Source organism: Chrysosporum bergii ANA360D (assembly GCF_029891735.1).
In the GTDB taxonomy this organism is placed as follows: Bacteria; Cyanobacteriota; Cyanobacteriia; order Cyanobacteriales; family Nostocaceae; genus Umezakia; species Umezakia bergii.
Genome location: NZ_JANQDH010000114.1, coordinates 1 through 50382 on the forward strand (window position 1 = coordinate 1; position 50382 = coordinate 50382).

A 50382-nucleotide genomic window follows, 5' to 3' on the forward strand; every position below is an offset into this window, starting at 1 on the left:
AAATTGGCTTTTTACTGGAGTTTAGTCTCGGCGCGACGCTTCCGCCGCACCGAGACTGATTGTGCCAGTTATGTTATTTATTGTAGTACAATAATACTATATTCTAGCGATCGCCTGTGCCAGTTGCGTAAGTCCTGAATATAATCAACAATATAACTAGGAGTGTAATAAACACCTCCGGCTTTTCTTACTTCTGGCTTATCCTCCACCACCACTTGACGACCGGCGGATAAAGTAATCACCTTCCCCAGAAACTGCTCATAAACTTGTCCTAAAATTTCCACAGGAATCACAGAAAACTCATAGGGACTTTCTGGGGGATACAGTTTTTTAATAATTGCTCTTAAAGGATAATCTTCTATAGTCAGATTGAGAGTAAAATCATCCGGTTCTTCCCGTCCCTTCTCTGGTTGAAAATGAAATAAACCAGAATTGTAACGATAGTCAGCATTAATAAACAAACGTCCTAGTTCTTGGTAAATATTATTTAATCTTAATAAATTTAATAACTGTTCATAAATTTCAATTCCCCTATCTTCACAAATGCGTAAAAAAACAATTCTATTAATTGTGATTTGGACAGCAAAGTTCAAATCTCTTTGATTAATTTGGGGGTTGCGCCAAGCAATATTAGCTGCTAAATTTTGTCTCCAAGTTTCAATTTCCTGCAAAAATGCTTGATCAACTGTAACACCCGCCTTTACCTTGCTTTCAGCAAATTTTTCTAAAGAACCATTTAACACCGCCTCTTTAGAGAAAATTTGATAAATTTCTGCCCATCTTTCTACATATTCTGTATACTTAAAATATTTAACTATTCCTTGAGAAGCTGGATCATTTTTATGGGGCATGATGCGACAATCATAAACTGAAAACTCTTCAAAATCCGTTAAAATACTCAGAGTTAATTTAGCAGACCATCCATAACGCCTTAGTTGAAACGCAGCACTAATATTTGTCCCTACATTTACAGCCGGTTTTTTAGCTTCAACAAAAAACTTTCTTACTCCCCCTATGCGAAAACTATAATCAGGGGCTTTTGCTTTTTTAGCATCACTAATTTTTAAAGTATCTTCATGAACTACATCTTGATAAATATCAGCAACCTGTTGTTGATTGCTAATATCCCATCCCAAAGCCGCAAAAAATGGATCAATAAACTGAATCCTAGTTTGTGTTTCGTTTATTCCACCTGCTTTATATAAATCTATTTGCTGGTGAAAATGCTCAACTAATTTTATAATGGTATTCGGTGCATTCATAATTGGTCTAAAGAATTTTGTAATTATATTAATAATAGCTTATCTAGCCTTCAACAATTCTGACTTAACACTAGTCATAACCAAAACCTCTAATTCATAGAAACTAACAACACAGTCCCTTGAAAATTAGGATTATAGCCAGAATTAATATGCTTAGTCGGTTGAGTTAACCTTAAAGTTAGGGATAATCTAGTTTGACCACTTGTATTACATACAGAACGGTGAATAAGACTATCAGTAAACATCACAAACTCACCAGGTTTTAAGACTACTTTTACCGCCTTTGCTGCCAATTCATCAGTAATTTCAAAAAAATTATTACCGCTAAAAGGATCTGTGACTTTCACAGCTAGTTCATCTGTAATATCATGATTGGGGATGAACTCAAAACCATTAAACTCATTTACTTCAGTCAAGGCAATATAAATATTAATTGTTTTACCTTCGCCGACAAGTAACTTAGGATAAGAGTCTTCATGCCAAAATGGAATTAATTGTTGGGCGGGATAGTTAGCCCATAATTCAGAACGCCATAATACTATTTCTTCACCTAAATATTCTTGCAACTTGGCTAACAAATTTTCATCATGGCATAACTTCCACACTGCTGGTGAATCTATATGTCTTTCCATGTTAAATTGCTGTTTTTTCAATTGAAATAGTAAGAGGAAAAATGAACCAAATTTTAACTTAAATACAAGACCTAAAAGACGTAAAAACAATAATCTATGGGGTGGTTTGGGTAATACATCCGCAAAAATAGTTTTAGTAATATCAGCGATTTCTTTACTATCTAACTTCAGGGCATATGGTCCAGTAATTTCGGTAAAATTATCATAATTATCATAATTCTTAACAACATTTCCCTGGTGGTGCTGACACCCAGTCCAAATTAAACTTCTCTCCCAAAGTTGCTTAACTATTGTAATATCTGTAACTATTTTTGGCAAGGTAATTTCTTGACATTCAGGATTAAAGAATTTTCCAGTTACCTGTTGTAGTTCCCTAGAAGTTGCACAAAATAAACTACTTTTTGCCCCCTGCTCTGGAGTAATGCCTAAACCTAAATATTTACTGACACGATGCCCAATGGTAATATTTGACTGGACAAATCCGGGATGAACTGCGTTAACAGTTACATGGCGATGATGTAGCTGTTTTGCTAGTTCAGTTGTCAATAATAATAAACATAATTTAGAAACAGAGTAAAGCTGTAGAAAATTAAAGGGTGTTGTTTTCACTAACAAATCCCAAGGAATATGTTGGGGACTTAATGCTAAGTCAGAACTTACCATCACAATTCTACTAGGAGCGGAAACTTGGAGTTTTTCTAACAATAGATATGTAAGTAAAAAATGTCCTAAATAGTTAGTTCCCCAAATTAATTCAAATCCCTCTTCCGTTGTACCTCTGTGATGAAAAATCCCGGCATTATTTACTAAAATATGTAGAGGAAGTTGTCTGGCTGTAAATAAATCTACAAATTGACGAACTGATTTTAAAGAAGCTAAATTAAGGGGCAAAAACTCAACTTTGTTATTTCCACTATTGTCACAAATATATTTCAGGGCTTGAGTGGCTTTAGTCATAGAACGACAGCCAATAAATACGTGATATCCCTTTTGAGCTAGACTCAAGGCAGTCATCAAACCAACACCAGAGTTACCACCAGTGACAATACATACTTTTTGTAGGTCGCTATTCATAAATTACAGTAGTTATTAGGTAATTCAACTACTCCAGATACAGGGGGTTTGATGTCAGTAGGTAAGGTAGCGGGCAAGACTTGTATTGACTGAGGATAGCCATAGTATGCAAGCACTACAAAATATATGTTTGTAATTTGTTTACCTGCAATTTACCCTAGGAAATATTGATCATCAAGAATCATAGCCCCCCATGTTAAATATAATTGCTGATTTCATCTCGGACAATCTCTGCTATTTTCTGGGCTGCGAGAGTTTCTCCCCTGACACTGCGAAGCTGATTTCTCATCTTATCTAACTTTTCTGGATGAGCTAAAAAATCTAAAACCATTTCTCCTACTTCCACCGGCTGAAGTTTACCTACCAGTTCTGGTACTATCTCCTGTTTTGCCCAAATATTCGGCCATGCTAATAAACCTTTGCGACTCAATACCAACCAGTTAATGATTTTAGCAAAGGTGGAACCCAGCCCCGGTAAATTTGCTAATAATCCTGGTAAACCATCCCAAGAACGCATAGCATCCAGTTGTTGTGTGGGTATCAAAACAATCATCGGCACGGCTAAAGCCCCAAGTTCAGCTGTGTTTGCCCCCACTGTGGTTAAGCAGATACTGCACTGGGATAATAATTCATAAGCGGGATTTTCTCGGTACAGTTGCACAGACAAACCCTTCTCTGTTTCGAGGATAGGATTGTCTGATTCAATTAAAACACCAGGGGAATTACCAAAGACCTTGACAAAGGGGTTGTTTTCAGGGTTAGCAAAACTGGCTAAACTTTGTAGGTCTAAGGTGGGCGCAACGGGAATGACAAATTTAGTTTGGGGTCTTTTCCTGTGGATGTATTCAGCGATCGCTAAGGTTAATGGTACACCCTGGGATAACTTTGCCGCTTTTGACCCAGGTAGTAAGCCAATTATTTCTGCGTTTGAGTCAGACTGGAAACTTAAAACCTGCTCAAATTTCTGCGCCTCCAGCATCAAGTCCCCCACAACCGTGAATTTGTGGGCATATTTTGGAGATACTTTTTCCGCCACCTTGGGCTGCATCACCGCAAAACGGTCAATCCAATTATGCCAGCGTGCTTCCCATTCGGCATAAACCACGGTGGGATAACCCAGTTTTTTACCAATGATCACCGGAAAAATTTGATCACCACCCAAGAAAACCACTATACCCCTATGATGCCATTGCCAATTTTCAGCAGTTTTACCCCACAGCAAAAACCGCCAAAAATGCTCTGGTGCTTGTACTCTATCTACTTCCGGGTAGGAAATAGCGATCGCTGCTTCCCGACCACTAGCATTTGGACAGGGGGACAAAATCACAGAAATCCTCACTGCACAGGGATTATCCCCTAGTTCTTGGCGCAAAGCCTTGACCACTGGACGCACCCAAGTTGTTACTTCACCAGGGCCGTTAGAGAGTATCACTATATCAACTGGTTTAGTCATTGGTGATTGGTGATTGCCGATAATACCATATTTTGTCCTTTAAAGTAGACAATCCCAGATTCTTACAATTTATTTACATAAATGTGAGTAAACACTTTGTCATTTTGTCAAGTTTTATAAATAAATATTTATTTTTTTATATCGTTTTGTGTCATAAAGGCCGAAAAATGCTCTAGGGATAGAGTTTTTCTGATAAGAAATTAATATTGCCGAAAAACAAGAAGTAACTCTGGCGGCAGATGTCGCTGAAAACTTCTATTAGAGAACACGCATCAAAGGAGCTTATCTGCATGTTCACCCACGTCAAGTCCACCATTAGACATATTGCGCCTGAGAACTTAGGCGGACGTAATTTAATTAAGGTGGTCTATGTCGTGCTGGAGTCCCAGTATCAAAGTGCATTGTCGCAAGCTGTTAGCACGATTAACTCGAAAAATCCCAACCTAGCCATAGAAGTTAGCGGGTACTTGATCGAGGAACTCCGAGACCCTGAGAACTATGAACAGTTCAAACGGGATATGGAAAATGCTAATATCTTTATCGCTTCACTTATTTTCATAGAAGACCTAGCACAGAAAGTAGTTACTGCCGTTGAACCACATCGGCATCACCTGGATGTTTCCGTTGTGTTCCCATCTATGCCAGAAGTAATGCGCCTCAACAAAATGGGTAGCTTTTCCTTGGCGCAGCTGGGACAATCAAAGAGTGCGATCGCTCAATTCATGCGGAAACGCAAAGAAAAATCCGGAGCAGGATTCCAAGACGGAATGCTCAAACTGCTGCGAACTCTGCCCCAAGTTTTAAAGTTCTTGCCCATAGAAAAGGCACAGGACGCAAGAAACTTCATGCTCAGTTTTCAATATTGGCTGGGAGGTTCACCAGAAAACCTGGAAAACTTCTTGCTGATGCTAGCTGACAAATATGTATTAAAAGATGTAGACAAGCAAAATTTTGCATCTCCCACATATGAAGCGCCAGTTGTCTATCCCGACATGGGAATTTGGCATCCTTTGGCAACAACAATGTTTGAAGATGTCAAAGAATACCTGAATTGGTATACTGCCCGCAAGGATATTTCAAGCGATCTTAAAGATCCCTTAGCTCCTTGTGTAGGTTTGGTATTACAACGCACTCACCTAGTTACAGGTGATGATGCCCATTATGTGGCCATCGTCCAGGAATTGGAATCACTAGGAGCCAAAGTAGTACCTGTATTTGCCGGTGGATTGGATTTTTCCAAACCTGTAGATGCTTACTTCTATGAACCCACCACCAAGACAGCGTTAGTAGATGCAGTTGTATCACTCACCGGTTTTGCTTTAGTGGGCGGACCTGCCAGACAAGACCACCCCAAAGCCATTGAAGCACTCAAACGCTTAAATCGCCCTTATATGGTAGCCTTGCCCTTGGTATTCCAAACTACCGAAGAATGGTTAGATAGCGACTTAGGCTTACATCCCATTCAAGTGGCTTTACAAATTGCCATCCCTGAATTAGATGGAGCCATTGAGCCAATCATTTTATCAGGTAGAGATGGGGCTACAGGTAAAGCTCACGCTCTCCAAGATAGAGTAGAAGCAGTGGCGCAACGAGCATTAAAATGGGCTAACCTACGCCGCAAGCCCAAACTAGACAAAAAAGTTGCCATCACCGTTTTCAGCTTCCCCCCAGATAAGGGTAACGTCGGAACCGCAGCATATTTAGATGTATTCGGTTCCATATATGAAGTATTAAAAGGGCTGAAAAATAACGGCTACGATGTACAAGACATTCCCGAAAACGCCAAAGCGTTGATGGAACAAGTCATTCACGATGCCCAAGCCCAGTATGCCAGCCCAGAACTGAACATCGCCTATAAGATGTCAGTACCAGAGTATGAAGCACTCACCCCCTACTCTCAACGCCTAGAAGAAAACTGGGGACCACCTCCAGGAAACCTGAACAGCGACGGGCAAAACCTACTGATTTACGGTAAGCAATTTGGTAACGTCTTCATCGGCGTACAACCGACCTTTGGTTACGAAGGCGACCCCATGCGGTTATTGTTCTCCCGTTCTGCTAGTCCTCACCACGGCTTCGCCGCCTATTACACCTACCTAGAGCGCATCTGGGGCGCAGATGCGGTGCTGCACTTTGGTACTCATGGTTCCTTAGAATTCATGCCTGGTAAGCAGATGGGGATGTCTGGCGAGTGTTACCCAGATAACTTAATTGGCACAATTCCCAACCTGTATTACTACGCAGCCAATAACCCCAGTGAAGCCACCATTGCCAAGCGGCGCAGTTATGCTGAAACAATTTCTTACCTGACACCACCAGCAGAAAACGCTGGTCTCTATAAAGGTTTAAAAGAACTCAGCGAGTTAATTGGTTCTTACCAAACCTTAAAAGATACTGGGCGGGGTATTCCCATTGTCAACACCATCATGGATAAATGCCGCATTGTCAACTTAGATAAAGACATTAATCTACCAGAAACCGATGCTAAAGATATGACTGCCGATGAGCGAGATCATATTGTTGGCAGCGTGTACCGGAAATTAATGGAAATTGAGTCTAGGTTGTTACCTTGTGGCTTACACATCATTGGTAAACCACCCACCGCCGAAGAAGCAGTGGCTACCCTAGTCAACATCGCCAGTCTAGACCGTCAAGAAGAAGAAATTCTCAGCTTACCCCGCATCATTGCCAACAGCATGGGGCGTAACATTGACGAAATTTACCAAAACAGCGACCTAGGGGTTTTAGAAGATGTGCAACTACTACAAGACATCACTTTAGCTACCCGGGGCGCTGTGGGCGCACTGGTGAAAGCACAAACCGACGCGGAAGGGCGAGTTTCCCTAGTTTCCCGGTTGAACTTCTTTAACATGGGTAAAAAGCAACCTTGGGTAGAAGCATTACACCAAGCTGGTTATACCCAAGTGGATGGTGCCGCTTTAAAACCACTATTTGAGTATTTGGAATTTTGCCTGCAACAAGTTTGTGCAGATAACGAACTCGGCGCATTACTCCAAGGCTTAGAAGGTGAGTACATTCTACCTGGTCCTGGCGGCGACCCCATCCGTAACCCAGATGTGTTGCCCACAGGTAAGAATATCCACGCACTTGATCCTCAAGCCATTCCCACCACCGCAGCAGTCCAATCAGCTAAAATCGTTGTAGATCGGCTATTGGCACGTAACAAAGCAGAAAATGACGGTAAGTGGCCAGAAACCATTGCTTGTGTTCTGTGGGGAACCGATAATATTAAAACTTACGGTGAGTCCCTAGCACAAATCATGTGGATGATTGGTGTACGTCCGGTTCCTGATGCTTTAGGACGGGTGAACAAATTAGAGTTAATACCTTTAGAAGAGTTGGGACGACCCAGAATAGATGTAGTTATCAACTGTTCCGGGGTTTTCCGTGACTTGTTCATTAACCAAATGAACCTGCTAGACCAAGGCGTGAAAATGGCTGCTGAGGCTGAAGAACCATTAGAAATGAACTTTGTTCGCAAACACGCTTTACAACAAGCTGAGGACATGGGAATTAACCTCAGACAAGCAGCTACCCGCGTTTTCTCTAATGCTTCTGGTTCTTACTCGTCAAATATCAACTTGGCGGTAGAAAACAGCACTTGGGATAGTGAAGCCGAGTTGCAGGAAATGTACTTGAGACGGAAATCATTTTCTTTCAACTCCGATAACCCCGGCGTTATGGATGAATCACGGCAGATTTTTGAAACTACTTTAAAAACTGCTGATGCAACTTTCCAAAATCTCGATTCTTCAGAAATTAGCTTAACGGACGTTTCCCACTACTTTGACTCAGATCCCACTAAGTTGGTTGCAACCCTGCGCAGTGATGGGAAAAAGCCAGCATCTTACATTGCAGACACTACCACAGCTAATGCACAGGTGCGGACATTATCGGAAACTGTGCGTTTAGATGCCCGTACCAAGTTGTTAAACCCCAAATGGTATGAGGGGATGTTATCTCACGGTTACGAAGGTGTGCGGGAACTTTCCAAGCGGTTGGTTAATACCACTGGTTGGAGCGCCACAGCCGGTGCTGTAGATAACTGGATTTATGAAGATACCAACGAAACCTTCATCAAAGATGAAGCCATGCAGAAACGGTTAATGAATCTCAACCCCCATTCTTTCCGCAAGATTGTCTCAACTTTGTTGGAAGTCAATGGTCGCGGTTATTGGGAAACTAGCGAGGAGAATTTAGACCGCCTCCGCGAGTTGTACCAAGAAGTCGAAGACCGCATCGAAGGAATTGAGTAAACATTCTCAGTTTGTATAAAGTATATTAAATTTACGGACACAGGTATATTTCTGTGTCCGTTTTTTCGGTCATAAAAATCTTGGACTGATATCATAGTATGATATACTTAAAACTAAGTCGTAACCAAATACAAGCTAAAGAAAGGAGTTAACAAAACAATGAAACATTCTGTCAAACTAGGTTTAACGCTTTTAAATGGTCTCAATACTGGTGCTGTCAGTAGCTTCATTGCCAGTTTACTCCTTGCTGTCACTTGCTTGGGTTATGAATCTGTAATAACATATTTAGGAAGTAATGAATGGCTATTAATAATAAACAAAGAGAAACTTTAGAATTAATTTTTAAAAATCCTGTCCGAGCAAATATTATTTGGCAAGATATTGAAAGTCTATTTATAGCTTTGGGTGCTGATATTAGTCAAGGAAGTGGTTCAAGAGTTAGAGTTAAATTAAATCAGGTAAGGGGTTTTTTTCATGAACCACATCCTGAAAAAGAAACCGATAAAGGATCCGTGAAAGCAGTGAGAGAATTTTTGATAAAAGCAGGAATTGAACCATAAATAGTTTAGTTAATTTATAATTAGCCCATATTGAAAATTTGCGGTAATTCCAAAAATTGCCGCAACCACAACAAAATCAAATTAAGGTTATTACAATTATGTTGACTTACAAAGGGTATACAGCATCAGTTGAAGTAGATGTAGAAGCAGGAATACTTTTTGGCAGAGTTCTTGATATTAATGATGTGATTACTTTTAAAGCTAAAACCGTAGAAGAAGCACGTCAAGAATTTCAGAATTCTATTGATGGGTATTTAGCTTTTTGTGAAGAATTAGGAGAAGAACCGGATAAGCCTTTTTCTGGAAAATTGCCATTTCGCACCACTCCAGAACATCATCGTAAAATTTTTATTGCTGCTAAAAAAGCAGGAAAAAGTATCAATGCTTGGATGGATGAAATTTTAATCAATGCTGCTGAACAATGAGTCAATTCCACCCCATCTGTGGTTAGTTATTAAACTTAACTTTCACACCCAAGACCATTACCATCTCGATCAAAACCATGTGGGTCAGAGGATAAAACCTTAAATTTACGATAGGGAATATCTGGACAATTCAAATCAGGGGGATACTGAGGAATACAAACATTTGGGTAAGCAGGATCACAAGTTGTATTTATGCTTTTGTTGTTAGATTTTTTGCCACGTCGGAAATCCCAAGGCATTTCGGGAACCTGTTGGTTCCAAAGTCCCAAGCCATTCTCTTTCGCAGTATTTTGGGCTTGTAGTAAACTGGTTTGAGAATCTGAACAATTGCTTAAATATTTTTGGTAAACAACAGCTTTCCCCTCTTTTACCATGTCCACATTGATATTTCTGTTGTCACTGAATATCTCAGCCACTAAGCGGTTATATTTATCAGTATCCACAGGTTTTAATGTTATTTTTTTTCCAATAGGGAGAAACTGCTTTAACCTGACTTGAGATTCTTCTCCCCAAGGAATTTGCGACATTTCAGGAGCATCAATACAGGCCAGGCGTATTGTTGTTATTTGGTTATTCTTCTGACGAATTTTTATAGTGTCCCCGTCAGCAACGCTAACCACACTACCGTTAATGTTTTCAATGTTTTGGGCCGCTACTGGTACTGAACAAAATACAAATGATAGGAGCAAGATAGTCAAAAGTGCAGTAATTTGTGTGACTAAGTACTTATTGATTCTCTTTGTCATGAGTTTGCTTGATAAATCTGATTAATCTTAACCTAGAAAGAGCCATTGGCTACGCCAGTGCCGAAATCAATCACCACCTTAAAAAGTACTTAAGTTATAACATAAATCAACTACATCTAAAATGATCAAAGTACCAGCCGGCGTTTTTCAATCTATAAAAACCACCATGAATGCTTTAACCATAAACCTCAAACCAGTAGTGGAATTAACAGATGAACAGTTTTTCCAGATATGTCAAGCAAACCGGGACTTGAAATTTGAACGCACTGCTACCGGAGAATTAATTATCATGCCACCCACAGGAGGAGAAACGGGAAATAAAAACGCCAGAATCACTCAACAATTAATGAATTGGACTGATATTGATGGTACTGGCATAGCCTTTGACTCTTCCACTTGTTTTAAATTACCTAATGGTGCAGATCGTTCTCCTGATGCCGCTTGGATGCACTTAAGCAAATGGAATAGTTTAACTAACGAACAAAAAGAAAAATTCCCCCCCATTGCCCCCGATTTTGTCATTGAGTTACTTTCCCCAAGTGATACTTTGAAGATTGCACAGGAAAAAATGAGAGAATACATAGAAAACGGTGTACATTTAGGTTTATTAATTAATCGTAAATCTCAGCAAGTGGAGATTTATAGACCAGCAAAAGATGTGGAAATTTTCCAGTCTCCAGCCACAGTCTCAGGGGAAAATGTTTTAAACAATTTTGTTTTAAACTTAACAATGATTTGGTAATATGCAGAATTACTGAACCCTGCAACAAAAGTTTACAATATAGTTTATGTCCATGGGTACAGCTGTATACTCGATTGTGGCTAATATGCCACGCGATCGCTTTGATTCACCAACTACCAAACCACAGCAACTAAACCAGAATCAGTTAAATTTTTATCACAAGTTAGTAACCGTACATCTTCACCTTTACTAGCCAAAATTATTGCAGTGGCTGCAATTTGCCTGTTGTGCATTTCATTAATAGCGGACAATTTCAGAGTCATTGCTAACACTTCTTGATCAAAAGGGTAAATGACTACACGTGGGTCAGCTTGTACTACGGAAATTATATCTTTAGGATCAGGAATAGATGTTTTACCCTGTTCCACAACCCAAACAGCCTCAGCCAAAGTAGTGGTAGGAATAATTAACTGAGCATCAGCTTGAGACAGAATAGCTTTAGCTGTTGTACTTAACCGGGAATTACCTTCCAGAAACCAGATTAACCCATGAGTATCTATAACGTATTTCATAAGTATTTATGATCAGTCTCAGCTGTCCTGAATATCCCCATAAAACTCAGCAATTTTAAAATCTACTGCTGTTGACTGTTTATTGCCAGAAAATATACCAAACGGCATCATCTGCTGTCTGTGTTGATTGATTTTAGTATCTAAAAAAGTCACAATCACACGACTTTCTAAAATATCTGATGGTAACTGCGCCAATTCAACCTTACCGTATTTATAAATTCCTTCAACTGACTGTAACATAGTATTTACCATTATTAAATCCTGTTTACATAGTTAATAACCTAAATCTATCCTGTAAATTTATCAATATCGCAGTTTACAGTAATTTGATCTTATTTATGATAATCCCTCCCAAGACTCATGACAAATATAATTTTTAGATTTAAATTAGATTTAAAAATGAAGAGAATTTATATCAAAATCAAATATCCAAACTACCTGACGGGGCGACAAACAAGGCTGAACACAAGACACTGTAAAGAATGTAACGATTCATGGTAAAAAAAGATAGGTCAGATATTGTCAATAAGACCTATTTAATCAAAATGTTACCTTGATTCTATCAAAAGCACTTAAAAAGTCAATTGAGTCTAGCAGAATACCTGTTTCTCCAAATTTTGGTGAGCATCTTACAGTCAATCATCCTGCCTGCTACTCTTGATGAACAGTCTAAAATTGTTCTGGTATTAATTCTCCCGTAGCACTTAACCATCTAGGTTCAATCACACCTAAAGACATAGTGGGGGTATAAGCTAAAACTCTGGGTACAACTTCCTGATAAATGGGGTTAGCAATTTCTAAACCCGGCCCTTGGTCATGGCGACACAGACCTAAATCATAGCATCTCGCCAAGCAGCCAAAATCGCCTGCTCTGCTACTTCTGGCTGGTCGGGAAAAGCCGAACCCACTTCTGCGGATATGATCACAGCAGTATACTCACCACTAGCGGTGAGTTCCTGTGCTAGGGTGAGCATGGCAGTAGTTTTTCCCGTTTGTCTAGGGGCGTGGATGACAAAATAATTGCGCTGATCTATGAGTCGCTTTAATTGGGGTAAACGCTCACTAGTGGGAAGCATATAATGAATATCCGATTGACAAAGCCCGGCGGTATTAAACCATTTAGTCATTGTTTTTTTAATAGGGAATAAGTCAATTGTAGTGCGAGCATCCTGCTTGCTACTCTTAAGCTATTTTTTGTTTAATTGTTGCTCAAGAATTAGGAATTACGAATTATGCGGCCAACTTTATACGTAGCAATCACTAACCACGGATTTGGTCATGCTACTCGCACAGCATCGGTAGCAGCAACGATTCAAAGGTTATACCCTGACGTGTTGCTGATTATGGTGACAACGGCTCCCCGGTGGTTGCTGGACTGCTATATACAAGGTGATTTTATCCATCGTCCCCGGGCTTTTGATTTGGGTGTAGTGCAGGCGGATAGCTTGACAATGGATAAATCAGCAACTTTGGCCAGGTTAATGGAAATTAAACAACATCAAAATTCCCTGGTTGCTTCTGAGGTTAATTTTATCCGCCAAAATCGAGTAAATTTAATATTGGCTGATGTTCCCTTTTTGGCTCCTTTGTTTGGTAAAGGGGCTAATATTCCTTGTTGGATGATGAGTAATTTTGGTTGGGATTTGATATATCGAGATTGGGGTGGTGATTTTATTTCCGTGGCTGATTGGATTAGTGAGTGTTATTCCCAGTGCGAAAGTTTGTTTCGTTTGCCTTTTCACGAACCTATGTCCGCGTTTAATCATATTAGTGATGTGGGCTTGACTGGCGGTTATCCCCGTTATTCTGAGGATGAGTTACGGGCTACTTGGGGAATAACCACCCCCAGAGAAAAAACGATTTTGTTGACTTTTGGAGGTTTGGGTTTACAAGCAATTCCTTATAAAAATTTACAATATTTTCCAGATTGGCAATTTATTATTTTTGATCAGTCTGCTCCAGATGTACCTAATGCGCGTAAAGTTGCGGATAAGAAATACCGCCCTGTGGATTTTATGCCTATTTGTGGACGTGTCCTTTCTAAGCCTGGTTACGGAACTTTTTCCGAAGCCGCAAAACTTGATATTCCTGTGGTGACCATTCCCCGTGATGATTTTGCTGAAGCTAATTTTTTATTAGAAGGTATTATTAATTACCATGCTCATCAAGTTGTCACCCCAGAGGAATTTTTTGATGGTAATTGGCATTTTCTGCATGAACCACCGCAACCTGCAAGGCAATCTGTGGTTTTAGCTAAAGATGGCAATGAAGCGATCGCTCATGCTGTGATTAATTATTTTAACAGGATTGCATAATTAAAGTATAGTAACCAGAACAAGTTGTGATAGGCTATCTGCCAGAGAAGAGTAAAAGGTACTATAAATGACAAATTTGCGGGTGGGACTGCTGTTTGGGGGACGTTCTGGAGAGCATCAAGTTTCTATTAGTTCAGCACGGGCGATCGCTCAGGCTTTGAGAAAAGAGCAAAATGCTAGTAAGTACAAAATTCAGCCTGTTTACATTCAGCAAAATGGATACTGGTTAGGGGGAGAAGTAGCGCAAGAGGTTCTAGAGTCTGGTATTCCCTATTTAGAGGTGGAAAATATGCAGCCCTGGCGATCGCTTGCTGAAGTTGCAGAAGTGGATGTTTGGTTTCCCATTCTGCACGGTCCCAATGGTGAGGACGGTACAATTCAAGGATTACTCACATTGATGCAGATTCCCTTTGTGGGTTCTGGAGTCTTGGGTTCGGCGTTAGGGATGGATAAAATTGCCATGAAAATGGCTTTTGAGCAAGCTGGATTACCCCAGGTAAAATACAAGGGGTTAACGAGGGCGCAAGTTTGGTCAAATCCTTGTGTGTTTCCCAAATTATGTGATGAAATTGAGTCAGCCTTAAATTACCCTTGTTTTGTCAAGCCTGCTAACTTGGGTTCATCAGTGGGTATTGCTAAAGTGCGATCGCGTTCTGAGCTAGAAGCAGCTTTAGATCATGCTGCTAGTTATGACAGACGGTTAATTGTGGAAGCAGGGGTAGTGGCTAGAGAATTAGAATGTGCCATATTGGGCAATGATCAGACTAAAGCCTCGGTAGTGGGAGAGATTACCTTTGACAGTGACTTTTATGACTATGAAACTAAATATACAGCAGGTAAAGCAGATTTACACATTCCGGCACAGATTCCAGATGCTGTGAGTCAGCAAATCCAAGATATGGCATTACAAGCCTTTGCAGCTGTTGACGCTGCCGGGTTGGCGAGAGTAGACTTTTTCTATGTAGAAGCCACTGGAGAAATATTGATCAATGAAATCAACACTCTACCAGGCTTTACTGCCACGAGTATGTATCCCCAACTGTGGGCTTATAGTGGTATACCGTTTCCCGAATTAGTAGATCGGTTAATTCAACTAGCCCTAGAGAGATATCCTATTGACAGTACCCACGGCTAAGTCTGGGGGATTCCAGCGTGGCTGATGTTCCTTGCTATGAAAAAAAGCTACTAAATTTGTAGACTTGGCTACAGATACTTGATAGTTAATTCCTCCAGTAGAATCATTGACCAAAAGAATGGGATACAAGCCCCGTCCTAGAAGGACGGCTTTTTGGTGTGTTATAATGCGGGGTAATGTGCATGGGGCATTGGCACGACTTTAAACGGACGGGGAGCGACTGTCAGACTGCTTCGGTAGCAAGTTGCAGTGAACCGTCAAGAATCACCGACCTTTTAGGTCAGTGAGTATGTCAACAATCACTAACTAATCACTATTCGGGACAATAAGTCTATCTGTCATTAACTAAAATACGCCTAAATAGCCAATCTGTATGCTTACAACAGCTGACTTTCTTCAGTATGCCCAATGGTCGGGTATTGCCACCATAGTATTTGCAGCCCTAGCAGTCCTGGCCTTTATTCTCAAATGGGGTATTCGCTTTCGGCTGGTAGGTACAACTGGCTTTATGCTGGTGCTGACTGCTGGTTTATTTTCTCTCTCTTTAGTTCCCCTCACTCGCACTGTGATTCCAGGAGCAGCAAAATATACTTTAGTTTATGATAATGGTTCAACACAAGCAGTAATTGCCACATCACCGGCCATTTCGCCGGATCAATTAGAAGCAACCTTATTGCAAGCCGCCAGTAATCTTTACTCTTACGGTCGCTTAGGCACAAGGGGAGACAATCAACTAACCATTCGCGCCCGTACCGTTATCCATCCTGAACCGGGGATTTCTGTACCCCTTTACCTCGGTCAAATTAAGCGCACATTAGCCAGCCGTGAAGATGCAGATATGAACATTGAAATTTATTTGGAAAAATTCGCCCAATTGCCTAACTCTGCTGCTTCATAGTTATAGGGAAAACAATTAACTCCTCTCACTACTCTCTGACTTCCATACCCATCAAACTTCTTTTGGTGTGTTCTGGAGTGTCTCTGTGGTTCGTTATTAGAAAACCACATAATTTTACGGTGAGGAAATGTAATTTATTTGTTATTTAAATCACATATATTTTTTAGTATTGCACTATACAAAAGAAATTGACTTTAGATTAAAATGTAAATCTCACGTATTCAAAAATCTGGTAGTTCAAAATAAAAGCCCTATTGGCAAGATCAAAGCCAATGTCCAGGAAAATTTCTAGACATAAGTCTAAAATTTGATTAAGAATTATCAAGGTTTTGGCAAACTAGATTCATATGGCTAATCGCTCTTTAACAGGAAACTTGTCTACTCAAACTTCTAACTCATTACTCACACTGACCGTTGCCCCCGGAAAAGTTATGCGGGGGTCTGGTATTTTGCATTCGGTAGGAAAAGAAATTGCTAGATGGGGAAGTCGTCCCTTACTAGTGGCGGGTAATTCCACTCTGGCTATGACTCACAAGAGTTTACAACCAATTTTAGCCAAAGCCAATTTAGTCACAGCTGCAAGTAATTATGGTGTAGACTGCTGTGAAGCAAGCTTACAAACTTTAAAGACAACAGCCCAAGAACATCAAGCAGATGTAATTATTGGCTTTGGGGGCGGTAAAGCCTTGGATACGGCTAAGTTAGTCGCCCATCAATTGCAATTACCAGTGGTGACAATTCCCACCTCTGCGGCTACCTGTGCGGCTTGGACGGCACTATCTAATGTGTATTCGGAAACAGGTGCTTTTCTCTACGATGTGGCCTTGTGTCGCTGTCCCGATTTATTAATACTTGACTATGATTTAATTACAACAGCACCACCACGAACATTAGTAGCAGGAATTGGAGATGCGATCGCTAAGTGGTATGAAGCATCAGTCAGCAGTGGCAATTCTCAACAAACTTTAATTATCTCCGCAGTACAACAAGCGCGAGTTTTACGAGATATATTATTGCAAAAATCAGCTACAGCTTTGCAAGCACCAGGCAGTGAAACTTGGCAAGAAGTGGTAGATGCTACAGTTTTACTGGCTGGGGTAATTGGTGGACTGGGTGGAGCCCAGTGTCGCACAGTTGCCGCCCATGCAGTACATAATGGTTTAACTCACATTTGTGGGCATGGCAGTATACATGGTGAAAAGGTTGCCTATGGGATTTTGGTGCAATTGCGTTTAGAAGAAATGTTACAAAACAATCAACTAGCGGCTTCGGGGCGGCAACAGTTGTTAAAGTTCTATGCAGAGATTGGACTGCCGCAAAAGTTAGATGATCTAGGATTAGGCAACATTACACTAGGGGAATTACAAACGGCTGCGGAAATTGCTTTAAATCCTCAGTCTGATATCCATCGACTACCGTTTACAGTGGCAATAGAACAATTAATGGCAGCGATGGTGTCTACCACCGCACCAATGGATAGTAAAGATGTTAAAAATCGTGTTTCCCCCAGGGAAATGAGTCAAGAGGTGTGAGAATGAGCTCGAATTGGATTACCCCGGCAGAACGCATACAACAATTACCGCCTTATGTATTTGCCCGTTTGGACGAACTCAAGGCTAAAGCACGAGAACAAGGACTTGATTTAATTGATTTGGGCATGGGCAACCCTGATGGTGCAACACCACAGCCGGTAGTAGAAGCAGCCATGGTAGCTTTGCAAAATCCCGCTAATCACGGTTATCCGCCCTTTGAAGGTACTGGTAGTTTTCGCCGTGCCATAACTAATTGGTACAATCGCCGCTATAATGTGGTGCTTGACCCCGATAGTGAGGCTTTACCTTTACTGGGTTCTAAAGAAGGATTAGCCCATCTCGCTATGGCTTATATAAATCCTGGTGACTTAGTTCTCGTTCCTTCTCCCGCCTATCCTGCCCATTTTCGCGGTCCGTTAATTGCTGGGGGAAAAATTCACAGCTTGATTCTTAAACCAGAGAATAACTGGTTAATTGATTTAACCGCTATTCCTGACGCGGTGGCTAAACAAGCAAAAATTCTCTTTTTCAATTATCCCAGTAATCCCACCGCAGCCACTGCCCCTCGAGAATTTTTTGCAGAAATCGTGGCTTTTGCCCGTAAGTACGAAATTATGCTAGTGCATGATTTATGTTATGCTGAGTTAGCTTTTGATGGTTATCAACCCACCAGCTTGTTAGAAATTCCCGGTGCGAAAGAAATTGGTGTAGAGTTTCATACTTTATCCAAAACCTACAATATGGCAGGTTGGCGTGTGGGTTTTGTGGTGGGTAATCATCGTGTGATTCAAGGGTTGCGAACTCTGAAAACCAACTTGGACTACGGCATTTTTGCAGCTTTGCAAACCGCAGCTGAAACGGCTTTGCAGCTACCAGATGTGTATTTGCATGAGGTACAACAGCGCTACCGCACCCGTCGGGACTTTCTTATTCAAGGGTTAGGAAAATTGGGGTGGGATATTCCCAAAACTAACGCCACTATGTATCTGTGGGTAAAATGTCCCCTGGGTATGAGTTCTACAGACTTTGCCCTGGATGTATTGCAGCAAACTGGGGTGGTGGTAACTCCGGGTAACGCCTTTGGAGTTGCAGGTGAGGGCTATGTGCGGATCAGTTTGATTGCAGATTGCGATCGCCTCAGTGAAGCGCTACACAGATTTAAACAAGCTGGTATCCGCTATCAAGCTCCAACTGTGGTTTCTGGTTCACATTGACATTTCCCCTGGTTAAAACACAGGGGATTCTCAACTGATGTTGCTAGGCGGTCATCAGACACGCTACGAATCGCACACGATATGATTTATTAAATTCATATTGTATCGGGGGTGTCAAAGCTCCCCTACCCAGCTTGACTAAGATTATACTTAGCTGTGTGACTAGTTGAATTGGCATCTTATGGGTTTTTCACCAATTTATGGATGTTTTTTTGATTTTAACTGAACAAAAATGCTTTGAGAATACCCATCGCCTTTTGTTAAGGCTACCACAGGATAAATCCTGTTGATCCGCGTTTCATCCCCTAGGCTTTAGCTTAGGGTTTCTCACGCTCCCATGTTTTGATAGAATATATCTTGCGGGAACATTACTGATGCCTACCCCCTCTGCCACCAATGCTGATCTAATTATTGCTGGTTTTCATGCCCTTTCCGATCCCATCAGGATGGGGGTAGTGGAAATGTTACAAAAGCAAGAACAGTGTGTGTGTGACTTGTGCAATGCTCTGGGGGTGAGTCAGTCTAAACTATCTTTTCACCTCAAAACTCTCAAAGAAGCTAATTTAGTTAACGCACGTCAACAAGGACGTTGGATTTACTACAGTTTAAATGTGGCTCAATTTCGTGTACTAACAGCCTATTTAGCTGATTACGGTAGCTTAGAAAACATTTCTCCTGCCCGATGCTGTGATCAATTTTCCTGAAAAATCAATTTTTTTTCATGAAGTTTTGTATAGATTAGGTGAATGTAGGTTGACATATCAACTTTTTTTGAAATGATATGAATATCACCAGTAACATCACCCCAACATGGGTTTAGTCATTGGTCATAAAAGCTAACAACTATTCTATCTGAGCTAGTAGAAAAACTGATGAAAGTTCGTGTAGGAATCAATGGATTTGGTAGAATTGGCAGACTGGCTCTGCGGGCTGCATGGGGTTGGACGGAATTAGAATTTGTTCATATCAACGAAATTAAAGGTGGGGCTGTCACAGCTGCACACTTGCTGAAGTTTGATTCTGTTCATGGGCGTTGGACACCAGAAGTAGAAGCACTGGGAGAAAGGGTCTTAATTGAGGGAAAATGTCTCAGTTTTAGTGAATATGCTCAACCTGGAGAAGTTCCTTGGGATGAGTTGGGTGTTGATTTAGTGCTGGAATGTTCCGGTAAGTTCAGAACACCTACCACCCTCCACCCGTACTTTGACAGAGGAGTAAAAAAAGTAATAGTCGCTGCTCCGGTGAAGGAGAAAGCCTTAAATGTGGTCATGGGGGTTAATGACCACCTTTATAATCCTAAAGAACATCATTTGCTAACTGCTGCTTCCTGTACTACTAACTGTTTGGCTCCAGTAGTAAAAGTTATACATGAAGGTTTGGGAATTAAGCATGGAATCATCACCACCATTCATGACAATACCAATACTCAAACTATCGTCGATGCGCCTCATAAAGATTTGCGTCGGGCGCGAGCTACAAGCTTATCTCTCATTCCCACAACCACAGGATCAGCAACAGCAATTGGCTTGATTTATCCTGAACTCAACGGCAAACTCAACGGTTTAGCCGTGAGAGTACCATTACTTAACGCTTCCTTAACAGACTGTGTGTTTGAAGTAGTGCGACCCACTACAGTAGATGAGATTAATAGCTTATTAAAAGCTGCTGCGGAACGAGAACCACTCAAAGGCATCTTAGGCTATGAGGAGCGTCCTTTAGTATCAATTGATTACAAAGATGATCCTCGTTCTTCTATTATTGATGCCCCTTCCACAATGGTGGTGAATGAAACCCAGGTGAAAATACTGGCTTGGTATGACAACGAATGGGGTTACGCCAATCGCATGGTTGAACTCGCCCGTAAGGTGGCGTTGAGTTATTAGCGAGACTTAAACATTTTTGAAGAATAAATCAGTCTTAAACCATTACAGGTAAGGAAAACACATCTAAGGATATACCAACAAATTAGTAAATTCATGACTTTTTCTACAGCTTCTCGCGCCAATCTCAAGAATTATATTCTTGTCACCCTTGCCTATTGGGGCTTTACCATCACCGATGGTGCTTTAAGAATGCTGGTACTGCTGTATTTTGACAGTATTGGCTACACACCACTACAAATCGCGTCCCTGTTTCTGTTCTATGAAATCTTTGGCGTTGTTACTAACTTTTTAGGTGGTTGGATTGGCTCTCAATTGGGGTTAAAAGTAACTCTCTATACTGGTATTGGCTTACAGGTTTTTTCTTTACTGATGCTGTCAGGGCTAAATCCAAACTGGGCAGAGTGGGTTGCAGTAGGTTATGTGATGGTAGCTCAAGCATTTTCTGGGATTGCTAAAGACCTAACTAAAATGAGTTCTAAAAGTGCCATTCGCTTGGTTGTACCCCAAGAAGCCCAATCATCTTTATTTAAGTGGGTGGCGGTGTTAACTGGTTCCAAGAATGCTCTCAAAGGTGTGGGCTTTTTTGTTGGTAGTGTGTCATTGGCGGCTTTTGGCTTTATCAATGCCTTATTAATCATGGCAGGAGGACTGTTTTTGATTATGTTTACTGGGTTAATGTTGCCCAGTGGTATGGGTAAAATTAAGTCCAAAGTTAGGTTTAACCAAATTTTTTCTAAAAGCAAAGAAATTAATATTCTGTCTGCGGCCAGATTTTTTCTTTTTGGTTCGCGGGATGTTTGGTTTGTAGTGGGGTTGCCAGTTTTCTTACGGGGAACTTTAAAATGGTCGTTTTATCAGGTTGGTGGGTTTTTGGCTTGTTGGGTGATTGGCTACGGAGTTATTCAGTTTTTAGCCCCCATGGTAATGCAAAAATTTGGTTCTGGCCAGCCGCCAAAATCAAAGACTATTCAGTTTTGGACATTTACCCTCACAGCAGTTCCCGCAGCGATCGCTATGGCTTTACAATTAGGCATACCTGGCAACATAGCAATTATTGGGGGTTTACTGGTATTTGGTGTAGTCTTTGCTTTTAATTCAGCAGTTCATTCCTACCTAGTTTTAGCTTTCACCGATGACGATAAGGTGGCGCTAAATGTGGGCTTTTACTATATGGCTAACTCAGGCGGTCGATTAGCCGGCACAGTTTTATCAGGGTTAGTTTTTGAATATTTCAATTTAGTGGGTTGTTTGTGGACATCCATGTTGTTAGTTTTAGCAGCAGGATTGGTTTCTCTCAAACTACCTGACCCCAAACCGGCCAAAGAGATCGCCTGGAAATCCGAAGGTGGTGAGTAGGTAGCATCAACCAAGTATATGGCGAATTTTGCCCAGTTGAGGTACATTTGTAGCGAGCAGGACGCTCGCAATACAAGACGATGATTTACATTTGTACCTCACGCTTATTGAGAAAGGAAATAATTAAACTGCCAAAAACTTTTGAATCACATCATGACTCAGTTCCTGGGTGGAACCAGAGGCGACAATACCACCTTTTTGCATGGCGTAATAATAGTCCGCTTGACGGACAAAGTGTAAGTGTTGTTCTACCAATAAAACAGAAATGCCTTTGGTTTCAACGATGCGACGAACTGCGGCTTCAATTTCCAGGATAATTGAGGGTTGAATACCTTCCGTGGGTTCATCTAATACGAGTAACTGAGGTTGTCCCATTAAAGCACGAGCGATCGCTAATTGTTGTTGCTGTCCACCACTCAAATCACCACCCATGCGGGACAGCATTGTTTTTAACACAGGAAACAGGCTAAAAATTTCTGCGGGAATTTCTGCTTTCTTTGCCGGTTTTTGTCTAGCTTCTAACCCTAAAAGCAAATTTTCTTTGACTGTCAAACGGGGAATAATCTCTCGTCCCTGGGGAACATAACCAATACCCATTTTTGCCCTTTGATCTGGAGATTTGCTGTTGATTAATTCCCCGTCCAAATGAATTGTGCCATTGCGGGGTGAGAGTAAACCCATAATTGTTTTTAACAGCGTTGTTTTACCCACACCATTGCGTCCAATTAAGCACACCATTTGCCCATGTGGTATTGTTAAATCTACGTTACGTAAAATATGGCTTTCACCGTAGTAAACGTTAAGTTGAGAAATTTTTAACATGATCCTCCTTTGAGTAATTTTTATTCTTGTTCTCCTAGATATACTTGGATCACACGGGGGTCATTTTGAACTTCTGCAAAACTGCCTTCACATAAAACTGAGCCTTCATGTAGGACTGTAACTTTTTGGGCAATTTGACGCACAAATTCCATATCATGTTCAATCACTAAAATTGAATGACTCTGGGCTAGTGTTGACAGTAGTTGACCGATGTTATGGGTTTCTTCATCTGTCAAGCCTGCAACTGGTTCATCAACGAGTAATAAATCTGGGGACTGTGCAACTAACATCCCGATTTCTAAACGTTGCTTTTCTCCGTGGGAAAGTAAACCGGCGGTGATGTCTGCTTTAGAGGTTAAACCAACTGTTTCTAATAACCCTTTTATGCTGTTTTTTTCCCCAGGATGAGAACGCCCAAATAAAGTAGAAACAACATTTTTATCGCGGTTGCAGGTAATTTCTAAGTTTTCCCGAGGCGTTAAATTTAAATAAATTCGGGGTGTTTGGAATTTGCGCCCAATACCTAACCGAGCGATTTGATATTCAGGTAAAGAACCCAGGTTTTTTCCCTTAAATAAAACTCTACCCATGGTTGGTTTTACCTTACCTGTGATTACATCTAGAAAAGTAGTCTTTCCAGCACCGTTTGGTCCAATTACTACCCGCAATTCTCCCGCATCCATGGTGAAATTCAGTTGGTTGATGGCTTTAAAACCGTCAAAACTCACCGTAACATTTTCAGTTTCCAAAATTTTGGCGTTCATGTTCCGCTTCTGGGTCTTTTTCTAAAGAGGGATATGTAGCAATTTTTTGACGACGCGGGTGGAAAAAAGGCATTTTTTGACCTTGTAACCAGCCCATGATGCCATCAGGTAGGACAGTAACAACAACTAAAAACAGCGCGCCCTGGAAAAATAGCCAAATTTCAGCAAATTGTTCACTAAAGAAAGTGCGGGCATAATTGACTAACAAAGTTCCCACAACAGCCCCAGTTAAAGTAGCACGTCCCCCCACAGCTACCCAAATCACCATTTCAATAGAAAAGCCAATATCCATTGATCTGGGTGATACAGAACCACTTTGGAGAGTGTAAAATGCTCCTGCTATGCCAGCGATCGCACCGGAAACTGCAAACACTAAAACTTTAAACTCTGTGGGATTATAGCCGGAAAATCTCACCCGACTTTCATCATCTCGAATAGCTACCAATAACCTGCCAAAGCGTCCACTTGTCAACCAGCGACAAATACCATAGGTAGCTGCCAGAACAATTACTGTTAGGGTGTAAAAAACAAATTGTGTTTCCGTATCACTAACAGTTGCACCAAAAAAGGTTTGAAAACCTGTCAGTCCGTTTGTACCATTAAACAGTTTTTGTTGACCATTAAAAAAATTAAAGAAGATAATCACTGCTGCTTGGGTGAGTATAGAAAAGTAAACTCCCTTTAAGCGATTACGAAATACTAAATAGCCCAACAATCCCGCCAGTAAAGCAGGAATCAACACCACAGCCACTATAGCCACGGGAAAGGAATAAAAAGGTTGCCAAAACCAAGGAAGTTCTGTAACCCCATACAATCCCATAAAGTCCGGCAGTTCACCAGGGGGAACTTGTAATTTCAGGTACATAGCGATAGCATATCCACCCAAACCGAAGAAAATTCCGTGTCCCAAACTCAACAGCCCGGTATAACCCCAAATCAAGTCTAGACCTAAAGCCACAATAGCCAATGATAAAAATCGCCCCAGTAAATTCAAGCGAAAGGCTGACAGCATGGCTGGCATAATCAAAATTAGGAGCATGGCCAGAGCCACTACTACCCCAACTTCAATTAAAATTGACTTTCCTCCTTGACTCCTCATTCTCCAGTTCCTCTGTGCCTTTGTGGTTTAAACGTCAACAGTGCGACCCTTAGGAGCAAAAATTCCCGCAGGTTTCCACTGTAAAAACGCGATAATTAGTGCAAATACTAACACCTTCGCCATACTTGTGGTGGCAAAGAAATTCAACAAATCTGCTAAAGGCTGGATAGGAGAAAATAAAAAAGCCAGAGTTCCAGAACCAATTAAGAAATTAGCCGTACCAATTCCCAAAGCCGCTAAAATAGTTCCTGCCAAATTACCTACACCACCCACAACCACAACCATAAAGGTGTCAATGATATAATTTTGTCCAGTATTTGGACCCACTGAACCGAGTAAACTGATGGCACAACCAGCCACACCAGCCAACCCCGAACCCAAAGCAAAAGTAATGGCATCGACCTTTTTTGTTGGGATACCTAAACAAGCACTCATACTGCGGTTTTGGGTGACAGCGCGAATTCTTAAACCCCAGTTAGAACCCTGTAAAAACAGATAAGTTCCCGCGACACAAACTATGGTCAAAGCAATAATAAATAATCTAGCAAATGGCAATTGGACACCAATTAAAGATATCCCCTCTTGCAACCAACTAGGAGCAGTGACATCTACATTTTGAGCGCCAAACCAAGGTAGAGTTAATGCTTGCTGATTGCTAAATAAATTACCCGTTACTATTGCTATACCCAAAGATAAGAATAACAACACCGCCACCGCCCAATTACGAACTTTACCCAAATTACTGCGGTAATTTAAAATTTGTAACCCTCCAAAAAACAACAAAGAAAACAACACTATGCCAATTACTAACAACCAATTCACACTGCGAACAAACTGCTGACATATCAAACTCACCCCCCAAGTTGCTAGGAGAGTTTCTAAAGGTCGTCCGTAAAGATAACGAATCACACCCCGTTCTAAAATCAAACCCAAAACAGCAGTGAATAGAAAAGAAATGATCAAAGCCAAAAATATATAAAATTCAAACCACACCCCGCCCAACTCTTTGCAGCCATTTTGGACAACAAATGTTGCATAAGCGCCGAACATCATCAATTCACCATGGGCCATATTAATAACGCCCATCAACCCAAATATAATGGCTAGTCCCAAAGCAGCAATTAATAATACTGCTCCGATACTAATGCCATTAAATAAAGCCTCTAAGAAACCTACTAACACTCTTTTATCCTCAATAGACATCATTAGTCATTAGCCAATGACTAATGACTAATGACAGATGACATTAAACTTGTTTGTACTTACCGCCTTTAGCCGGATCTGACCAATCACAACTAAAGCCCTGAGTCTCTTTTACAAATTGATTCCAAGGAATTGGATCAACTGCCGTAGGGGTAGCATAGACAATATCAAATAAACCATCTTGTCTGACTTCACCAATGCGGACAATTTTGGATAAGTGGTGATTGGCATTCATTGTCACTGTACCCTCCGGCGCATCTATGGTTTGACCGTAGGCTGCTCCTCGGACTTTATCTAAATCAGTAGTGCCTGCTTTTTCCACTGCTTGTTTCCACAAGTAAACTGCGATGTATGCCGCTTCCATGGGGTCATTAATTACCCGGTCTGCACCATACTCTTTTTTGAAAGCTGCCACAAACTTTTGATTAGCAGGTGTGTCTACTGTTTGAAAATAATTCCAAGCAGCATAGTGACCTTGGAGATATTCAACACCAATGGCTTTAACTTCTTCTTCTGCAATACTCACAGACATAGAAGGATACTTGTCTGGTGTTAATCCCGCCCCTTTTAATTGTTTGAAGAAAGCAACATTGCTATCACCATTTAGAGTGTTGTAAATCACCCCACCGTTGGGCAGCGCTTGCTTAATTTTTGAGATAATAGGTGTAACTTCGACGTTGCCTAATGGTAAGTAATCTTCACCAACGGTTTTTCCGCCTAAAGCTTCTAGTTGGGCTTTAATGATGGTGTTAGCAGTACGGGGAAAAACGTAGTCAGAGCCAACTAAAAAGAACTCTTTGCCCTTATTTTTCAATAGCCAATCAACGGAAGGTTCAATTTGTTGATTTGGGGCAGCACCAGTATAGAAAATGTTTTTAGAACATTCTTGACCTTCATACTGGACTGGATACCAGAGCATATGGTCTTTACTCTCAAATACTGGCTTGACATTCTTGCGACTAGCAGAAGTCCAACAACCAAAAATGACAGCTACTTGATCCTGGTCAATTAGTTTGGTAGCTTTTTCCCTGAAGGTATCCCAGTTAGAGGCACCATCTTCAACCATGGGTGTAATTTGTTTACCTAAAATCCCACCAGCAGCGTTAATTTCTTTAATGGCTAATTGTTCAGCATCCACAACGCTTTTTTCACTAATAGCCATAGTGCCACTCAGGGAGTGCAAAATCCCCACCTTGATGCTGTCACCACTACCAGTGGCGGTAGGGGAAGAACCAGAGGGACTCTCCGTAGCGGTTGGGGAGTTGTTGGCGCAGGCTTTGAGTAAAAGGCTACTGCCAATAGTTGCAGAACTGTAGATGAAGAACCGCCGTCTGTTAAATTTTTGACTCATATTTTGATGGATTTTCTTCGATAGAAATAGCTAACTCACAGGACACTGACAGCATTAATCTTTAACCTGTCATATTAGTGGGTTATTTTACTATTTAATTGTCATATACTATACATATTTTCCTGTTAACGTCAATACCCTGACCAAAATGCTAAATTTCTAGAAGAGGGCAATAAATAAATGTAGTGAATATTACCCCCCTGGTAGGATACAAATCAGCAAAATATATATAAATATATATAAGGCTAAGATATGTATTTTATGTAATTGTTACGTAATATCAGTGCTTGTGATTGATCAACACGCTAAAAAATTCCTCAAAACTGAACAGAAACAAACATCAGGCGAAGGTTATAAATTTAGCTGGTTTGACTGGTTTTGTCTCTGGTATCCCCCAGGCTGGCTGGTTTTATTTAACCGTCACTGGCAGCACTATCACCCCGACCCAGATGGTTGGAATTGGCTAGAATATGGATTATTTTTCATTCCCGGTGGATTTTACCTAGCACTACTCCATCGCTGGTTACGTTTGGGGTGTCGCTCACCCAGACAACAGGTGGATCAGTTTAATCCTCAGTATCAAAAAGCCTTTCGTGAAGAAATTCTCGCCCCCATAGTTAAATATTATTTTCGGGGAGAATTACAACAAATTCATAATTTACCGCCCAAAGGTGCTGTAATTGTAGCCATGAATCATGCAGGAATGTGTTTTCCTTGGGATTTTATCACTTTAGGCTACTTATTAAGTCAGATCCGCCAAGGTTGGCAGGTGCAACCCCTAGCTAGTGAAACACTATTTCAGCATCCTTGGATGATTTGGTGGTTACCACCCAAGTGGTCACAGGTATTAGGTGCGGTGCGAGCGGAGAAGGGTGATTTTGAAACAGCAACCGCACAAGGTCAAACTTTGCTATACGCACCAGAAGGATTACGCGGACCCCTCAAAGGTTGGGGTCAACGCTATCAACTGCAAAAATTTGATGTGAGTTTTATGCAACTGAGCGATCGCTATGGTATTCCTATTCTCCCAGTAGTGTGTATTGGTAACGAATCTTTACATCCGTGGACAGTCAACCTGAAGACAGTGCAAAGACTATTTAAATTACCTTTCTTTCCCATATCCCCATTAATGATTATGTTGGTTATCTTTCCCTCCATGGGAGTTTGGGCTATGAGAACTCGTCTCAAATACTTTATCCAGCCTCTACAAACAGCCAATGCAGTACAAAAACGTTCACAAACCTATAAAAAAGCACAGAAATTGCGAGAAAAACTACAGATGCAAATAAATATCTTGCGGCAAAACTCCACTTAACAACTGAGCTTTTCCATGGGTTTAATCTCCAGAAAAAGTACCGAAACGATAACCTTTACCATAAACAGTATGGATTAACTGACTTTCTTTCCCCACCTCAATCTTACGCCGCAGCAGGCGAATTAATGCTGCTATCACATTACTATTGGGTTGTTCTTGGTCTTGCAGCCAGAGATTTTGGAGAATCTGGGCATGAGTTAACAAAAGTCCCGCATTTTCCATAAAATATTTTAGTAACTGACCTTCCTTTTGAGATAATTCAATCACCCGTCCTTGACGATAAGCCACTTGATTTTCACAGTCAAATTCCAAATCAGCCACAGTCAGCCGTCCAGTGATATTTTCCCAAGTGGGAGAACCAGCACGACGTAACAAAGCACGAACTCGCGCCAACAACTCCCGCAACTCAAACGGTTTAACTAAATAGTCGTCTGCACCCGCATCTAAACCTTCCACCCGGTCATCTAGAGTATCTTTAGCTGTAAGAAATAGTACAGGTGTAGCCTTACCTTGGCGGCGTAATTCTAGACAAATCTCCAAACCTGTTTTTCCTGGCAGCATCCAATCTAAAATTAGTAAATCATACGTACCCACCGCAGCAAGCTGGTTTCCAGTACCACCATCGTAGGCTATATCCACACTGTAACCTTCCCTGGTTAAGACCCGACTGAGAGGGTCAGTTAGTTCTATTTCATCATCAACTAATAAAATTCTCATGCTGCTTGTGGTAAGCAATCAAGATATTCTCAATATATATTCCCAATATAAATGAATTACCACAAATAAAATGTTAACTATTGCCTTGCCCAAAGGGGAACTACTCAAAAACAGCATCCGCCTGCTGCAGTCTGTAGGTTTGGATTTTAGCGCTTTTTTAGACTCTGGAACTCGCCAACTGCAAATTCTTGATCCTAGCGGGCAAGCAAAAGGACTGTTGGTCAGGGGTCAAGATGTGCCTGTGTATGTAGAATATGGTCAGGCACACTTGGGGATTATTGGTTACGATGTGCTAAGGGAGAAAAAACCCTCCGTTGCTCACTTAGTTGATTTACAGTTTGGTCATTGTCGAATGTCAGTGGCTGTAAAAGCATCTAGTCCCTATAAATCCCCCTTAGATTTGCCTCATCATGGTCGAGTTGCTTCTAAGTATGTTAATTGCGCTCGTGAGTATTTCCACAGTTTAGATTTACCTGTCGAAATCGTACCTTTGTATGGTTCAGTAGAATTAGGTCCGATTACAGGAATGTCTGAAGCAATTGTGGATTTAGTTTCTACAGGGCGGACTTTGCGGGAAAATGGTTTAATTGAAATCACAACCCTGTATACAAGTACAGCACGGTTAATTGCTCATCCTCTCAGTTATCGTCTCAGCACAGGTGATTTACATAACTTAGTGGAACACCTGCGCCACCAAGTTTCTTTAACCACCGTTTAATTAGAAAAACACTCCACACATCTGGAGTGTGGAGTAGCGACAAGTGCCTTATATAGAGCAATTTTTCACTCTATTTACCTCAAACGTCACCGGGGTATATACATAAATCCCATGATTTTTCATCTGGTTAGACTAGGAGTATGGGAACATTGAAATATACTAATGTCAAGATAGAATTTCAGACTTAATTAGTTCACGTCCATGGCTAGGCGGAAGGACAGCAATCGCACCAACCCCGAACAATGACTTCATAGCCTTCGCCACTGATACCAGGGCGGAGATTTTTCATGTCTATACACTGGAAAGTTTCCCAGGGAATATCCTCAATTGCACCACATCGGTCACAGCAAAAGTGATGATGGGGTTGAACATTGGCATCATAGCGACAAACCCCTTCTTGTAGTAAAACTTCTCTTACCAGCCCCACCTCTCTCAAAGCCTGTAGAGAACTATATATAGTCGCCTGAGACGACACAGGAAAATCTTTGTTGAGATCGCTGAGGATAGTCTCAACTGTAGGGTGATCAGACCGAGATAACAAATTTGCATAAACTGCGAACCTCTGAGGAGTCACCCTCAAACCTTTAGATTTTAAGGTTTGAATAATTGTGTGTGCCTCTTGCTGCATATTTACTGCTATATTTTGGATTTTAACGATTTCTCTATTGTAATCGCCAAATCTTAACTTTGAACAAATGGAAAAATTAAGTATTTATAACTATTGAATTATTTTTAAATCAGAATTATTCTGAGATAGTTCCCAAAAACACAATCACTCATCAAAAATATGGCAGTTATCGAACAAGTCCCCAACGTTGTTTTCAAAACCCGCGTGCGCGATGAGTCCATTGGTGGTGCCAACCCATTCCGTTGGCAAGACCGCACCACTCAAGATATTTTCGGTGGTAAGCGTGTTGTAGTATTTTCACTACCTGGAGCTTTTACCCCCACTTGTTCCACTTCCCACCTTCCCCGCTACGAAGAACTTTATGACCAATTCAAAGCCTTGGGCATTGATGAAGTAATTTGTGTATCTGTGAATGACGCTTTTGTGATGTTCCAGTGGGGCAAACAACAAGGCGCTGACAAGGTGTTCTTATTACCCGATGGTAATGGGGAATTTACCCGCAAAATGGGGATGTTAGTTGATAAATCTAACCTCGGCTTTGGTCTGCGGTCTTGGCGCTACTCCATGATAGTGAATGACTGCAAAATTGAAAAGATTTTCATTGAACCTGGTTATGAAGATAACTGTCCTACCGATCCATTTGAGGTTTCCGATGCAGACACCATGCTGAATTACCTCAAGGCTATGTAATATTATGTTGGGGGAATGAAATTTTTTCACTCCCCAATATTCAATATCCATATTCAAAATTTCAATAAAATTTCAAACTTGAGGGACACATGAGTTACGATTTCGATTTATTTGTAATTGGTGCTGGATCTGGTGGTATTGCCACCGCTAGACGGGCTGCGGAATACGGAGCTAAAGTGGGGGTTGCTGAGTTTGACCGACTGGGCGGAACCTGCGTAAATCGTGGCTGTGTCCCTAAAAAGTTAATGGTTTATGCTTCCCATTTTCCTGATTTGTTTGAAGATGCCCAAGGGTACGGCTGGAGTGCTGTCACAAGTTCTTTAGATTGGCAAAAAATGATCACGGCTGTCAACAATGAAGTGACTCGCCTTAATGGTATCTATCAGCAAATGCTGGAGCGGTCCAAAGTTGAACTGTTACCAGGATACGGTAAGTTTATTGATGCTCACACAATTGAGGTAGGAGAACGCCAAGTCACCGCAGACAAAATTTTAATTGCAGTGGGGGGGCATCCTGTAAAGCCAGATATCCCAGGAATTGAACACGCTATCACTTCTGATGATATTTTCCACCTTCAGGAACAGCCCCAACGTATAGTAATTTTGGGGGGGGGATATATCGGCTCAGAATTTGCCTGCATTCTCAATGGACTAGGAACCTCAGTTACTCAGGTAATTCGTAGTGAAAAGATTTTGCGTGGTTTTGACGAAGATTTACGCACTGAGATTCAGGAAGGAATGAGCAAGCATGGTATTGGAATTTTTAACAATACCCAATTGATTGCCATAGAAAAAACCGATGCAGGTATTAACGTCAGAGTCCGTCGGGGTGGTGATGGGGAAGAAACAGTGGTTGTTGATGCGGTCAGTTTGGCAGCCACAGGGCGCAAACCCAACACCCAAAAATTAGGTTTAGAAAATACCAAAGTTGAGCTAGATGGTCAAGGGGCAATTATTGTTGATCAATATAGTCAAACTACTGAAGAAAATATCTATGCAGTGGGAGACTGTACAGATAATATTAACTTAACTCCTGTGGCTATTAACGAGGGTCGAGCCTTTGCAGATACCGTATTTGGTAACAAGTGTCGGCGGATGAGTTACGAAAATGTCCCCACAGCCATTTTTACTACCCCAGAGGCAGCCACCGTTGGTTTAACTGAAGCTGAAGCTAGGGCAAAATATGGCGCAGCTATCAAGGTTTATCGCAGTCGTTTTAGACCGATGTATTATACATTGCCTGGTAAAGATGAAAAAACCATGATGAAATTAGTGGTGGATCAAAGTAACGACAGGGTTTTAGGGGCGCATATGGTAGGTAATAGCGCTGCTGAAATTATACAAGGAGTGGCGATCGCAGTGAAAATGGGTGCTACTAAAGCTAATTTTGATGCCACTGTGGGTATTCATCCCACTTCCGCAGAAGAATTTGTGACTATGCGATAAGTTATAAATTCAAGTAAATAGATTCAATAGATTTAAATGATTGTAACACTGCCCGAGAACTGATTTACTCGTTTCTCAGGGCATTTTTATTACTTAGGGCTGGCTGATATTCAAGGGATTTTAACCGGATGCAGTTTGTCTGATCACAGCAAGGATATTGCTCACGTTGACTATGTAATGATATTGTCTTAGATCCCTACATAGGTACTGGTACTGTAGCAGTTGTTGCCAGAGATTACGAACGCCATTTTATAGGCGCAGAAATCGAACCAAAATATTATCAAGTTGCCTTACGTCGTTTAAGTGGTGAACCTGATGAAAATGGATATTTTCCCAATTTAAAAACACTACGCGACTATGTTGAAAAAACTGGTCAATCTATCGAAAAATTTAAATTTGATTTGCAAATAGGAAATCGGGCTTCAGAACGCAGCAAAGCCAAAATCTATCCAGAAGAGTATCACCTACAAGAAATGGAAGAGAGATTACTGTATGAAGAAGCCGCTTTTAGCGCTCGGTTACGTGGTAAACAAATTCCTCTAGATCAAAAATTAAATGGTAATGGCAAGAATATATCCCCACAAAATACAACAGCCCAACCAATAGAAAAAAGTGAACAAATTGAACTTCAGTTATGGAATTAATACATTGGCTTTTAATAGCTGAATTTTATAGCTGGTTAGAATTGGTCAAAATTTCTGTCATTCTTCAGTTAAAACCTCAGATGTATCTATTGTTACTTCAGTAACATTTAACAAATCATTGGTGGTTTGATTTTGATTGAATGTTTCTGTTTGTTGCAGTAATTCCCAAACTTGGCTTTGTAATAAGTCTCGTTCTTCTTGCAATAATGATACTTGTGATTCTATTTGCTGTAATTCTGACTGCTTGGCTGTAATTTTACTTTCTAAGTGATTGAGACTTTCTGCTAATAATTGTTGTTGCTGGTTAGTCTGAGTTTCTAATTCTTGAATTTCAATTCGCAGTTCATACATTTTTTCTTCTAGTTGTGGTTTGAGTCTACCTAGCAGACTGATACTACTCTCTAGTTCTTGTTTTTCTTGCTGGAGTTCGCTAATTTGACTTTGTATCTGTACTATTTCCGCTTTATGTGTGTTGCAGTTCAACTCTAGGCGACGTTTTTCGGTTGTCAGTAGAGAAAAAGCATGATGCAATTCTGCTTTACTTTGTTCGAGATTGTCTATTTCAGCGGTTAGTTTCATACTTTCGGTTTCTAACTGTTTTTTTTGTCCAGCAAATATTCCTAAATCTCTATGTATATTATTTCTTTGATGGCGACCATCTAATATTTGATTTTCTAGTTTTTGCCATTCTACATATAATAAGTTACGATGTTGTTCTATTTGGTTAATTTCTTTGACAATGCGGTGTTTAAGCCCCTCCATTTCTCTAATTTGTTTGCGGTGGGAAGTTAAAATCAGCATTTCATAATTGCTGCGGCGCTTATCTGTAAATAAAGCTGCTGCATAAGTAGAAAGTGTAGTTATTATACCTGTAATTAAGGCTTGATTTACATCCCAGTTGGGGACAAGACTAATGCCAAAACTCACACTAAAAGCAACTATACCTAGGATATATCGGTTCTTGATCATTACTGATTGCGCTGATTGTATATTGTTTTTTTTGAGGATAGTTGTTAATGTCATGACATTACTGAGAGTTGGTAATTTTAATTTTATTATTGTTTATGGGTTGGAGATTGTGCTAAATCTGCTTTTAAAAAATCAATAAACTGTCGGGCTGTACGTCCAGAACGACCGTTGTGGCGCGTTGCCCATTGTAATGCTTGATATTTTAAATCTTCCGGACTAATGTTAATATTAGCTTGTGCTGCTAAATGCTGGACAATTTCCACATAGGTGTTCTGATCTGCTGGTTGAAAAGTGAGAGTAAGACCAAAGCGATCGCTAAATGACAGCTTTTCTTGCATTGTATCCCCAGCATGGATTTCCTCTTGCTCTTTAGGAGTTGGTCTATCTGCAAAATACTCGCGGATCAAGTGGCGACGGTTGGAAGTAGCATATACTACCACATTTTGGGGGCGTGCAGTCAAGTTCCCTTCTAAAACCACCTTCAAGGCTTTAAAAGCATCATCATCTTCTTCAAAGGAAAGATCATCAACAAAAATAATAAATTTTTGTGGTACTCCCCGCAGGTGTTCCATAATTTTTGGTAAATCCTGTAAGTCAGATTTTGCCACTTCTAGCAAGCGGAGATGGCGCTGGCCATATTCATTTAACAAAGCTTTTACTAAAGAAGATTTCCCTGACCCCCGACTACCGTAAAGTAGTATGTGCAGTGCTACTTGGCCTGATAATAAAAATTCTGTATTTTTGATTAAAGTTTGTTTTTGAGACTGGTAACCCACTAAACTATTTAGCCTAATAGTGTCAGCATACTTAATGCCCATAAACTCACCTGCTTGCCAGCGCAAAGCATGATATTGTGCAAATAGGCCTGTACCAAACTGGCGATAATAAGCCGCTAACTCCTCCACAGCATCAGCCCAATTATCTAAGTTTTGTAGCAATACTATCAATTTTGTCTCTATGTTGCTACTTGCTTGTTTGTACCAGACCACAGGTGAAATGGGCAAATGGGCTACTGTTTGTACCCACTCGCTCAAACAAGCACTGCTACATTCATAAAGATTCTGCAACACCTGTAAATCATGCTCCACCGCGGTCACTAAAGCACGGGGTAAATTCTTAAAATCTTGTTGTTGAGCCAGCCTACTAAAAGGATTCTCAGAAATGAGAATTTGAGTAATCAGGTATTCCTCCCAATTTTCCCCCCTAGCAGTTAAGGCATAAAAATAACTGCCATAGGCTTTTAGACAACTCCGTGCATCAGTGTCAGTATAACGTATAGCTTGCAACAAGTCAAGAAATGCCATCCCCACTTCACTTTTTAGAACAGATTGGTAGAGTAAAAGTGATGCTGCTTGACATTGGAGGAATTGAACCTGGTTATGGCTATAGGATGAACTAATTGCTTTTGGCATCGCTGGATGATCCATTAACTTGGTAATTTGGCTTAAAGTAGGAGTAGTTGGACAAAATTAAATTCACTGGTTGACCGAAATATCATTAATCATTGAGGAAAAATCCGGTTTTTCTGATTTGGTCATGATCAGTAAAAATAATACTGTATATGATTTGCCTGATGTTTCACCCTCAGTAATTATACTCTACTTATTGCCCATCCTACATTTAACCGTATCATTTGATGTGATTTTAAGAATAAATGGTTGTATCTGACAAGATCCCTCCCCAGGTAGTGTTTTTTTACTTTTTATTGGCAGATAAATTTCAAGATTTTCTGGTGTTTAGGGGCGTAGTTCCCAGTCAAAAGCCAAGTTATATTGCCATAATGGCAGGTTTTAATTTCACAGATGAGATATTAATATATTAGAGCAATTGTTGCTGTCTACCAAAACTGGTAAGGTTGAATTAATCTCAATTAATGGTAATTTTAACAGTAATATTACGGAATAGGACAATATATATGTTATTACCACTGTCTTCTCACAAGGTGATCGATTATCTGCAAAAAACAGGTATATGCTGCTCAGAAGATGGAGCATCAAAAGAATATCAGGTGATCAACAGTACCCAGCAGAATTTAAACTTACTAGTAACCCTGGCTGGTAATCAACACCTGCTGGTTAAACAAAAACGTCATGTTGATAATGGTTGTCATGAATTTTTTAATGAGTGGTTGTTCCACCAATTGCTACAGCAGTTTCCGGTTTTAGGAAACATTGCCGCAATTTCTCCATTAGTCCTACATTTTGACGCGGAAAATTCTATCCTTGTTCGCAATTACCTCACTGAATATTCTGAACTCGGTGAATTTTATGATCATAACGATATTTACCCCCCAGCAATTGCTAGCGCCATTGGAACTACACTAGCAGAACTACATCGTGCTACCTTCCAACACCGAGAATATCGTAACTTTATGGCCACAGCGCCTGAAGGGCAATTTCGCTATAGCTTTTACAATCCCGCCCAGGGGGTAGATTCCATTAACCCAGAAATATTTGGTACTGTTCCCACCGAGGCGTTAAAATTTTACCTTCTTTATCAACGTTATGAGAGTTTAGCATCGGCGATCGCAGATTTGGCTTATGAATGGCAACCCTGCTGCTTAACTCACAACGACTTAAATTTAAGTAACATTTTAATTCATTCTCGTTGGCATCAGTTAGATAATTGCCTGGTGAGACTGATTGACTGGGAAGCGTGTGGTTGGGGAGATCCCGCTTTTGATTTGGGTAGTCTCATGGCCAGCTATTTAAGCATTTGGCTGAGTAGCTTGGTAGTAGATCCCGCCATTGAGTTAGAAGAGTCTTTGCACTTAGCCATGACACCCTTAGAGGTGCTGCAACCTTCATTATTAGCCCTAATCCGGGCTTATCTCAGTGGCTTTCCCAGGATTTTAGAGTACCGCAGTGACTTTCTTGTGCGAGTTATCCAGTTTACAGGACTGGGGCTAATTCATCAAATTCAAGCAACAATTAATTTTCGTAAATACTTCGGCAATACTGAAATTTTTATGTTACAAATGGCTAAAAATCTCCTCACCGTACCCGAACAATCTGTACTGAGTGTTTTTGGGGTTTCTCAGGAGCAGATTCTCCAGCCTTTGGCAAAAACATCTCAACTCCCGCAACCCAAAACAGAACAGCAGTTAATTCCTCTTTATCACGCAAAAACTCGCCTGCGGGGTTGTTAAAAACATCAAGCGTCCACTGTGTTTGTGTAATTTTTACCAGGTTATATCATGATCAATTCTTCTACCAGTTCCTTGCAAACTTCCCTACTTGATATTGCTAGTAATATCGAGATAAAGTCCAATTTTGCTATTTACCATCCCAAATATAAACCCTATGGTCTACCAGGGAAAGTAGCACACAGATTTAAACATAATTCTCTGGAATTACAGCATAAATATCTGAATTTATTAATGCGAAATTTCCTGTACGGCATCTATTACAATGGATCTCTACAAAGCACTTTAGCAGTTAACATCAAAACAGCTAATTGCTTGCGATATCAACATTTAGAAACTAATTCTATTGGGGATGTTGACTGGGAATTTTACAAACAATTAGATAACAACAATCACGGTAAAGGTTATTTTGACCCCCATTGGCAAGTGTTAACCTTAGAACCGGATGGTACTATAGCAGTTAGTAAGGGCGGTTTGACAGTGTATGTAGAGCCAGACTGTCATTTACAACCCGGTAAAAAATCTGCCAAGGTGGGAGAATCAGTAGCTATTTGGATGCCTAAAAATCGCGTCCAGAAGGGCTGTTACTTAGCAGTGAGTAACGTGGGACAAGAACGGCGAAGTAACCCAGATGGGGATTTGGGTAATGGACGAATCCATTTTAATTTTACCCCATCTGGTGCGATCGCTTGCATGGATGGACTGACCCAACAACTCAATGCCGCCAATATTCCTTTTACTTTTCAGGTGCTTTATAATCCTTTGGTATACAGACGCTATGACTCTGGTGTACTTTATTTTGAACGCCATGAATATCCAGCAATTCGCAAAGTTCTTCGGGTTATTTATAGAGAGTATCAATGTCATTTTCAAGCTAAAATACCCTTGTTTACTAAATTTTTAGCCCCAGGACTGAGTTTAGCCGAAGAACCAAGCCAAAAATTTGCCCCCCAGGAAAGTTTTGGGCTCAACCGTTGTCAAATTGTCGCCAATGCTTTGTTAGAAGCTTGGCAAAAGGGTAAAAATACAACAGATGAACGCATGAAATTAATTAATCAACATTTTGCCCATCATATGGTTGACTTACAGCGTCCCTACCTCAACCCCGGTTCTGAGGATATCTACCAACCTTTGTGATCATGTCTTTTACTTATAACCGGACTATTCGTTTTCAAGATACAGATGCTGCCGGAGTAGTTTATTTTGCTAATGTATTGTGTATTTGTCATGAAGCTTACGAAGCATCTTTAGAAGCATCGGGTATTGATATCAAATCTTTTTTTACTCATCCATCAGTAGGCTTTCCGATTCTTCATGCTAATGTAGATTTTTTCCGCCCCATGTTCTGTGGGGACAAACTGACCATTAGTTTAATTTCTCACCAACTGGGTGGGAATAAGTTTGAGGTTATTTATGATATCATAGTTGAAGATGTCCTAGTGGCTAAAGCTGTGACTAGACACGTGTGTATTAATACCATAACTAGAAATAAGCAGGATTTATCCGCTGACATGATCCAGTGGTTAGAAGCAAACCGCCCAGACCCATCAGGGGATATCTTGTAGATATTCCCTAGTAATTTTTTCTAGGTATTGGCGGTTGATTTTTCCCTGGGAATTGCGGGGTAAAGTTGGTACAGAAATCCAATGTTTGGGAATTTTGAATTTACTGAGTTTCTTCTGTAGTTCTGCTTGCAATTTTAAGCTACAAACCCGGGTATCTTTGGGGATATAAATAGCTGTTACTGCTTCCCCCCAGTATTTATCTGGTACGCCGATGATACAAACATCAATTACCATTTCAGTTGATCTAATTGCTGCTTCAATTTCCCTAGGGTAGATGTTTTCACCGCCCGTGATGATTTTGTCGCTACTGCGCCCCACAATATTTAAATAACCTTGTGAATCTAAAAAACCTAGGTCGTCTACCTGTAAATAATCAACCTTTTCCCAGATGTGCGGATAGTAGCCCAGGGCTAATGATGGCCCTTGAATGGTGATATTGCCAATTTTATTAGCATTTAAAATTTCACCTTGTTGATTGCGAATCTTGACCTGTGCGTGTGGGAGAATTTGACCACTGTTGATTTTACCATTGAAAAAATCTTCTGGTTTAAGAGTGGCAATTTGAGAAGCTGTTTCCGTCATTCCATAAGTAGGCGCTAAACTGATACAGTGAAATCTGGCTTTTGCCAACAGTTCATCCCAGGCTGGCGCACCTCCTAAAAGTACAGTTTTAAATTGAGATAGCCACTTGGTTAATTCTGCATTTTCTAGTAACCGTTGTAATTGTGTGGGTACTAAAGATATAAAAAAATTACCCGGTTGAATATAATCTAGTTGACCAGATCCTAAAGTTTTAAATGGTAGGATAGCTAATTTGCCTCCTGTGGTGAAGGAACGCATAAACTGCATTAAGCCACTCACATGGTATAGCGGTAACACACAAAAAGAATTGACTGGCGTTATCTTAAAATATTCTGTAAATCCCTGTACAGATGCCATGAGAGTTTCCCATGTATGGATAGCAAATTTAATCTTTCCCGATGAACCACCTGTGGGAATCATGATCAATGGGTGAGAGGATAGATGATCAATTGCTGCTGCACAAGGTGGGGAATGGGTGGAGATGTTTATTTGTTCTCCGTCTCCCCAAATCAAGTCAGGCTGTACTAAATCTAAAACTTGTTGCCATTCCTTCTTACCCCAGTGTGGGTTACACAGAAAAACCTGACAACTAGCAGCACAAGCGGCCATGAAACCAGCTATAAATACCACTGGTTCACGTTCCGCGAGTATGATTTTAGGAGTTCTGCCCAAGGCAAATTTAGCCTGAGCTTCTAAATATAATTTACAGGCTATTTCCTGGAGTTGATAGTTATTTTCACAAATCAGAAAATCTCTGTTACTCAGTTCATGCCAATAAACTATAGGTGGTTGTATCAACATTTAAATAAGCTGTGTTCAGCACTTTCTAAAGAATTATTCATGCCAAAACCAACCGACCTATTTGACCGAGATAATTCTGCTGCTAGTTGAAGTGCTGCTTGTCTGCCAACAGATGTTTCAAATACTGAAGAAAATACCGCATCAATTTTATGTTGTTGGCAAAACTGCCGCAGACGAGAAGGTGAACCCGCTATCCCTGGTTTAATCACAAAAATCCCCCGCCAACCTTTTTCAAAGCAGTCCTGAAGTTGTGTTAATGTAGCAACAGATTCATCTAAGGCGATGGCAGTTTTAAAATTAGCACTCAATTCCAGCATCTCTGAAAACTTTTGCACAGGTAATGGTTGTTCAATAAATTCAACATTTGTTTGAACATGGTCACAAATCTCTAGCCAGAATTTAGCTTCTTCATAGCTCAGTCCAGCATTGGCATCTAATCGCAATTTAGCAGCAGGTGGTAAACTACGGGTCAATAACTCAAAAATTTCCAACTCCTTAGTAGTTCCATCTACGCCAATTTTCCATTTAAACGTGCGATATCCTCGTTTCCACAGGGTTTTCCATTGGTTTAATGCCGCTTTTCCAGCTGGTAACAAACCAGTATATGTCAAAGATTCGGCATCCGGAGGAGAAGAACTGGGGAATAAGGGAAAAGAATCTTCCCGAACTGGCCACTTCCCCATTCCTGACAACGCCGACTCAAAAGCAAATTGACAAGCAGGTAAACTATCCGGGATGGAGAAAATAACCTCTTCTGTGATTTCTCTCGGTAACTTGCAGCAAAAATCTAAAGCCTGTTTTAGAGTTTCCGAACCAAACCAACTAATAGGGGCAATTTCTCCCCTTCCATAGCTACCCCTAGGATCACCCAGATGGATAATTATACCCTCACGGCTATGCCACATCCCATGACTAGTAACTAGGGGTTGTAAAAACCGTCTGCGATAGCAACGAAAATCAAAATGATAAACTTTCACTCTCCAGCCCTCTTGGTTTCTGGGTTAAACAAATGCGTGAAACAAATTTTATCCACCCACCAACATAAATCCTACACCTAATAGCAAACAACACCAAAAATGGATATTCACCGCAATAAATTTACAATTACTTACCTTGTCCGGCAGATGATGATTTTGTTGAACATGGCGGCATAACTGGAAAGCATAAGGTAAACTCAGCCAACTCAGCAACGTCCACCCTGGGAACATTCCCCACCACACAAACAGCAAAATTAAAGCATAAATACTACCTGTACACCCATACAGCACTTGGGCTGCTTTTGCTGTACCCAGACGAACAACAGGCGATCGCTTGCCGGCTGCTATGTCATCCTTAACTTGGTGAAAGTGTGAACAAAATAAAATTAAACTCGTGGCCATGCCCACAATCACCGAGGCTGCTAAACTAGTCATTGACCAACTTTGAGTTTGGCTGTAATATGCTGCTGCTATGGCCAAAGGGCCAAAGGCAAAAAAACAAATAATTTCCCCTAAACCCTGGTATCCTAAGCGAAAGGGCGGACCCTGGTATATGTAGCCCAAGGCGCAGCATAGGACAATTAAACCCACCACAGTAGGGTCATTTTGCCAAATACCGATGGCCATTATTCCCAGTAACCCAGTCACTAAACACAAGTTGCCTAACCAAAATATTAATAGCTTATTGCCGGTTAAGTTGACTAAAGAATGATGTTTATTTTTGTCAATTCCTGTTTCTGAATCAAATACATCATTACTGATATTTTCCCAGGCTAAAATTAAAATTGCCCCGGCTATAAAAGTAGAAAATATTGCTAAATTAAAATTTTTTGTTTCTGAAAAAGCTACTGCTGTTCCTACCCAAATGGGCATGATAGCAACACTATACATGGGCGGTTTAATTGCCGCCATCCATAATTTAATTTGAGGATTTGCCGCTGGTTTTTTCGTCATCAGTCGTGATTAAGTCTTGATTATAGCGAATTTTGCCCAAGTGAGGTACATCCTTAGCAGGCAAGATGCCGACACTACAATACTTTGATCATTTTGTATCTCACGTGTTTAAGAAATGCTATATGTTGAAATGTTGTTATCAATCAAAACTTTATTCTATACTAAGCTGTGTAAGATTGAGCAAAGGAGGTGAGGTTATCCATGTCAGTGTTCGAGGCGAAGCTAGAGGGAACTGCTGAAGAGTATAAGCTGCTAGGTAAAGCTATACGTACAGCTAGATTCATTTTAGCTTTAGCTGGGGGAGGATGTAAAAAACTTAACTTTAAAATAACTTTACTATTGCTAGATCCATGACAGTTTTACCATGTCGCCGCAACTTGTTTGTCAACCACCAGGAATTATACTATTTTCTGTTAAACGTTCAAGCCAATTGCCTCAAGAATCATTCTCGGCAAACTGTGAGTATTTCCCTCACCCTTGACTGGGTAGATCCCCTAGTCGTGTTAGATAAACTTACCCAAGTAGATAAAATAAATTTTTACTGGGAAAATCAGAGCCAAGGACAAGCGATCGCAGCCATTGATACCATAGAAAAATTAGAAATAGATGGTAAAGAGCGTTTTGACCAAGCGGAAAATTTTATCAAATCTTGTTTAAAAAATATTATTAAGTTTGGTAACAGTAATTCCAATTTTGTCACCCCTCACTTTTTCTGTTATTTCAGCTTTTTTGAGCAAAATTCCCAAATAGATTATCCATTTCCATCAGCGACAATTTTTCTCCCTCGTTGGCAAATAGCAGTTAAAAATCACAACTGCATATTAGTTAATAATGTAATTATCAAAGCCAATACCAACCTAGAAAATATTATCCAGGACTTGGATGATAAGGTTAGCCAAATTCAGTCTTTAGAATATTCTTTTACTAATTGGCAACAATTACCAAATAAACTAAGCCAACAATCTGTCACCCATGCTGAAGATTTTAAACGGGCAGTTGCATCAGCAGTAGAAAAAATTAGCTCTAGCTGTTTAAGTAAAATAGTCCTAGCCAATGCCTTAGATGTGACTTCAAGCCACTTTTTTCAAATCTTCAAATCATTAAATAATCTCCGTAAAATCCATCCCAATTGTTATATTTTCTCCACCAGCAACGGTAAAGGGCAAAACTTTATTGGTGCTAGTCCAGAAAGATTAATTAGCATTCACAATCAAAAATTAATCTCCGATGCCTTAGCAGGTTCTGCACCCAGAGGTAAAACCCCAGCTGAAGATGCTGCTTATGCCAACCTCCTATTAAATAGCATCAAAGAAAGACACGAACATTCTTTAGTGATTGATTTCATTAATCAACGCCTAACCGAGCTAGGTTTGTTACCCCGAATATTAGCACCGCGCCTGAGACAATTATCTAACATCCAGCATTTATGGACACCAATTACAGCCACCGTTCCTGATGACATCCACCCCTTAAAGATTGTCTCCCAACTGCATCCCACCCCAGCAGTTGCCGGTGCGGCTAGAGATTTAGCCTGTGCTGAAATTCGTCATTACGAAAACTTCGAGAGGGGGTTATATGCTGCGCCTTTGGGTTGGATAGATGCTGACGGTAACTGCGATTTTATAGTTAGCATTCGTTCCGCCCTCATAGATGGCGATCGCGCCAGGCTATATGCTGGTGCTGGTATCGTCGCCGATTCAGACCCTGACCAAGAGTTGGCCGAAGTGCAGTTAAAACTACAAGCATTATTAAAAGCTATAGTTTAAAACCTAGTTTAAAACCCATTGGTCAATTTTCAATCATTTCTTCTATCAGCCGGATCACCTTCAAAAGGTTGAACTCCTGTAGCTGGATAGTCATCATCTCTGGGGCTAAAAATTCTCGTAAATGCACCCAAGATATAGTTAATTACTTGCTGAAGAATATTTTTCATTGATTGAAGTATTTGCCCTATTTGTCCCGTTCTTCCCGTTCTTCCCGTTCTAAACATAAAATCATCTCCTTAGAAAAAATTGCCAATTTATTCTCACCGCTGCACAGTTTCTCTTAATTGCTCTTGCAAATTTGCCCACCTCACACCAGCTAGGCTAGGCAAAACAACATGAGCCTCACTGACTCGTTCTTCGGGACCTAAACCTACTGCCCACATACCAGCTGCTAAAGCAGCTTCTACACCCGCAGCCGCATCTTCAAATACCACACATTGGCTTGGTAGTACTCCTAATTGCTGGGCAGCATAGAGAAAAAGGTCTGGTGCTGGCTTGGGTTGTTGGACACTATAACCATCGGCAATAGCATCAACTTGGTCAGCAATGCCCAAACGCCGCACCACCATCTGGGCATTTTTGCTAGCTGAACCAATGGCGATTTTAATCCCCTGTTCTCGCAATTCATTCAACAAACTTATTGCACCTGGTAAGACATCCTTGGGTGTGATATTGGCAATCATTTCCACATAGTAGCGATTTTTACGCTCTAACATTTCCTGAATTTGTGACTCTGAATATTTTTTATTTTTAATAATCAACATCAACGAACTGCGACGGGATATACCTCGTAATGCTTCATTAGCTTGGCGATTAAACTCCATACCTTCTTCGTCTGCTAGTTTCTGCCAGGCTTGATAGTGGTATTCTGAGGTATTGGTTAAAACACCATCTAAATCAAATATCACCCCTTGGATATTCAAAGGGAGAGAGGATAAAGAAGAAGCAAACAAAACAAATCCTTTGTTACTTTCCTCCCGGCTGACTGGTTGAGGACGAATATCAAACTCGTGCCATTGACCGCGCCAATGCAGTTTGAACTTTAAACCTGTCCAATTGTGGGGTAAATGGGGATTGGCTATAGGCTGACTTTCTGTTAGTTGAATCCCAGCAAAACCAAAAATCACAGCTTGCCAAATTCCACCAGCATTAGCCCCATGAATACCCTCTGCGGTGTTACCTCGGATATCTTCTAGATCCACCATTGCTGCCTGCATAAACCGTTCATAAGCTTCTGCTGATTTGCCTAAGTCCGCAGCTAAAATGGCATGAATTGCCGGACCGAGTGATGAGCCATAAGTAATATCAGTGCGGGGGGCGTAGTAGTCCCAATTTGCTTGTAATGACTGTTGATTGTAGGGAAAATCTGCTGATTCCCGCATCAAGTACAACAGCATTAATACATCTGGCTGTTTGAGTACTTGGCATTTATTGGTTTCTTCTATACCCAAAATCGCCTGTATGGACCGTGTGCGTGGTTCATAGTGGTTCAAGTTAATATTTTTTAATTGGAAAAATCCCTCAAATTGCTCAATTAATCCTGTGGAAGAGTCGTAAGGAATCCACAGTTTAGCGGCGATATCTTGCCAGTGGTTTTTTATTTTCGGGGTCAGTTGTAGTTTGTCTTCTAAATCTCTAGCTCGTTGTGGGAAGTTTTTATGCAGCCAATCATCAACTATGAGGGCTTTTTCTAAATGCCATTGCACTATGCGGTTGGTAAAGGTGTTATTGTGTACGAATTCGTGATACTCATCTGCTCCTATGACTCCACGAATTTCATAGCGGTTTTGCTCAGAATTAAATTCAACTCGACTAGCCCAAAAGATGGCAGTATCTAAAATAATCTCTGCCCCGTACTTTTCCATCCAGTCATCATTACCGGTTGCTTGCCAGTAGTACCAGATAGCATAAGAAATATCAGAACTAATGTGAATTTCGTGATCACGACACCAAATTCTGATATCTTCACCATAAAAATCACTAGGCAATGACCAACGTGGTGTTACTTCATCCCCTGTAACAGCACTTTCCCAAGCATACATTGCTCCCTTATAGCCATAATGAGAGGCTTTGCGTCGCGCTCCATTTAAAGTGTGGTAACGATAACTGAGTAAATTACGCGCTAGTGTCGGTTGGGTGAAGGTAAAAAAGGGCAGAATAAAAATTTCTGTATCCCAAAAAATATGACCACGGTAGCCAAACCCGGAAAGAGTTTTAGCGGGAATGCTGACTTTTTCATCATGTCTCGGAGCGGCAATTAGCAGCTGAAACAGATTATAACGAACAGCAAAAGCAGCCTTACTATCCCCGGAAATCACAATATCACTATACTGCCAAACTTCATCCCAGGCTTGGGCGTTGGCTTGAGCTAGGGTGGTGTAGTTTGGCAATTGGGCGAGTTTTTGTTGGGCTGCTGAGACTGGTTGGCTAGTATCCCGTGACGTGAAAACTGTAACAACTTTATCTACTGTTACTGTCTGCTGTGTTGTGGCGAAAAAAGTCGCGCCTAAAGTAGGGTAGCCAGGGGCAGTGTGTGCTGTTAAAGCTGCTTCTGTTCCCGATATTACCAGCCTGGCTGCCATGCCTATATCAATGTGGGAACCGCGAGTCCGGCTGTGTAACCATATTCCCGGTTCTGTTTTACCCTGGTCTATTGCTTCCCAGTGATTAAAACCCTGGGTTTCAGGGTAGCCGTTAATACTGGCTTGAATCTCAATCATGCCATCAAAGTCTACGGGGGTTATTTGACAGCGTAGCCCTAATACGTGCTGGTCAGCTAAACTAGCAAAGCGTTCAAAGTGAATGTCTATGGTTTTACTACTGGGGCTGCGCCACCGCACAGAACGAGTGAGATTGCCTTGACGCAGGTCAAGTTGTCTATCATATAGCAATATCTCTCCCTGATCCCAACGGAAGCGATCGCCATTTATACTTAGTACTAATGGTAACCAGTCTGGACAGTTAGCCAGTTCTGTATAAACTACCGGAACATCATCATAGACACCGTGGATAAAAGTAGCCGGTAATGCACGAATATAACCTTCTTCAAAACTGCCCCTTGTTCCCAAGTATCCGTTACCGATGGTAAAGACGGTTTCTCTAGCGTGTAACTGCTCAGGATCAAATTCAGTTTCAATTAATATCCAATCTGTATATATAAAATGATTATGACTATTTTTCATGATAACTCTGCATATGTTTTTCTAAAATTTTTTCGGCTCTCGGTTTAAAAATCAGGTGAAATAACATTTCTATATATCGATGTTTAGCTGCGTTATTTTCCGGAGCCGCAAAATTCCAAAAGCTAAATGTTTTCGCTAACAATAGTATTTGACTGGTGTTTATTTCCCAATTATATTTATTCAAAATTCGCTGAATCATACTCTGGGAAACTTCTGCCCAGCGTTCTGGTTGAGTATCACATTGATCAATAAAGTTTAAAATTTTCTGGGCTGTTGCTTCTAAGTCTGTAGGATTAATATGAAATTTATCTTCTCGTTCTTCAATAATTTCTAAAGCACCGCCAAATTGAGTAATGAAAGTTGGCAAACCGGAAATCATTGCTTCTAGAATACTCCGACCAAAAGCCTCAAAGCGGGCAAAGTGAACATAAATTCCCTTGGCATCAGCAATTACTCTATAGGCTTCTCCCAGGTCACGGCTAGGCAAGCGCATTCCTATACAGCGAATCTTGCCCTGGAGATTATACTGATTGATTATGTCATGAAGTCTTTGGATTTCCCGCGCTTCATCTGGGTTTCTGGCTTGGTTTGGATATAGTTTACTAGTTAATAATATCAGGTTACAATGTTCTTGTAATGCCTGATTTTTACCGAAGCATTCAGCCAAGCCGGTTAGATTTTTAATGGCGGTAATGGGTGCAACTGTGAGGATGGGGCGCTTGGTAGGATGATCTAAATAGCCTAGGATTTGCTGTTGTTCACGGTGAAAAATTAAATCATATACCTGGCTGGTAAGTTCCTGATCTCGCTTTTCTGTTTGGCTATAGGGGAAAAATATTTTTTCACTGACTCCCGGTGGCACCATGTTAAATTTAGGGCTAAATAAATCAATGCCATCAATTACATGATATAGCTGGGGCATGGTAAAACACTTGTAAGATTCATACTGACCTATGGTGTCTGGTGTGCCGACAATTTCTTGATAAGATGAGGTAATAATAAAGTCGGCAGCATTCATACTAATCAAATCGGCGGTGAATTGTGCCGAAAAATGATAATGCTCTTCTAAGTCTTGCCAATATAGATTACTAAATAAATGTTTTGGTTTTTCTAAAGAGTGGGCTATATTACACTGAGTGACTTGTAAGCGCCGGGCTAAAAGTGAAGTGACTAAGTTACCATCACTGTAGTTACCAATAATCAGATGGGGACGACCTAGGAATTGAGCTAATAGTTCTGTTTCTGCATCTATGGCAAATGTTTCTAAATAAGGCCAAATTTCATATTTAGAAATCCAATTGCTGGTAATGTCAGGATTGAATTCCCCAAAGGGAACCCGTAATATCCAGGCATTGTCAGTATCTTTGACTTTTTCTAGCCGCAAATTACACTCTGTACCTTCGCAGTTAGGAATCAGTCTAGTCAGTATGATGACATGGGGTTTAATTCCTAATAAGTCCAGACCAGCTAGTTTAATTTCTGCTTGCAGCTTATTTTCCAGGCTGCGGGCTTGTTCTAAGACATAAATTAGCTGACCGAGTGTTTCATCTCTACCTAAAACATCTTGTTGACCAACCCAACCGTGTATGGAAACGAGGACAACCCGGAAAATAGCAGGGACACGATCAAAAAATGCTTCTAAAATAGCTGGTTGGGGGTTGTAAATCAGGTGTTCTAAAAGTTCTAGGGTTTCGGATATGCGCCCAACTGTATTACCCCACCCTGGTTCAAATCCCATTTGTTGGAGGTGAGAGCGAAAATTGCTGTAGGGTTCTTCAGGGGGACGCTGATCTAAAAATTTCAGGGCTTGTTTAATTTGTTTGGCTAGGTGAAGACCCGAAGGAATGCGATCGCTAATCAGCAGGGGTTGATGATCATAACTGAGTTGATATAATGCTTGGAATAATACCTCTAGCCAATAATCAGTGTCATTAGATAATTGTTCGCATAAATAACTATTCAGAAAGGCTAAACCTTGACCAATGTTTCTGGGGTCATTAATTCTGGTGGATTTCTCTGCAAAGGGTTGAAAATCAATTTCCAGAATGTGGGGTTGATAGCGATTCACAAGGCGATCGCTTACATCTAACCACCCTTGGGGTGTCATCTGCTCAAATCCAGAGAAATCTTGTTGGAGTCGCCATACTTCTTGACTGGCAATCCTAGGGCGGACAACAAACCAAGTACTTTCTTCTTCTATAATCATTTCATGGGTATTATGAATTAATCTGCCGAGGGAAGAAGAGTGATAAAAATAAGGAGGCTTCTGGGAATGCTGACAGTATGTCCCAAAAGCAGATAAAATCTCATTTCTTAAAAAGTAATGTTTACCTAAAGCACTTAATTCTAAAATAAACTCATGTAGGGCGATTTTTTCATCTCTTTCTAAGGCAGCCTGCAACAGTTCATACATGATTAATTTCAGCAAACTACATCTGTATGCTACAAAAGTGCTTAAGCTGTTCACATCTAGCTAGCGGATGAAATCCCAGTAACAAAGTCTATACATGGAGGTTTGTAATATGGTTGCTTCCCCGGAAATTTACCTCACTCCTGAAGAATATCTACAAATGGAGGAACAGAGTAGCACCAAACACGAATATATTGATGGCTACATCTACGCTATGGCTGGGGCGCTAGATTCCCATGTTACTATTGCTGGAAACCTGTTTGCACTACTGCGTAATCACCTACGGGGTTCAGGTTGTCGCGTTTATATTGCGGATATGAAGGCGAGAATTGAATCATTGAATCGTTTTTACTATCCTGATGTGATGGTGACTTGTGACCAACGAGACCAAGCAACACCTGCTTATAAAAGATTTCCTTGTTTGATTGTGGAAGTTTTATCTGATTCTACTGAAGCCTTTGACCGGGGTGATAAATTTATTGATTATCAGGTGATGGATACTTTGCAGGAGTATGTTTTAATTAATACGAAACGTCGGCGTATTGACTGTTTTCGGCGTAACGAACAAGGACTGTGGGTTTTACAATTCTACTCAGCAGAACAAGATTTTTTTCGGCTG

The 50382-nt window shown here is 40.7% G+C and carries 46 protein-coding genes and 1 pseudogene; 24 read left to right on the top strand and 23 right to left on the bottom strand.

The features are described from left to right. Positions 1-77: 77 nt before the first annotated feature. The 3 genes from NWP17_RS16105 to NWP17_RS16115 all read right to left on the bottom strand — a co-directional run bounded on the left by NWP17_RS16105 (position 78) and on the right by NWP17_RS16115 (position 4421). Positions 78-1262, bottom strand: a complete 1185-nt coding sequence (locus NWP17_RS16105) for a type I restriction endonuclease (RefSeq protein ID WP_280655889.1) — start codon at positions 1260-1262, stop codon at positions 78-80. A gap of 89 nt (positions 1263-1351) precedes the next feature. Continuing rightward, complete coding sequence (locus NWP17_RS16110; protein ID WP_280655890.1) at positions 1352-2968, bottom strand: SDR family NAD(P)-dependent oxidoreductase; 1617 nt, start codon at positions 2966-2968, stop codon at positions 1352-1354. 196 nt (positions 2969-3164) lie between these two features. Continuing rightward, positions 3165-4421: a glycosyltransferase family protein gene (locus NWP17_RS16115; protein WP_280655891.1), complete on the bottom strand. Its 1257-nt coding sequence runs from the start codon at positions 4419-4421 to the stop codon at positions 3165-3167. Between the two features lie 290 nt (positions 4422-4711). Between NWP17_RS16115 and NWP17_RS16120 the strand changes: the two genes are divergently transcribed. From NWP17_RS16120 to NWP17_RS16130, 3 genes are all read left to right on the top strand, one after another. Then, positions 4712-8698: a magnesium chelatase subunit H gene (locus NWP17_RS16120; RefSeq protein ID WP_280655892.1), complete on the top strand. Its 3987-nt coding sequence runs from the start codon at positions 4712-4714 to the stop codon at positions 8696-8698. Between the two features lie 299 nt (positions 8699-8997). Next, a complete protein-coding gene (locus NWP17_RS16125; protein ID WP_280655893.1) occupies positions 8998-9258 on the top strand; it encodes a type II toxin-antitoxin system HicA family toxin in 261 nt (86 codons plus the stop codon). Between the two features lie 98 nt (positions 9259-9356). Beyond that, positions 9357-9683, top strand: coding sequence for a type II toxin-antitoxin system HicB family antitoxin (locus tag NWP17_RS16130; RefSeq protein WP_280655929.1), 327 nt, complete (start codon positions 9357-9359; stop codon positions 9681-9683). 35 nt (positions 9684-9718) lie between these two features. Here the strand turns inward: NWP17_RS16130 and NWP17_RS16135 are convergent, their stop codons facing one another. Continuing rightward, positions 9719-10429 (bottom strand): thermonuclease family protein, encoded by a 711-nt coding sequence (locus tag NWP17_RS16135; protein ID WP_280655894.1) that lies wholly within the window; start codon positions 10427-10429, stop codon positions 9719-9721. Between the two features lie 166 nt (positions 10430-10595). Here NWP17_RS16135 and NWP17_RS16140 point away from each other — a divergent pair, with 166 nt between their 5' ends. Next, a complete protein-coding gene (locus NWP17_RS16140; RefSeq protein ID WP_280655930.1) occupies positions 10596-11171 on the top strand; it encodes a Uma2 family endonuclease in 576 nt (191 codons plus the stop codon). A 113-nt stretch (positions 11172-11284) separates the two neighbouring features. On the opposite strand, the gene NWP17_RS16145 is transcribed toward NWP17_RS16140, so the two are convergent. The 4 genes from NWP17_RS16145 to NWP17_RS16160 all read right to left on the bottom strand — a co-directional run bounded on the left by NWP17_RS16145 (position 11285) and on the right by NWP17_RS16160 (position 12810). Further along, entirely contained in the window at positions 11285-11683 is a 399-nt protein-coding gene (locus NWP17_RS16145) for a type II toxin-antitoxin system VapC family toxin (RefSeq protein ID WP_280655895.1), read from the bottom strand. Positions 11684-11701: 18 nt separating this feature from the next. Next, the gene (locus NWP17_RS16150) at positions 11702-11923 is read right to left on the bottom strand and encodes a hypothetical protein (protein ID WP_280655896.1); all 222 of its coding nucleotides are present in this window, start codon (positions 11921-11923) and stop codon (positions 11702-11704) included. 429 nt (positions 11924-12352) lie between these two features. Continuing rightward, a complete protein-coding gene (locus NWP17_RS16155; RefSeq protein WP_280655897.1) occupies positions 12353-12535 on the bottom strand; it encodes a hypothetical protein in 183 nt (60 codons plus the stop codon). Beyond that, positions 12514-12810 (bottom strand): hypothetical protein, encoded by a 297-nt coding sequence (locus NWP17_RS16160; RefSeq protein WP_342394017.1) that lies wholly within the window; start codon positions 12808-12810, stop codon positions 12514-12516. The genes NWP17_RS16155 and NWP17_RS16160 overlap by 22 nt, the downstream gene beginning before the upstream one ends. 102 nt (positions 12811-12912) lie before the next feature. On the opposite strand from NWP17_RS16160, the gene NWP17_RS16165 reads away from it, so the two are divergent. The 8 genes from NWP17_RS16165 (at position 12913) to arsJ (ending at position 22016) form a co-directional block, all read left to right on the top strand. Then, on the top strand, positions 12913-13998 hold the full coding sequence (locus NWP17_RS16165; RefSeq protein WP_280655931.1) for a glycosyl transferase: 1086 nt from the start codon (positions 12913-12915) through the stop codon (positions 13996-13998). A gap of 67 nt (positions 13999-14065) precedes the next feature. Next, complete coding sequence (locus tag NWP17_RS16170; protein ID WP_280655898.1) at positions 14066-15133, top strand: D-alanine--D-alanine ligase family protein; 1068 nt, start codon at positions 14066-14068, stop codon at positions 15131-15133. Between the two features lie 373 nt (positions 15134-15506). After that, positions 15507-16031: a Ycf51 family protein gene (locus NWP17_RS16175; protein ID WP_280655899.1), complete on the top strand. Its 525-nt coding sequence runs from the start codon at positions 15507-15509 to the stop codon at positions 16029-16031. Positions 16032-16378: 347 nt separating this feature from the next. After that, a complete protein-coding gene (locus NWP17_RS16180) occupies positions 16379-17563 on the top strand; it encodes an iron-containing alcohol dehydrogenase family protein (RefSeq protein ID WP_280655900.1) in 1185 nt (394 codons plus the stop codon). Between the two features lie 2 nt (positions 17564-17565). Further along, positions 17566-18777, top strand: coding sequence for an aspartate aminotransferase (locus tag NWP17_RS16185; protein WP_280655901.1), 1212 nt, complete (start codon positions 17566-17568; stop codon positions 18775-18777). Positions 18778-19151: 374 nt separating this feature from the next. Then, positions 19152-19481 carry an ArsR/SmtB family transcription factor gene (locus NWP17_RS16190; protein ID WP_280655902.1) on the top strand — a complete coding sequence of 110 codons (330 nt, stop codon included), beginning with the start codon at positions 19152-19154 and terminating at the stop codon, positions 19479-19481. Positions 19482-19649: 168 nt separating this feature from the next. Continuing rightward, positions 19650-20660 carry an ArsJ-associated glyceraldehyde-3-phosphate dehydrogenase gene (locus tag NWP17_RS16195; protein ID WP_280655903.1) on the top strand — a complete coding sequence of 337 codons (1011 nt, stop codon included), beginning with the start codon at positions 19650-19652 and terminating at the stop codon, positions 20658-20660. 93 nt (positions 20661-20753) lie between these two features. After that, entirely contained in the window at positions 20754-22016 is a 1263-nt protein-coding gene (arsJ, locus tag NWP17_RS16200) for an organoarsenical effux MFS transporter ArsJ (RefSeq protein WP_280655904.1), read from the top strand. A gap of 123 nt (positions 22017-22139) precedes the next feature. Here arsJ and urtE read toward each other — a convergent pair whose 3' ends face one another. From urtE to urtA, 5 genes are all read right to left on the bottom strand, one after another. After that, positions 22140-22838 (bottom strand): urea ABC transporter ATP-binding subunit UrtE, encoded by a 699-nt coding sequence (gene urtE / locus NWP17_RS16205; protein ID WP_280655905.1) that lies wholly within the window; start codon positions 22836-22838, stop codon positions 22140-22142. Between the two features lie 20 nt (positions 22839-22858). After that, positions 22859-23602, bottom strand: coding sequence for an urea ABC transporter ATP-binding protein UrtD (urtD, locus tag NWP17_RS16210; protein WP_280655906.1), 744 nt, complete (start codon positions 23600-23602; stop codon positions 22859-22861). Further along, positions 23577-24701, bottom strand: coding sequence for an urea ABC transporter permease subunit UrtC (gene urtC / locus NWP17_RS16215; protein ID WP_280655907.1), 1125 nt, complete (start codon positions 24699-24701; stop codon positions 23577-23579). The genes urtD and urtC overlap by 26 nt, the downstream gene beginning before the upstream one ends. A gap of 27 nt (positions 24702-24728) precedes the next feature. Continuing rightward, positions 24729-25883 (bottom strand): ABC transporter permease subunit, encoded by a 1155-nt coding sequence (locus NWP17_RS16220; protein WP_280655908.1) that lies wholly within the window; start codon positions 25881-25883, stop codon positions 24729-24731. A gap of 64 nt (positions 25884-25947) precedes the next feature. After that, the gene (gene urtA, locus NWP17_RS16225) at positions 25948-27255 is read right to left on the bottom strand and encodes an urea ABC transporter substrate-binding protein (RefSeq protein WP_280655909.1); all 1308 of its coding nucleotides are present in this window, start codon (positions 27253-27255) and stop codon (positions 25948-25950) included. Between the two features lie 289 nt (positions 27256-27544). Here urtA and NWP17_RS16230 point away from each other — a divergent pair, with 289 nt between their 5' ends. Continuing rightward, on the top strand, positions 27545-28570 hold the full coding sequence (locus tag NWP17_RS16230; protein ID WP_280655910.1) for a lysophospholipid acyltransferase family protein: 1026 nt from the start codon (positions 27545-27547) through the stop codon (positions 28568-28570). A 21-nt stretch (positions 28571-28591) separates the two neighbouring features. On the opposite strand, the gene NWP17_RS16235 is transcribed toward NWP17_RS16230, so the two are convergent. Next, the gene (locus NWP17_RS16235; RefSeq protein WP_280655911.1) at positions 28592-29287 is read right to left on the bottom strand and encodes a response regulator transcription factor; all 696 of its coding nucleotides are present in this window, start codon (positions 29285-29287) and stop codon (positions 28592-28594) included. A gap of 70 nt (positions 29288-29357) precedes the next feature. Between NWP17_RS16235 and hisG the strand changes: the two genes are divergently transcribed. Further along, entirely contained in the window at positions 29358-30005 is a 648-nt protein-coding gene (hisG, locus tag NWP17_RS16240; RefSeq protein ID WP_280655912.1) for an ATP phosphoribosyltransferase, read from the top strand. A 205-nt stretch (positions 30006-30210) separates the two neighbouring features. Here the strand turns inward: hisG and NWP17_RS16245 are convergent, their stop codons facing one another. Continuing rightward, complete coding sequence (locus NWP17_RS16245; protein WP_280655913.1) at positions 30211-30633, bottom strand: Fur family transcriptional regulator; 423 nt, start codon at positions 30631-30633, stop codon at positions 30211-30213. A 159-nt stretch (positions 30634-30792) separates the two neighbouring features. Here NWP17_RS16245 and NWP17_RS16250 point away from each other — a divergent pair, with 159 nt between their 5' ends. From NWP17_RS16250 to NWP17_RS16265, 4 genes and pseudogenes are all read left to right on the top strand, one after another. Then, positions 30793-31323, top strand: coding sequence for a peroxiredoxin (locus NWP17_RS16250; RefSeq protein ID WP_280655914.1), 531 nt, complete (start codon positions 30793-30795; stop codon positions 31321-31323). 89 nt (positions 31324-31412) lie between these two features. After that, positions 31413-32768, top strand: a complete 1356-nt coding sequence (gor, locus tag NWP17_RS16255) for a glutathione-disulfide reductase (RefSeq protein ID WP_280655915.1) — start codon at positions 31413-31415, stop codon at positions 32766-32768. A gap of 182 nt (positions 32769-32950) precedes the next feature. Further along, positions 32951-33046, top strand: a pseudogene (locus NWP17_RS16260) (DNA methyltransferase); the annotation flags it as partial. 123 nt (positions 33047-33169) lie between these two features. Further along, positions 33170-33412, top strand: coding sequence for a hypothetical protein (locus tag NWP17_RS16265; RefSeq protein ID WP_280655916.1), 243 nt, complete (start codon positions 33170-33172; stop codon positions 33410-33412). 57 nt (positions 33413-33469) lie between these two features. Here NWP17_RS16265 and NWP17_RS16270 read toward each other — a convergent pair whose 3' ends face one another. Continuing rightward, positions 33470-34381 carry a hypothetical protein gene (locus NWP17_RS16270; protein ID WP_425332676.1) on the bottom strand — a complete coding sequence of 304 codons (912 nt, stop codon included), beginning with the start codon at positions 34379-34381 and terminating at the stop codon, positions 33470-33472. A gap of 86 nt (positions 34382-34467) precedes the next feature. Further along, on the bottom strand, positions 34468-35808 hold the full coding sequence (locus tag NWP17_RS16275; RefSeq protein WP_280655917.1) for an ATP-binding protein: 1341 nt from the start codon (positions 35806-35808) through the stop codon (positions 34468-34470). A gap of 488 nt (positions 35809-36296) precedes the next feature. Here NWP17_RS16275 and NWP17_RS16280 point away from each other — a divergent pair, with 488 nt between their 5' ends. The 3 genes from NWP17_RS16280 to NWP17_RS16290 are packed head-to-tail and all read left to right on the top strand — an operon-like array spanning position 36297 to position 39091. Further along, positions 36297-37529: a phosphotransferase family protein gene (locus NWP17_RS16280; protein ID WP_280655918.1), complete on the top strand. Its 1233-nt coding sequence runs from the start codon at positions 36297-36299 to the stop codon at positions 37527-37529. A 48-nt stretch (positions 37530-37577) separates the two neighbouring features. Beyond that, a complete protein-coding gene (locus NWP17_RS16285) occupies positions 37578-38663 on the top strand; it encodes a T3SS effector HopA1 family protein (RefSeq protein ID WP_280655919.1) in 1086 nt (361 codons plus the stop codon). 2 nt (positions 38664-38665) lie between these two features. Further along, positions 38666-39091: an acyl-CoA thioesterase gene (locus tag NWP17_RS16290; protein ID WP_280655920.1), complete on the top strand. Its 426-nt coding sequence runs from the start codon at positions 38666-38668 to the stop codon at positions 39089-39091. Here the strand turns inward: NWP17_RS16290 and NWP17_RS16295 are convergent. Genes NWP17_RS16295 through menA form a run of 3 tightly spaced genes read right to left on the bottom strand, consistent with a single transcriptional unit; the run spans position 39074 to position 42405 of the window. Continuing rightward, complete coding sequence (locus tag NWP17_RS16295) at positions 39074-40474, bottom strand: 2-succinylbenzoate--CoA ligase (RefSeq protein WP_280655921.1); 1401 nt, start codon at positions 40472-40474, stop codon at positions 39074-39076. The genes NWP17_RS16290 and NWP17_RS16295 overlap by 18 nt on opposite strands. Continuing rightward, positions 40468-41451 carry an o-succinylbenzoate synthase gene (locus NWP17_RS16300; RefSeq protein WP_280655922.1) on the bottom strand — a complete coding sequence of 328 codons (984 nt, stop codon included), beginning with the start codon at positions 41449-41451 and terminating at the stop codon, positions 40468-40470. The genes NWP17_RS16295 and NWP17_RS16300 overlap by 7 nt, the downstream gene beginning before the upstream one ends. Positions 41452-41499: 48 nt before the next feature. Continuing rightward, positions 41500-42405, bottom strand: a complete 906-nt coding sequence (gene menA / locus NWP17_RS16305) for a 2-carboxy-1,4-naphthoquinone phytyltransferase (RefSeq protein ID WP_280655923.1) — start codon at positions 42403-42405, stop codon at positions 41500-41502. A 201-nt stretch (positions 42406-42606) separates the two neighbouring features. Here menA and NWP17_RS16310 point away from each other — a divergent pair, with 201 nt between their 5' ends. Both NWP17_RS16310 and NWP17_RS16315 read left to right on the top strand, forming a co-directional pair. Further along, positions 42607-42759: a hypothetical protein gene (locus NWP17_RS16310; RefSeq protein WP_280655924.1), complete on the top strand. Its 153-nt coding sequence runs from the start codon at positions 42607-42609 to the stop codon at positions 42757-42759. Then, positions 42756-44171, top strand: coding sequence for an isochorismate synthase (locus tag NWP17_RS16315; RefSeq protein ID WP_280655925.1), 1416 nt, complete (start codon positions 42756-42758; stop codon positions 44169-44171). The genes NWP17_RS16310 and NWP17_RS16315 overlap by 4 nt, the downstream gene beginning before the upstream one ends. A gap of 29 nt (positions 44172-44200) precedes the next feature. Here NWP17_RS16315 and NWP17_RS16320 read toward each other — a convergent pair whose 3' ends face one another. The 3 genes from NWP17_RS16320 to NWP17_RS16330 are packed head-to-tail and all read right to left on the bottom strand — an operon-like array spanning position 44201 to position 49766. Continuing rightward, on the bottom strand, positions 44201-44395 hold the full coding sequence (locus NWP17_RS16320; RefSeq protein ID WP_280655932.1) for a hypothetical protein: 195 nt from the start codon (positions 44393-44395) through the stop codon (positions 44201-44203). Positions 44396-44431: 36 nt separating this feature from the next. Next, complete coding sequence (gene pgmB / locus NWP17_RS16325; protein ID WP_280655926.1) at positions 44432-47353, bottom strand: beta-phosphoglucomutase; 2922 nt, start codon at positions 47351-47353, stop codon at positions 44432-44434. Then, positions 47343-49766: a sucrose synthase gene (locus NWP17_RS16330; protein ID WP_280655927.1), complete on the bottom strand. Its 2424-nt coding sequence runs from the start codon at positions 49764-49766 to the stop codon at positions 47343-47345. Before NWP17_RS16330 ends, pgmB begins: the two co-directional genes overlap by 11 nt. Before the next feature lie 109 nt (positions 49767-49875). Here NWP17_RS16330 and NWP17_RS16335 point away from each other — a divergent pair. Continuing rightward, on the top strand, positions 49876-50382 hold a 507-nt coding region (locus NWP17_RS16335; protein ID WP_280655928.1), incomplete at its 3' end, for a Uma2 family endonuclease.

Excerpts from the sequence above, each read along its gene's own strand:
- NWP17_RS16105 (WP_280655889.1), bottom strand. The coding sequence starts at position 1,262 with ATGAATGCACCGAATACCATTATAAAATTAGTTGAGCATTTTCACCAG.
- NWP17_RS16110 (WP_280655890.1), bottom strand. The coding sequence starts at position 2,968 with ATGAATAGCGACCTACAAAAAGTATGTATTGTCACTGGTGGTAACTCT.
- NWP17_RS16115 (WP_280655891.1), bottom strand. The coding sequence starts at position 4,421 with ATGACTAAACCAGTTGATATAGTGATACTCTCTAACGGCCCTGGTGAA.
- NWP17_RS16120 (WP_280655892.1), top strand. The coding sequence starts at position 4,712 with ATGTTCACCCACGTCAAGTCCACCATTAGACATATTGCGCCTGAGAAC.
- NWP17_RS16125 (WP_280655893.1), top strand. The coding sequence starts at position 8,998 with ATGGCTATTAATAATAAACAAAGAGAAACTTTAGAATTAATTTTTAAA.
- NWP17_RS16130 (WP_280655929.1), top strand. The coding sequence starts at position 9,357 with ATGTTGACTTACAAAGGGTATACAGCATCAGTTGAAGTAGATGTAGAA.
- NWP17_RS16135 (WP_280655894.1), bottom strand. The coding sequence starts at position 10,429 with ATGACAAAGAGAATCAATAAGTACTTAGTCACACAAATTACTGCACTT.
- NWP17_RS16140 (WP_280655930.1), top strand. The coding sequence starts at position 10,596 with ATGAATGCTTTAACCATAAACCTCAAACCAGTAGTGGAATTAACAGAT.
- NWP17_RS16145 (WP_280655895.1), bottom strand. The coding sequence starts at position 11,683 with ATGAAATACGTTATAGATACTCATGGGTTAATCTGGTTTCTGGAAGGT.
- NWP17_RS16150 (WP_280655896.1), bottom strand. The coding sequence starts at position 11,923 with ATGTTACAGTCAGTTGAAGGAATTTATAAATACGGTAAGGTTGAATTG.
- NWP17_RS16160 (WP_342394017.1), bottom strand. The coding sequence starts at position 12,810 with ATGACTAAATGGTTTAATACCGCCGGGCTTTGTCAATCGGATATTCAT.
- NWP17_RS16170 (WP_280655898.1), top strand. The coding sequence starts at position 14,066 with ATGACAAATTTGCGGGTGGGACTGCTGTTTGGGGGACGTTCTGGAGAG.
- NWP17_RS16175 (WP_280655899.1), top strand. The coding sequence starts at position 15,507 with ATGCTTACAACAGCTGACTTTCTTCAGTATGCCCAATGGTCGGGTATT.
- NWP17_RS16180 (WP_280655900.1), top strand. The coding sequence starts at position 16,379 with ATGGCTAATCGCTCTTTAACAGGAAACTTGTCTACTCAAACTTCTAAC.
- NWP17_RS16185 (WP_280655901.1), top strand. The coding sequence starts at position 17,566 with ATGAGCTCGAATTGGATTACCCCGGCAGAACGCATACAACAATTACCG.
- NWP17_RS16190 (WP_280655902.1), top strand. The coding sequence starts at position 19,152 with ATGCCTACCCCCTCTGCCACCAATGCTGATCTAATTATTGCTGGTTTT.
- NWP17_RS16195 (WP_280655903.1), top strand. The coding sequence starts at position 19,650 with ATGAAAGTTCGTGTAGGAATCAATGGATTTGGTAGAATTGGCAGACTG.
- arsJ (WP_280655904.1), top strand. The coding sequence starts at position 20,754 with ATGACTTTTTCTACAGCTTCTCGCGCCAATCTCAAGAATTATATTCTT.
- urtE (WP_280655905.1), bottom strand. The coding sequence starts at position 22,838 with ATGTTAAAAATTTCTCAACTTAACGTTTACTACGGTGAAAGCCATATT.
- urtD (WP_280655906.1), bottom strand. The coding sequence starts at position 23,602 with ATGAACGCCAAAATTTTGGAAACTGAAAATGTTACGGTGAGTTTTGAC.
- urtC (WP_280655907.1), bottom strand. The coding sequence starts at position 24,701 with ATGAGGAGTCAAGGAGGAAAGTCAATTTTAATTGAAGTTGGGGTAGTA.
- urtA (WP_280655909.1), bottom strand. The coding sequence starts at position 27,255 with ATGAGTCAAAAATTTAACAGACGGCGGTTCTTCATCTACAGTTCTGCA.
- NWP17_RS16235 (WP_280655911.1), bottom strand. The coding sequence starts at position 29,287 with ATGAGAATTTTATTAGTTGATGATGAAATAGAACTAACTGACCCTCTC.
- hisG (WP_280655912.1), top strand. The coding sequence starts at position 29,358 with ATGTTAACTATTGCCTTGCCCAAAGGGGAACTACTCAAAAACAGCATC.
- NWP17_RS16245 (WP_280655913.1), bottom strand. The coding sequence starts at position 30,633 with ATGCAGCAAGAGGCACACACAATTATTCAAACCTTAAAATCTAAAGGT.
- NWP17_RS16250 (WP_280655914.1), top strand. The coding sequence starts at position 30,793 with ATGGCAGTTATCGAACAAGTCCCCAACGTTGTTTTCAAAACCCGCGTG.
- gor (WP_280655915.1), top strand. The coding sequence starts at position 31,413 with ATGAGTTACGATTTCGATTTATTTGTAATTGGTGCTGGATCTGGTGGT.
- NWP17_RS16270 (WP_425332676.1), bottom strand. The coding sequence starts at position 34,381 with ATGATCAAGAACCGATATATCCTAGGTATAGTTGCTTTTAGTGTGAGT.
- NWP17_RS16275 (WP_280655917.1), bottom strand. The coding sequence starts at position 35,808 with ATGGATCATCCAGCGATGCCAAAAGCAATTAGTTCATCCTATAGCCAT.
- NWP17_RS16280 (WP_280655918.1), top strand. The coding sequence starts at position 36,297 with ATGTTATTACCACTGTCTTCTCACAAGGTGATCGATTATCTGCAAAAA.
- NWP17_RS16285 (WP_280655919.1), top strand. The coding sequence starts at position 37,578 with ATGATCAATTCTTCTACCAGTTCCTTGCAAACTTCCCTACTTGATATT.
- NWP17_RS16290 (WP_280655920.1), top strand. The coding sequence starts at position 38,666 with ATGTCTTTTACTTATAACCGGACTATTCGTTTTCAAGATACAGATGCT.
- NWP17_RS16295 (WP_280655921.1), bottom strand. The coding sequence starts at position 40,474 with ATGTTGATACAACCACCTATAGTTTATTGGCATGAACTGAGTAACAGA.
- menA (WP_280655923.1), bottom strand. The coding sequence starts at position 42,405 with ATGACGAAAAAACCAGCGGCAAATCCTCAAATTAAATTATGGATGGCG.
- NWP17_RS16310 (WP_280655924.1), top strand. The coding sequence starts at position 42,607 with ATGTCAGTGTTCGAGGCGAAGCTAGAGGGAACTGCTGAAGAGTATAAG.
- NWP17_RS16315 (WP_280655925.1), top strand. The coding sequence starts at position 42,756 with ATGACAGTTTTACCATGTCGCCGCAACTTGTTTGTCAACCACCAGGAA.
- NWP17_RS16320 (WP_280655932.1), bottom strand. The coding sequence starts at position 44,395 with ATGTTTAGAACGGGAAGAACGGGAAGAACGGGACAAATAGGGCAAATA.
- pgmB (WP_280655926.1), bottom strand. The coding sequence starts at position 47,353 with ATGAAAAATAGTCATAATCATTTTATATATACAGATTGGATATTAATT.
- NWP17_RS16330 (WP_280655927.1), bottom strand. The coding sequence starts at position 49,766 with ATGTATGAACTGTTGCAGGCTGCCTTAGAAAGAGATGAAAAAATCGCC.